General features: G+C 52.1%; 52 protein-coding genes, 1 tRNA gene and 3 pseudogenes (1 of these 56 running past the window's edge). 16 read left to right on the top strand and 40 right to left on the bottom strand.

Translation table 11 applies throughout. From position 1 onward, the window contains the following. The 4 genes in view from WCT94_RS04295 to WCT94_RS04280 are tightly spaced (at most 1 nt apart) and all read right to left on the bottom strand, a layout consistent with a single transcriptional unit that may run on beyond the window. On the bottom strand, positions 1-502 hold the 5' portion of the coding sequence (locus WCT94_RS04295) for a molybdate ABC transporter substrate-binding protein (RefSeq protein ID WP_336868139.1). Its footprint begins 233 nt before the window's first position; 502 of the gene's 735 nt are visible here — the first part of the coding sequence; its start codon is at positions 500-502; the stop codon falls past the left edge of the window. Then, positions 499-1269: an ABC transporter ATP-binding protein gene (locus WCT94_RS04290; RefSeq protein WP_336868138.1), complete on the bottom strand. Its 771-nt coding sequence runs from the start codon at positions 1267-1269 to the stop codon at positions 499-501. The genes WCT94_RS04295 and WCT94_RS04290 overlap by 4 nt, the downstream gene beginning before the upstream one ends. 1 nt (position 1270) lies before the next feature. After that, positions 1271-2308 (bottom strand): FecCD family ABC transporter permease, encoded by a 1038-nt coding sequence (locus tag WCT94_RS04285; RefSeq protein WP_336868137.1) that lies wholly within the window; start codon positions 2306-2308, stop codon positions 1271-1273. After that, complete coding sequence (locus tag WCT94_RS04280; RefSeq protein ID WP_336868136.1) at positions 2305-3369, bottom strand: ABC transporter substrate-binding protein; 1065 nt, start codon at positions 3367-3369, stop codon at positions 2305-2307. The genes WCT94_RS04285 and WCT94_RS04280 overlap by 4 nt, the downstream gene beginning before the upstream one ends. 309 nt (positions 3370-3678) lie before the next feature. Here WCT94_RS04280 and WCT94_RS04275 point away from each other — a divergent pair, with 309 nt between their 5' ends. Next, positions 3679-4704, top strand: a complete 1026-nt coding sequence (locus tag WCT94_RS04275; protein ID WP_336868135.1) for an LLM class flavin-dependent oxidoreductase — start codon at positions 3679-3681, stop codon at positions 4702-4704. Positions 4705-5059: 355 nt separating this feature from the next. Beyond that, positions 5060-5134, top strand: coding sequence for a membrane protein YpdK (ypdK, locus tag WCT94_RS04270; RefSeq protein WP_099606229.1), 75 nt, complete (start codon positions 5060-5062; stop codon positions 5132-5134). 161 nt (positions 5135-5295) lie between these two features. Here ypdK and WCT94_RS04265 read toward each other — a convergent pair whose 3' ends face one another. The 15 genes from WCT94_RS04265 to WCT94_RS04195 form a co-directional block, all read right to left on the bottom strand. Then, on the bottom strand, positions 5296-6141 hold the full coding sequence (locus WCT94_RS04265; protein WP_336868133.1) for a prepilin peptidase: 846 nt from the start codon (positions 6139-6141) through the stop codon (positions 5296-5298). Between the two features lie 108 nt (positions 6142-6249). Next, positions 6250-6996, bottom strand: a complete 747-nt coding sequence (locus WCT94_RS04260) for a type II secretion system protein N (protein WP_336868132.1) — start codon at positions 6994-6996, stop codon at positions 6250-6252. After that, positions 6986-7480: a type II secretion system protein M gene (locus WCT94_RS04255; RefSeq protein ID WP_336868131.1), complete on the bottom strand. Its 495-nt coding sequence runs from the start codon at positions 7478-7480 to the stop codon at positions 6986-6988. The genes WCT94_RS04260 and WCT94_RS04255 overlap by 11 nt, the downstream gene beginning before the upstream one ends. Further along, on the bottom strand, positions 7477-8754 hold the full coding sequence (gene gspL / locus WCT94_RS04250) for a type II secretion system protein GspL (protein WP_336868130.1): 1278 nt from the start codon (positions 8752-8754) through the stop codon (positions 7477-7479). Before gspL ends, WCT94_RS04255 begins: the two co-directional genes overlap by 4 nt. Next, the gene (gene gspK / locus WCT94_RS04245; RefSeq protein WP_336868129.1) at positions 8751-9737 is read right to left on the bottom strand and encodes a type II secretion system minor pseudopilin GspK; all 987 of its coding nucleotides are present in this window, start codon (positions 9735-9737) and stop codon (positions 8751-8753) included. Before gspK ends, gspL begins: the two co-directional genes overlap by 4 nt. Beyond that, complete coding sequence (gene gspJ / locus WCT94_RS04240) at positions 9734-10384, bottom strand: type II secretion system minor pseudopilin GspJ (protein ID WP_180773704.1); 651 nt, start codon at positions 10382-10384, stop codon at positions 9734-9736. Before gspJ ends, gspK begins: the two co-directional genes overlap by 4 nt. Further along, the gene (gspI, locus tag WCT94_RS04235) at positions 10384-10749 is read right to left on the bottom strand and encodes a type II secretion system minor pseudopilin GspI (protein WP_015841044.1); all 366 of its coding nucleotides are present in this window, start codon (positions 10747-10749) and stop codon (positions 10384-10386) included. Before gspI ends, gspJ begins: the two co-directional genes overlap by 1 nt. Then, positions 10746-11312: a type II secretion system minor pseudopilin GspH gene (gene gspH / locus WCT94_RS04230; protein ID WP_336868128.1), complete on the bottom strand. Its 567-nt coding sequence runs from the start codon at positions 11310-11312 to the stop codon at positions 10746-10748. Before gspH ends, gspI begins: the two co-directional genes overlap by 4 nt. Positions 11313-11411: 99 nt before the next feature. Further along, entirely contained in the window at positions 11412-11882 is a 471-nt protein-coding gene (gspG, locus tag WCT94_RS04225) for a type II secretion system major pseudopilin GspG (protein ID WP_336868127.1), read from the bottom strand. A 32-nt stretch (positions 11883-11914) separates the two neighbouring features. Further along, complete coding sequence (gene gspF, locus WCT94_RS04220) at positions 11915-13141, bottom strand: type II secretion system inner membrane protein GspF (RefSeq protein WP_336868126.1); 1227 nt, start codon at positions 13139-13141, stop codon at positions 11915-11917. A gap of 1 nt (position 13142) precedes the next feature. Further along, positions 13143-14639 (bottom strand): type II secretion system ATPase GspE, encoded by a 1497-nt coding sequence (gene gspE, locus WCT94_RS04215; RefSeq protein WP_336868125.1) that lies wholly within the window; start codon positions 14637-14639, stop codon positions 13143-13145. Then, positions 14636-16588, bottom strand: coding sequence for a type II secretion system secretin GspD (gene gspD, locus WCT94_RS04210; RefSeq protein ID WP_336868478.1), 1953 nt, complete (start codon positions 16586-16588; stop codon positions 14636-14638). The genes gspE and gspD overlap by 4 nt, the downstream gene beginning before the upstream one ends. Positions 16589-16676: 88 nt before the next feature. Next, positions 16677-17540: a type II secretion system protein GspC gene (gspC, locus tag WCT94_RS04205; RefSeq protein WP_336868124.1), complete on the bottom strand. Its 864-nt coding sequence runs from the start codon at positions 17538-17540 to the stop codon at positions 16677-16679. 50 nt (positions 17541-17590) lie between these two features. Further along, positions 17591-19570, bottom strand: a complete 1980-nt coding sequence (locus WCT94_RS04200) for a glycoside hydrolase family 28 protein (protein WP_336868123.1) — start codon at positions 19568-19570, stop codon at positions 17591-17593. A 138-nt stretch (positions 19571-19708) separates the two neighbouring features. Continuing rightward, on the bottom strand, positions 19709-21277 hold the full coding sequence (locus WCT94_RS04195) for a pectate lyase family protein (protein WP_336868121.1): 1569 nt from the start codon (positions 21275-21277) through the stop codon (positions 19709-19711). 526 nt (positions 21278-21803) lie between these two features. Here WCT94_RS04195 and gspB point away from each other — a divergent pair. After that, positions 21804-22373 carry a type II secretion system assembly factor GspB gene (gspB, locus tag WCT94_RS04190; RefSeq protein ID WP_336868119.1) on the top strand — a complete coding sequence of 190 codons (570 nt, stop codon included), beginning with the start codon at positions 21804-21806 and terminating at the stop codon, positions 22371-22373. Here the strand turns inward: gspB and gspS are convergent. Both gspS and alaC read right to left on the bottom strand, forming a co-directional pair. Next, positions 22370-22783, bottom strand: coding sequence for a type II secretion system pilot lipoprotein GspS (gspS, locus tag WCT94_RS04185; protein WP_336868118.1), 414 nt, complete (start codon positions 22781-22783; stop codon positions 22370-22372). The genes gspB and gspS overlap by 4 nt on opposite strands. Before the next feature lie 108 nt (positions 22784-22891). Beyond that, positions 22892-24133: an alanine transaminase gene (gene alaC, locus WCT94_RS04180; RefSeq protein WP_180741880.1), complete on the bottom strand. Its 1242-nt coding sequence runs from the start codon at positions 24131-24133 to the stop codon at positions 22892-22894. Positions 24134-24488: 355 nt separating this feature from the next. Here alaC and dgcA point away from each other — a divergent pair, with 355 nt between their 5' ends. Together dgcA and WCT94_RS04170 are read left to right on the top strand one after the other, a co-directional pair. Further along, complete coding sequence (gene dgcA, locus WCT94_RS04175; RefSeq protein ID WP_336868116.1) at positions 24489-25469, top strand: N-acetyl-D-Glu racemase DgcA; 981 nt, start codon at positions 24489-24491, stop codon at positions 25467-25469. 42 nt (positions 25470-25511) lie between these two features. Further along, complete coding sequence (locus tag WCT94_RS04170) at positions 25512-26372, top strand: D-amino-acid transaminase (RefSeq protein ID WP_336868114.1); 861 nt, start codon at positions 25512-25514, stop codon at positions 26370-26372. Between the two features lie 80 nt (positions 26373-26452). On the opposite strand, the gene WCT94_RS04165 is transcribed toward WCT94_RS04170, so the two are convergent. Then, positions 26453-28906, bottom strand: coding sequence for a DUF3772 domain-containing protein (locus tag WCT94_RS04165; RefSeq protein WP_336868112.1), 2454 nt, complete (start codon positions 28904-28906; stop codon positions 26453-26455). A gap of 397 nt (positions 28907-29303) precedes the next feature. Between WCT94_RS04165 and WCT94_RS04160 the strand changes: the two genes are divergently transcribed. From WCT94_RS04160 to WCT94_RS04145, 4 genes and pseudogenes are all read left to right on the top strand, one after another. Next, positions 29304-29380: transfer RNA gene (locus tag WCT94_RS04160), tRNA-Arg, on the top strand. 177 nt (positions 29381-29557) lie between these two features. After that, positions 29558-29806, top strand: a pseudogene (locus WCT94_RS04155) (Arm DNA-binding domain-containing protein); the annotation flags it as partial. After that, a pseudogene (locus WCT94_RS04150) lies at positions 29799-30064 on the top strand (DUF4942 domain-containing protein); the annotation flags it as partial. The pseudogenes WCT94_RS04155 and WCT94_RS04150, both read left to right, overlap by 8 nt. Positions 30065-30085: 21 nt before the next feature. Then, a complete protein-coding gene (locus WCT94_RS04145; protein ID WP_336868476.1) occupies positions 30086-30391 on the top strand; it encodes a hypothetical protein in 306 nt (101 codons plus the stop codon). A gap of 76 nt (positions 30392-30467) precedes the next feature. Here the strand turns inward: WCT94_RS04145 and WCT94_RS04140 are convergent, their stop codons facing one another. The 9 genes from WCT94_RS04140 to WCT94_RS04100 form a co-directional block, all read right to left on the bottom strand. Further along, complete coding sequence (locus WCT94_RS04140; protein WP_336868111.1) at positions 30468-31901, bottom strand: FAD-binding protein; 1434 nt, start codon at positions 31899-31901, stop codon at positions 30468-30470. After that, positions 31898-32776 (bottom strand): TauD/TfdA dioxygenase family protein, encoded by an 879-nt coding sequence (locus WCT94_RS04135; protein ID WP_336868109.1) that lies wholly within the window; start codon positions 32774-32776, stop codon positions 31898-31900. The genes WCT94_RS04140 and WCT94_RS04135 overlap by 4 nt, the downstream gene beginning before the upstream one ends. A gap of 243 nt (positions 32777-33019) precedes the next feature. Then, positions 33020-33241 carry an acyl carrier protein gene (locus tag WCT94_RS04130; RefSeq protein ID WP_010300175.1) on the bottom strand — a complete coding sequence of 74 codons (222 nt, stop codon included), beginning with the start codon at positions 33239-33241 and terminating at the stop codon, positions 33020-33022. Between the two features lie 15 nt (positions 33242-33256). Next, complete coding sequence (locus WCT94_RS04125) at positions 33257-34690, bottom strand: AMP-binding protein (protein WP_336868107.1); 1434 nt, start codon at positions 34688-34690, stop codon at positions 33257-33259. Continuing rightward, entirely contained in the window at positions 34687-35805 is a 1119-nt protein-coding gene (locus WCT94_RS04120; protein WP_336868474.1) for a membrane-bound O-acyltransferase, read from the bottom strand. Before WCT94_RS04120 ends, WCT94_RS04125 begins: the two co-directional genes overlap by 4 nt. 129 nt (positions 35806-35934) lie before the next feature. Continuing rightward, on the bottom strand, positions 35935-37071 hold the full coding sequence (locus WCT94_RS04115) for a D-alanyl-lipoteichoic acid biosynthesis protein DltD (RefSeq protein ID WP_336868106.1): 1137 nt from the start codon (positions 37069-37071) through the stop codon (positions 35935-35937). Positions 37072-37902: 831 nt separating this feature from the next. Continuing rightward, entirely contained in the window at positions 37903-38532 is a 630-nt protein-coding gene (locus tag WCT94_RS04110; RefSeq protein ID WP_336868104.1) for a hypothetical protein, read from the bottom strand. A gap of 11 nt (positions 38533-38543) precedes the next feature. Beyond that, on the bottom strand, positions 38544-39257 hold the full coding sequence (locus WCT94_RS04105; RefSeq protein ID WP_336868103.1) for a hypothetical protein: 714 nt from the start codon (positions 39255-39257) through the stop codon (positions 38544-38546). 188 nt (positions 39258-39445) lie between these two features. Beyond that, positions 39446-40339 (bottom strand): LysR family transcriptional regulator, encoded by an 894-nt coding sequence (locus WCT94_RS04100; protein WP_336868102.1) that lies wholly within the window; start codon positions 40337-40339, stop codon positions 39446-39448. 315 nt (positions 40340-40654) lie between these two features. Between WCT94_RS04100 and WCT94_RS04095 the strand changes: the two are divergent. After that, positions 40655-40750: pseudogene (locus tag WCT94_RS04095) on the top strand ((R)-mandelonitrile lyase); the annotation flags it as partial. A gap of 86 nt (positions 40751-40836) precedes the next feature. On the opposite strand, the gene WCT94_RS04090 reads toward WCT94_RS04095, so the two are convergent. Further along, positions 40837-41160: a PTS lactose/cellobiose transporter subunit IIA gene (locus WCT94_RS04090; RefSeq protein WP_336868101.1), complete on the bottom strand. Its 324-nt coding sequence runs from the start codon at positions 41158-41160 to the stop codon at positions 40837-40839. Positions 41161-41659: 499 nt separating this feature from the next. On the opposite strand from WCT94_RS04090, the gene WCT94_RS04085 reads away from it, so the two are divergent. From WCT94_RS04085 to WCT94_RS04075, 3 genes are all read left to right on the top strand, one after another. Further along, entirely contained in the window at positions 41660-42676 is a 1017-nt protein-coding gene (locus WCT94_RS04085; RefSeq protein ID WP_336868100.1) for an iron ABC transporter substrate-binding protein, read from the top strand. A gap of 151 nt (positions 42677-42827) precedes the next feature. Next, complete coding sequence (locus tag WCT94_RS04080) at positions 42828-44405, top strand: ABC transporter permease (RefSeq protein ID WP_336868472.1); 1578 nt, start codon at positions 42828-42830, stop codon at positions 44403-44405. A gap of 2 nt (positions 44406-44407) precedes the next feature. Beyond that, complete coding sequence (locus WCT94_RS04075; RefSeq protein WP_336868099.1) at positions 44408-45463, top strand: ABC transporter ATP-binding protein; 1056 nt, start codon at positions 44408-44410, stop codon at positions 45461-45463. A gap of 23 nt (positions 45464-45486) precedes the next feature. Here the strand turns inward: WCT94_RS04075 and arnF are convergent, their stop codons facing one another. The 8 genes from arnF to WCT94_RS04035 all read right to left on the bottom strand — a co-directional run bounded on the left by arnF (position 45487) and on the right by WCT94_RS04035 (position 54312). Next, positions 45487-45879 carry a 4-amino-4-deoxy-L-arabinose-phosphoundecaprenol flippase subunit ArnF gene (gene arnF / locus WCT94_RS04070; protein WP_336868471.1) on the bottom strand — a complete coding sequence of 131 codons (393 nt, stop codon included), beginning with the start codon at positions 45877-45879 and terminating at the stop codon, positions 45487-45489. Then, positions 45879-46220, bottom strand: a complete 342-nt coding sequence (gene arnE, locus WCT94_RS04065; protein ID WP_336868098.1) for a 4-amino-4-deoxy-L-arabinose-phosphoundecaprenol flippase subunit ArnE — start codon at positions 46218-46220, stop codon at positions 45879-45881. Before arnE ends, arnF begins: the two co-directional genes overlap by 1 nt. Beyond that, on the bottom strand, positions 46217-47887 hold the full coding sequence (gene arnT, locus WCT94_RS04060; protein ID WP_336868097.1) for a lipid IV(A) 4-amino-4-deoxy-L-arabinosyltransferase: 1671 nt from the start codon (positions 47885-47887) through the stop codon (positions 46217-46219). Before arnT ends, arnE begins: the two co-directional genes overlap by 4 nt. 17 nt (positions 47888-47904) lie before the next feature. Next, complete coding sequence (arnD, locus tag WCT94_RS04055; protein WP_336868096.1) at positions 47905-48798, bottom strand: 4-deoxy-4-formamido-L-arabinose-phosphoundecaprenol deformylase; 894 nt, start codon at positions 48796-48798, stop codon at positions 47905-47907. Further along, entirely contained in the window at positions 48795-50813 is a 2019-nt protein-coding gene (gene arnA, locus WCT94_RS04050) for a bifunctional UDP-4-amino-4-deoxy-L-arabinose formyltransferase/UDP-glucuronic acid oxidase ArnA (RefSeq protein ID WP_336868095.1), read from the bottom strand. Before arnA ends, arnD begins: the two co-directional genes overlap by 4 nt. Beyond that, positions 50810-51793 carry an undecaprenyl-phosphate 4-deoxy-4-formamido-L-arabinose transferase gene (gene arnC / locus WCT94_RS04045; protein ID WP_336868094.1) on the bottom strand — a complete coding sequence of 328 codons (984 nt, stop codon included), beginning with the start codon at positions 51791-51793 and terminating at the stop codon, positions 50810-50812. The genes arnA and arnC overlap by 4 nt, the downstream gene beginning before the upstream one ends. After that, positions 51786-52934 carry a UDP-4-amino-4-deoxy-L-arabinose aminotransferase gene (arnB, locus tag WCT94_RS04040; RefSeq protein WP_336868093.1) on the bottom strand — a complete coding sequence of 383 codons (1149 nt, stop codon included), beginning with the start codon at positions 52932-52934 and terminating at the stop codon, positions 51786-51788. Before arnB ends, arnC begins: the two co-directional genes overlap by 8 nt. Before the next feature lie 211 nt (positions 52935-53145). After that, the gene (locus WCT94_RS04035) at positions 53146-54312 is read right to left on the bottom strand and encodes a nucleotide sugar dehydrogenase (RefSeq protein ID WP_336868092.1); all 1167 of its coding nucleotides are present in this window, start codon (positions 54310-54312) and stop codon (positions 53146-53148) included. Between the two features lie 551 nt (positions 54313-54863). On the opposite strand from WCT94_RS04035, the gene WCT94_RS04030 reads away from it, so the two are divergent. The 3 genes from WCT94_RS04030 to ybcJ all read left to right on the top strand — a co-directional run bounded on the left by WCT94_RS04030 (position 54864) and on the right by ybcJ (position 57624). Continuing rightward, complete coding sequence (locus tag WCT94_RS04030) at positions 54864-56411, top strand: sensor domain-containing diguanylate cyclase (RefSeq protein ID WP_336868091.1); 1548 nt, start codon at positions 54864-54866, stop codon at positions 56409-56411. 104 nt (positions 56412-56515) lie between these two features. Next, a complete protein-coding gene (gene folD / locus WCT94_RS04025; protein ID WP_336868090.1) occupies positions 56516-57379 on the top strand; it encodes a bifunctional methylenetetrahydrofolate dehydrogenase/methenyltetrahydrofolate cyclohydrolase FolD in 864 nt (287 codons plus the stop codon). Between the two features lie 32 nt (positions 57380-57411). Then, positions 57412-57624, top strand: coding sequence for a ribosome-associated protein YbcJ (gene ybcJ / locus WCT94_RS04020; protein ID WP_336868089.1), 213 nt, complete (start codon positions 57412-57414; stop codon positions 57622-57624). Positions 57625-57671: the final 47 nt, after the last annotated feature.

Below are 57671 nucleotides of genomic sequence, written 5' to 3'. Positions count from 1 at the left end.
TCAGGTAACTTCCCGCCGTCATGCCCGCCGGAATCGCCTGTTCGAGCCCCCCGCCCACCAACGGTTTCGCTTTGTCGCGCAGTTGTCTCCCCCAGCCACGATGCAAACGCTCGATGCGATCAAAGAGCTCAAACGCATAATCCCCACCGGGATCGCTGCCGGGCGTTGAGGTTGACAGCACAAAACGTGGGTCAAGGAGCGCCATCAGCCAGGATTGCGAGGTGAGTTCAGGCACGTTACGCATCACAATACAAAGGTGGTTGCGCGTAAACACACGGGTTTCTTCCACCAGCCCGAGCGCTTTCAAGCGTAAAGGGTGAGCGCAGTTTGCCGAGGCGAAAATATCTACCGCGTCGCCGTGTATTATTTTTTCACTCAGTAGTCCCGCTGGGCCAAACGTCGGCACAACGTCCACCGCATAGCGCTCGCTAAACGTCGCCAACAGAGGAGTCAATGCAAGGCGCAGGCTGCCAGCCGCATATAAACGAAGGGGATCGGTCATGGTGGCTCCGTCATAGTCAATATCGGTATCAGCGCACGATAAGGCTGCGGCGACATCTCCACGCAGACCTGCCGCATCGGAATGCCGTACAGGCGCGACAGGTTATCTTCCGTCACGACCTCATCACTGCGGCCATAAAGGTAATCCTGATGATCCATCAGCAGCAGTGCCCGCTCCGCAATAGCCAACGCGTGGGAGGGATCGTGCGTGGTCAGCAAGATGCTCAGGTGCTGCGTTTTAGCCAGATGCTTCAGTAACCGCAGTACCTGCGCCTGATTTTGCACATCAAGCGCCGCCGTCGGTTCGTCCAGAATCAGCATCTGACATTCCGAGGCTAATGCACGCGCGATGAGCACAAGCTGCCGCTGCCCACCGGACAACGTGCTAAATTCACATTCAGCAAGGGACGCGATTCCCAGCATAGTTAGCGCGTTCCGGGCAACGGTAATGTCATGCGCGGAAGGCATGGCAAACAGCCGCACATGCGCCGCACGCCCCATCAGCACCATATCCAAAACGCTATAAGAAAACGGCGGTGTAAATATCTGCGGCACAAAGCCAATGTGTCCCTTGCGCTGGATCGTCCCGGAAAGCGACGATAAGTGCCCCATCAGCGTATTCAGCAGCGTCGTTTTTCCTCTGCCGTTCGCGCCCAGAATCGCCGTAATCTCCCCTTCCCGACAGCACAAATTCAGCGGTGCAAAAAAGCCCTGCCCCTGGCGGTAGCCATACACCAGCCTTTCTGTCGATAACCTGATAGCAGGCATGCTAGCGTCCTCTCTCCTGCCGCTGCGTTTTATATAACAGCACGGCAAAAAGTGGCGCGCCAAGTAGCGCCGTCAGAATGCCTAGCGGAATCTCGGCTTCACTGAGCGTACGCGCCAGATCGTCCACCAGCACCATAAAGCCTCCGCCCAGCCACAGCGACACCGGCAGCAGGCGACGATGATCGGCCCCCACCAACCTACGTGCGACATGGGGAATCACCAGTCCAATCCAGCCAATACTGCCGCTGACCGCCACCTGAGCGGCGACAATCGCGGCACACAAACTCAAAATCAGCCAGCGCAGGGGCTGCACGGCGATGCCCAACGCTCGCGCATCCTGTTCACCCATCGACAATATGTTGATGTGCCAACGCAGCCGCAGCAGTAGTCCGCCCGAGAGAGCTAGCGGCACCGCCGTTGCGACCAGCGAGTTCCAGTGTGCGGTGGCAAAACTGCCCAACAGCCAGAAAACGATGCTTGGCAGTTTCTCTTCGGTATCCGCCAGATATTGCATCAGGCTGACCAGCGCGCCGAAAAAGCCGCTGAGGATGACGCCGGCCAGAATCAGGATCAGCACGTTCTGCTTGCCGAATGCAGCGGCCATCATGAAAATCAGTAAGAGTGCCAGCATGCCAAACGTGAACGCAGACAGCAGCAAAAATAGCGGCGTCCAACTTAATAGAATCGCTAACGTGCCGCCGAAGGCCGCGCCAGCAGACACGCCGATAATATGCGGATCGACCAGCGGGTTACGGAAAACGCCTTGCAGCGTGGCCCCACTCAGCGCCAGCGCCGCGCCCGCACACCAGGCTAATAACACACGAGGTAGACGTACGCTCCAAACCACTTGCTGTTCGATATCCCCAAGCAACGGTTTTTTTCCGAACAGCAGATCGTTGCCAGACAGCGGTTCGATAAGGATCTGGACGATGCGCCACGGGGATAAGCTAAAACGCCCTATCCCCAGCGAGCACACGGCAATCAACAGCGTGAACACGACTACCGTCAGCAGCGTGATCCGGTAGGTACGATAACTCATTGCGCTGCGGAGGCTTCCTCACGGTAGTCCATACGATAGAAGCGTTGGTAATACTCATCGGCGGCTTTTTGCATATTGATATCGGCAAAGCGTTCAGGGTACAGCTTTTTCGCCATCCACAGTTCGCCAATCGCCAACGCTTCCGGCATCGGGTAGCCCCAGGCTTTGGCGTATTCCGGCATCAGATATACACGATGCTGTTTCACTGCATCAATCGCCTGCCAGGCCGGATCGTTGACGATCTGCTTCACGACATCCGGGTAGCGATCCTGTACGAAAATCACCTGCGGGTTCCAGCTCAGTACATTTTCAATCGACACCTGTTTGAAGCCTTTGATCGATGCCGCCGCGACATTCAGCGCGCCCGCATGCGACATCATCAGGCCGGTATATTTCCCGGAGCCGTAGGTTGTCAAATCGGGGTTAGCCATATACACGCGGATACGCTTCTCTTCTGGAATGGACGCTAAACGCGCGCTCACGTTTTGCCGCTGCGTAAACGTATAGTCGATCAGCGCCTCTGCCTGTTTCTGGCGCTCAACCACGTCACCAATCAGCCGAATTCCTGCTTTGAGCCCTTCGTTGTACGCCGTGTTTTCATCACCCATCGTAGGATTGATTTTGTCAGCTTCTCCCGGCTGATCCTGACGCAGCGAGATCGCCACGACCGGAATACCCGTCCGCTCAATCTGCGCAATCATTTCCGGCGGTGCATAGTTAGCGACAAAAACCACCTGCGGTGACAGTTTCAGCAGGCTTTCAATATTGACCTGAGTGAGATCGCCCGGCATTGGCAAATCCGCCAAACGCGGAGCCAGCCGCAAGTAATGCTCCCCCAGTTGTTTCTTCCAACTGGAAAGCACACCGACCACGCTATCTTGCGCATCCAGTTGCACCAGCAGGTTTAAGGTTTGGTGCTGCAACACCACCACGCGGTTAACATGGTCGGGAATGGTTACATTGCGCCCGAGTTGATCGGTTACCTGACGCGCCGCCCAGGCGTTGGAAAACACCAAAAACAGCCCGGTAAACCACAGCGTGTAGCCAAATTTCTTTATCATGTTGGTATCCTGATTTTCGCTATATACGAAATAATACAGCGATAGCGGCAAAGAAAATACTGATCTCGCTCATAATAATATTTAGATACCAATTTTGGGGTAGATCAACCCGGATTGGGTTTTCTGATAAATAACCAGCGGCGATTTATTCTTCAAAAGATTAGTCAGATAAACTGAATTATTACGTTAAAAAAATGACATTTATTCTCACTATTAATCGCGTAGAGTGCTTCTATTACTGATCTATATACCTTTGCTATGCAGGACGAATAGGCTAAATATTTGTCTGAATATAAGGATAAATACTCTATGAAGAAGATTGGCTTTTTATCATTCGGCCACTGGGCTCCGTCGCCGCAGTCTGGTACACGTTCCGCGGCTGATGCACTACTACAATCTATCGACCTTGCCGTTGCCGCTGAGGAACTGGGCGCTGACGGTGCCTATTTCAGAGTGCATCACTTCGCCCGCCAGTTGGGTTCGCCTTTCCCACTGCTGTCTGCGATTGGGGCGAAAACCAAAAGTATAGAGATTGGCACCGGCGTTATCGACATGCGCTACGAAAACCCGCTGTACATGGCTGAAAACGCCAGCGCCGCCGATCTGATCTCTGGTGGGCGTTTGCAGCTCGGCATCAGCCGTGGCTCGCCTGAACAGGTAATCGATGGCTGGCGCTACTTTGGCTATCAGCCTACGGAAGGGGAATCGGAAGCGGATATGGCACGGCGTCATACCGAGGTGCTGTTGGATGTGCTGCGTGGTGAGGGGTTTGCAAAGCCGAACCCGCATCCCATGTTCCCGAATCCACCGGGCCTGTTGCGTCTGGAGCCCTATTCTGAGGGGTTACGTGAACGTATCTGGTGGGGGGCAGGCTCGAATGCCACCGCAGTGTGGGCAGCGAAACTGGGCATGAACCTGCAAAGCTCCACGCTAAAAGACGATGAAACAGGCGAGCCTTTTCATATCCAACAGGCACAGCAAATTCGCGCCTATCGAGCCGCCTGGGCTGAAGCGGGACATACGCGTACGCCACGCGTCTCCGTCAGCCGGAGCATTTTTGCCCTGATGGATCACCGCGATCGCGCCTATTTCGGCGGAAGCAGTAACGATAGCGACAAGGTGGGTTTTCTGGATGAAAACACGCGCGCGATTTTCGGCCGCAGCTATGCCGCCGAGCCGGATGTACTCATCCAACAGCTAAAACAGGATGAAGCGATTGCCGAAGCAGATACGCTCTTGCTCACGGTGCCGAATCAACTGGGTGTGGATTACAACGCGCATGTTATTGAAGCGATCCTGAAACATATCGCCCCCGCGATGGGGTGGAGAGCATAGGCCTGTAGCCTGACGCATTAAAGCCTGTCTAACCGGTGTCAAACTAAAGATAGCATCATTAAGAATCGGGGAATCGAGGGCTATTTTCACGCCTATTCCCCCGTTTTTTTCAGCCGCTGAAACGGCTCAACGCTTTTTAATGCTATTTTGCAAATATAGTTTCTGGACCTCTTGAATTCCCCCCCTCACTCGGCGTAGATTTAGCGCCGATCCCGTCATAACTAGTGTGACTCTGGTGATGACAACAGGAAAGATTACCCTTCGGTGACATCACTGGCAGCGTAATTATTTCCTTCCATAATAAAACGCACAATCGGGATCGTTGCTGGCGTGGTTTCTGCTGGAGAATAAATCGGTGAAGTATTTTTTTATGGGTATCTCATTCTGTTTAGTCGTTTGGGTGAGTACCTTTATGCTGATGGTAGAATAACCTGTCATTTGCCCGGCAAAGATTTATTCATTGAAGGGCACACACAGATAAAGATAAAAAAGGCTGATGGTATTTATACCCTCAGCCTATTTTTATGCCTGCCGATCTATGTTCAACCGACGGTTGTTCAGCCGATGATTCGGCATTACCTTTGTTATTCTCTACAGATTCAATCCGTTCATGACTACGCCGAACACACCGCCAATTGCCAGCCAGGGGCCAAAAGCCAACGGTTTAGCCGTATCCTCTTTACGCAACCCGCGCCAAATAAGCGTCACGACCAGTCCGCTCAGCGCCGCCACCAAAACCAGATTCGGCAATGCCTGCCAGCCTAGCCAGGCTCCCAGCGCGGCCAGTAACTTAAAATCACCGTACCCCAGCGCTTCTTTGCCAGTGGTATATTTAAATACCCAATAAAGTAGCCACAGAGACAAATAGCCCGCCATCGCCCCTACCACGGCATCACTTAATGGGACAAACGTTTCCGACAGATTAAACAGCAGCCCTATCCACAGCAGCGACAGCGTAAGCACATCCGGCAGCAGCAGCGTTTTTATATCAATAACGGTCAGCACCACCAGAAAGGACAGCAGGATTAACGCCGCACACAGCGCCATACCGGGCAGCCACAGCAGCCCCGCAGCCAGAAAAACCAGCATGGTGATGACTTCCACCAGCGGATACTGCACAGACACCGGTTGATGACAACAGCGGGAACGACCGCGCAGCCACAGCCAACTGAATAACGGGATGTTATCCTTCACCGCAATAGTCTGCTGGCAGTGTGGGCAAGACGAAGGCGGCCACCACAAGTTGTAGCGCGTAACCTGCCCGGAATCGGTCATGCCCGTTTGCAGATCGATGTCCTGCCGCCAGCGCCGTTCCAACATGATCGGCAAGCGATAAATCACGACGTTCAGAAAGCTGCCAACAATCAATCCCAATACGCCCAGCGCACCATACCACCATGCCGGAAACACCTGCGCGAATTCCCTTAAATCGTCCACGTTAGTCCCTGATTGTTGATAAAGAAAAGAGATAAGTTAGCGGCTCATGTTTTGCAGTCGGCTACACTGCGATGGCAACGATCGTTTCTCTTATAACGCCCATCCCTGTTACAACAGGCGTCCCTGAAAACTCAGCGTTCTGGCACCTTGTTCATCCGCTTTTCCCGTGGTCGCCAGTAATTTTTTCATGGTCGCGGGTAAGTCGTTTCCGCTACTCAGTTGCCCCGTAAAACGGTATTCACCTTTCGGGGTGACGCTGCCCTTGCCGGACAATTGCAGATGCGAGGAGGTCTGCCGCAGGTTCGCCTCAAGCGCCCCTTGCTGGCAGCGTAACGTAGCCTGAGGGGTCGCGAGCACGAGCCCACCCAGCGGGGTTTTCACCCGCGCGCCCGGCCAGGTTATATTGGCATCCAGCGACTGGCAGCCAGAACGGTCGACCGTCGCTTCTTGCAGGTTCAACTGCACGTTGCCTTCTGCCCCGATTGGCACGATAAAACGCATGCGGCTGAATAAATAGCCCGCGGGTACAGACAGCTGCCATTGATAAAACTGCGGCTGCTGCCAACCACGAATAATCCCGCGGCCTTCAATGCCTTCCGGATTGTGGAAGGCAATTTCTAACGCAGGCATAAAACCCGAGAAGGTGATATTCCAGTGCACGTCGTCCAACGTTAACGTGCGCCAGCTAAACCGTTGCAGGTTCCCCTGCCATAGCGTTCCGGCAGCTTCTGCGACCACCATTCCGGTCGGCAGCGGTACCGCCGTGAGCAAGCGGGCAGGCGCATAGCACGTCAGGAACAGCCCATAGGCCAGAACCAAAGCGACACCTGCGCCGATGCCGGATTTAAGCTTCATCCGCCCGTTCCAGCATCAGTCTGGTCACATCCACTATTCCAGGGCTTTGCTCGACGGCATTCACATCCAGCGACAGCACTTTCACACCGTTTTTCTGTTCTAGTTCGCTCAGCCAGCGCAGCAGGCTATTAAAATCGCTCTGGGCCAGCGTCACTGACGCCTGATTGCCCTGCGGCTGCAAGCGTACAACCGTCAGCCCGTAACGTTTGGTACTTTGCGAAATCAAAATCGGCAGACTGACATTACGCTGACTGTTTTCCCCCTGCGCCTGATTGCCCTGCGGAATCGATGAAGCCTGTTTCTGCATCCAGTTGACGGTCTGCTGCTCGCGAGAAATCGTACGCTCCCACTGTTCTTCCCGCAGTTGCCACGGCTGAAAAATAGCGTAATACACCAGGCAGAGCAGGAGCACCGCTGCACACACGACCATCAGTTGGCGCTCGCGCTGGCTCATCGCCTGCCAGCGTTGTCGTAATTCATTCATTGCTGGCTCCTTAACGTTAAGCGGCCTTCAACTCGATCGTTTTCCTGCCGCATCTCCCCCGCCTGAACCTGATAATAAGCGGCAGCCTGCTGCTGAAACTGCTCTAATTCCTGATACGACGTGGCCTGCAACGCCAGCCGGAATTCGCCAGCGGAACCGTCGTAAGACAGCGACTGAATTTTGATGGCGCTATTCTGCGTCATCAGTTGCTGTAAGGGATTCAATTGCTCCAGTAGCCCTTTCCCCGCCCCTCCGGCTGCCGTACGTTGCAGGTGCTGCTGCATCTGCGCGCGTGGGTTAACGACATTCGTCTCGGAAGGGAAAATCTGCCGATAGACGCGAACGCTTTCCTGCCGCCAATGCTCAGCCTGCTGATAAAGCTGATAGTGTGCCCAGCCAGCATCCGCCACGACCAGCAGAAGGTAACAGGCAAAAGCGATCCCGACGCCGCGCCACGGTAGCAGGGTATTTTGCCAGGCTTTCTCCGGTGCATAATCGCCTTGCCGCAGATCGACCGAAGCAGGTAGCTGCGCCGTTGCCGCCAGCGTGAAGAGATCCGTTGCGGGCTGCGTTTTCCATTCGCCCTCCTCCTGCCAGTCGTACTGCGATAGCTCACCGCCGACCGATGCAGCGCTGTAGCTGTATATCGCAGGCAGCGGCATAGATGCTTTCAGTAAGTCACCGCACCAGGAGGATTCCGCCGCCATGGCATGGCCCGTCGGTTGGCGAAATAGCCACATGTCATCATGCTGCAACGCGCTCCAGCCATCCTGATGCCTCGGCAATACACGGGCATCGGGCAATAAGGTATCGACGCTGAGCCCCAGTGCATCACACTGCGCCAGCCAGCGCTGCATCCGGTTTTTTTCCACTACAGCGACCGTGCCATCATCGCCATGAATTTCCAGCACGGCAAAATGCAGCTTTTCAATTTCCGTTGCTAGTTGGTCTTCCAACATAAACGGCACGACTTGCGTTAACTGACGCCGAGCCTGACGGGGTAGCGTCAGGGCATAAAACGTCACGTCCGTTGCCGGAACCAGAACGCGGGTGAAAGTCACGGACGGATACGCCGCCAGCGCCTGCCGAACCTGCTCTACGCTACCGCGCCCCTGACTCAGTACACTTTCCCCATTGGATGAACGCACCTGCCATTCAATGTCTCCCAGTTCCTCTACCGGAAGACGCACAATGAGGCACGGATGTCGAACAACCGAACCTCGATTTAATGGGGCTTTCGCGGCTTTTCGCTTCCATTTTCCCGCTATTTTCATGGATTCACCGTCCTATATCCTCCATATTGCCGCTGCACGACCTGTACCTTTTGTCCACTCAGATGAAGCAAGCTGCGCTGATGAAAATCACTGTCGCCAACACGCACCTGGAGTTTTACAAAGAACCATTCACTTTTCACTGCCAGCACTCGCTGCGCGGTATTTTTACTATTCGGGGGCAATAACCCGGTTTGTTGCAGGACCTCAAGACCAGCCCATCCCGTACGAGGCCGCTGCTGCACCAGCGCTTTCGCCTGCGACATCGTCATTTCATTCAGGAACAGGGCGGATAATAACGGGGCATCAAACTCAGTTAATGTGTTGATATTAATCGACATCGCATCCACCGGCAGCGCGCAGACATAGGGCAGCAAACGGCGATAGAGATCGCTGTCCATGCCATAAACCGCGCGTAATTCGCTAATTTCACTCATTCTCTGATTGGCCGTACGATAAGGCACTGGCAGCGTAGCGTAGACATCATCTTCTGCCCCGTTCGCCGACGGATAGTTATCCGCATCAATCCAGTCGCGCACCGCCGCAGTGATTTTTTCTGCACGATCCGCATCTTCGCCCAGATTTTTCAATAGCAAACGGAAAACCTGCGCGGGATAAGGTGTCTTCACCAGCATGCTTTCGTTATCCACGCCTTGATTGATCGCATTCACATTAAAGCAGGTGCGCGCATCGCTAATCTGGCCGATGATTTCCCCACCGTCCACTGGGAAACGGTGCCCCGGCTGCGACCAGTTCTGCCCGACAAACGTGCGCCCCGGCATATTCCGCGCGTCGCGCAGTAATATCTGCCCGCTTAGCGTTTCCGCCCCCAAGGCATACCATTTCGCCTGCTGGCGGCTCAAATGACTTTCGGTACGCAAAAACGCTTTACCTGTACGTTCCGTAATCACCGCGGCAATCGTCACCATTAATGCCAGAATCAGGAGCACCACCAGCAGCGCCGCGCCGCGCTGACGCGACCTCATTTAACCGGTCCGGTGGTAATCAAGAACATACGCGACATTTCTCCGTAATCCCTTAAGGTCAGCACCACTTCGATCCCTTGTGGCAATTGCGTACTGTTATCCCAGCGATCTCGCCAGGTTTTATTGCTGAAAAAGCGCAGGCGGAAACCGTCGACCTGCGTGAGAAGCGGTTTTACACCGGGATCGAGCCCCTCAATCGGGTCAGGCATCGCGTGGGTTAACCGTTCCAGAGTGTGTTCCCGCAGCCGATAGGCCACAGGCTGAAGTTCAGAGCGCGGCAGTATGCCAAACGGGTTCTGCCAGCCATTACGCATAAAACTGACGCCCCAGTCATCGCTTTTTAACTGATCGCGACCGGCGTAAAATATCGAGGTACTTCCCCTGCTGCCGCGTGCGATCATCTGAGAGAAATCGCTGTCCATTTGTGAAAAGGCGCGCTGTATTTCGGCCAGACGTTCGGCCTTGCGCTGCGAAATTTCATCGTTACGCATCACGCCGTTCAGCACCTGAAACGCGCTGAGGCTCAGCGCGGCAAAGATCGCGATCGCCAGAATCATCTCCAGCAGCGTAAACCCCTGCTGGCGTTGCTGCCGTGCTGTCTCTCGACTCCGTCTTGTTTGACTACATATCCCTGTTTTATTAAACATTATTGCTTCACCACATAGGTGCGCAGCGAAGCATCAGCGGCAAAGGCATCTTTATTACGCCGCACTTCCACATCCAGCGCTTTGGTCTGAGGGTCACCCGTCTCTACGCCTTGCCAACGCCAATGCCAGCGCATGCCCGCAAACTGCGTTTCGCCTCTCACCCACGATGCTTCCGGCCAGCGCTGCTCCAACCGCAGTTGCACCTGCTGGTTTTCCGCCACCCAGCCAGCAAACGTCTTCTCTTCCAGCCGGCTCAGGCTGCTTGCCTGTCTGGCTGTCGTTTGCAACACTGCAATACCTGCCAGCGCGAAAACGCTTAGCGCGACCAGCACTTCCACCAGCGTCATCCCTTTCTGTCGTTTCATCGTTTCTTACCCTGACTCATCGACGTCAAAAATCGTCCGGTACCATCCACCTGGAGCCAATTCGAGAGCGCTTTGTCTTTAGACTTAACGAGCAGACGGAAAGGCGTGATTTCGCCGCCGGGCAAAATCAGGATATCGGGGTCGTCGCCACTCTGCGTTTTATCCACTTTTTGCCCATCGGCCTGCAATAGCTCAAGCCGTAATGCATCGGGCAGCGTTGCCGTTGTGCTCACCCGATGCGGTTGCCACGGCTGCCACTTGTAGCCCTGCCAGCGATCGCCACTTGAAATCGGCACACCTTCCGATGCAGCGGGCCGTTGGAGTTGATAAAACTGCCAGCGATCGGGATAGATGCGAACACCCAACATGTATTCGTTAATCTGACTGCTTTCTGCGGCAAACTCTAACTGCGCCTGAAAACGAGCCAACTGCCACGCGCTGTCATTCTGGCGCTCGGGAGGAAACGCCATGACCACCATGCCAGCCGCGATGCCAGCCAGCAACACGACCAGCATCATTTCCAGCAGGGTGAACCCCTGCTGCTTCCTCGTTGACCGCTTCATTGCGCTTTTGCCGTCCTTTTCCCGCCGCCATTGATAGCAACTATCCACAACTCCATCTGCAACCGTCACTTATAAAGACGGGCATATCGCCCCATGCCTTTATTTTTTATCCAGATTCCAGTTGCCGATATCATCTTCCGTTCCCGGCATGCCATCTGGCCCCAGAGAGAAGATATCCAGCTTACCGTGCTGACCGGGGTTCAACAGTTGATACTCCGTGCCCCACGGATCCTGCGGCAGGCGGCGAATATAGCCATCGGCGGGGTAGTTACGCGGTTCCGGCTGCACCGTCGGCTTCGTCACCAGCGCTTTCAGCCCCTGCTCGGTGGACGGGTAACGGTTGTTATCCAGCTTGTACATGTCAAGTGCGCTTTCGAGAGACACGATATCGCTGACGGCTTTTTGTCGATCCGCCTTTTCCTTATTCCCCATCAGATTGGGCACCACCAGACTCGCCAGTACGCCGAGAATGACGATAACCACCATAATTTCCAACAGGGTAAAACCACGCTGGCCATAACCATGCTGTCCACAACTATTCTGTCCACAACTACGCTGAGACTGTTGCATCCTTACTTTTCCTCGTTCAATTGTTGGTTCTCTTACGAACTCATTAACGTATTCAGTTGCAGAATCGGTTGTAGAATCGCCAGTACGATAAACAACACCACCGCCGCCATGCTGACCACCAGCAGAGGTTCAAATAACCCCAGTGCCAGCGTCATTTGCGAACTGAATTCCCGATCCTGATTATCCGCCGCCCGTTCCAGCATGCTGTCCAGCTCGCCGCTGCGTTCACCGCTGGCGATCATATGACGCATCATCGGGGGAAAGAGCGCCGTCTGTTCCAGCGCTTTATGTAGACTGACACCTTCTCGTACCGCATCCGTCGCCAGAGAGAGCCGATGGCGGGCATAGTCATTGCTCATCACATCGCCGCTAATACGCATCGCCTGCAACAACGGCACCGCACTGGCGTTGAGAATACTGAGTGTCCGCGCGTAACGTGCCGTATTCAGGCCGCGAGCAATACGGCCGAGCAGCGGTAAATGCAACAGGCGTCGATGAAAGTTGATACGCCGCTTTTCTTGCCGCAGCATCACGCGCAACGCCATAAACGCGGCCAGCAGCGCCAACACCACCCACGGCCCGAACGTACGCACGGCATCGCTCATCCCCATCAAAACACGCGTTGAAAGCGGCAGCGCCTGCTTCATATGAATAAATTGCTCGACAACTTTCGGCACCACGACAGACAGCAGAATGCTGACCACAGCAATCGCGACGACGGTTAGCACGCAGGGATAGATCATCGCCTGCTGGATGCGGCTGCGCATCTGTTGGCGCTGCTCGGTGTAGTCCGCCAGCCTATTCAACACTTCATCAAGGTGACCAGAGGTCTCGCCTGCGGCGACCATCGCACAATACAGTCGCTCAAAGCTGCCGGGAAAACACTTCATGGCATCGGCCAGTGAATGTCCTTCCATGACCTTACTGCGCACCGCCGCCATCAACTGGCTCAGATGCGGCTTTTCGCTCTGTTTCGCCACCGCATCCAGCGCTTCTTCCAGCGGCAACGACGCCGCCACCAGCGTCGCCAACTGGCGAGTTAACAGTGCTAAATCTGAGGTACTGATACGAATTTTACGGCGGAGGGAGAACCCCGGAGATCCAGATTTCTGCTGATCACCGCGGCCTTCATCAACCGACAGCGGCACCAGTCCGCGCTCTCGCAGTAGCTGGCGTGCCTGTCTGGCAGAGTCGGCCTCCTGAGTGCCACGGCATTTTTTCCCCTGCGCATCCAGCGCCTGATAGTGGTACTGTGCCATATCATTCCTCTTTGGTTACGCGGATCACTTCTTCCCAGGTCGTGAGCCCCGCCAGTACCTTTTCCAACCCGTCCTGACGGATAGTGGTGCGACTTTCCCCCAGAATCTGCGCAATCGCCATTTCGCCGTCACTGCGGTGGATCGCCGCGCGGACGTCGTCATTGATCAACACCAGTTCATGAATGCCGATACGCCCTCGATAGCCGGTATAACTACACTGCGGGCAGCCCACGGGGTTATGCAGCAGCGTACCGGGCGCAATCCCCATCTGTGCGGCCTGAACCGGATCAACCGGATGCGGCTGGCTACAGTCAGAACACAGCGTTCTGACCAGACGCTGTGCGAGCACGCCCAGCAGAGAGGTTGAGAGCAGGAAAGGTTCGACGCCCATATCCTGCAAACGAGACAGCGCGCCTAGCGCGCTATTGGTATGCAGTGTGGATAACACAAGGTGACCGGTCAGCGATGCCTGCACGGCAATCTGCGCCGTTTCACCATCACGAATTTCACCTACCAGCACGACGTCCGGGTCCTGACGCAGAATGGCACGCAGCCCGCGGGCAAACGTCATATCCACTTTGGTATTAACCTGCGTTTGCCCAATGCCTTCCAGCTCATACTCGATGGGATCTTCCACCGTCATGATGTTACGTTCCGAGGCATTCAGGCGGCTGAGCGCCGCGTACAGCGTGGTACTTTTCCCCGATCCTGTCGGACCGGTGACCAGAATAATGCCATGTGGACGATGGATCAGGCTGTCCAGCCGCTGACGATTGCGTTCCGACATGCCCAGCAGTTCAAGATCGAGCTTAACGCTGTTTTTATCCAGCAAACGCAGCACGACACGTTCACCGTAGTTCGACGGCAACGTCGAGACACGAACGTCAATCGCCCGTCCCCCCACTCGTAACGCCATGCGTCCATCCTGCGGGATACGTTTTTCCGCAATATCCAGCTTCGCCATGACCTTGATACGCGATACCAGCAGCGACGCCAGCTTACGCTGTGGACGCAGGATTTCACGCAGTACACCGTCGACGCGGAAACGGATCAGCAAATAGCGCTCATACGTTTCGATATGAATATCCGACGCTTTATTCTTAATCGCTTCAGTTAGCATCGCATTGATCAGGCGAATAATCGGCGCATCATCATCGGCATCGAGCAAATCGTCGCTGTCTGGCAGTTCTTCCACCAGCGTATAGAAATCCATCTCATTGCCGATGTCTTCCATCAGACGGCGCGCTTCTTCTGAATCGCGCTGATAGCTAATGACTAATTGCCGCTCAAACTCGTCTTCCGTCACGCGCTCAATCTTAAGCGAACGGCCCGCAATCCGACGCGCCTCCAGCAAGGCGGCGGGCGGGGTTTGCGCGACGCAAATTGTCTGTAGACTCTCATCGTTTTCCCGCTGCAACAGCAAAATTTGCTGCGATCGTGCATAGGCAAACGGCAGTATGGGGCGTAATTCTATAATCTGGGAGGCGACGTCACTCATTTCCCGCCCGCCGGATAAAACGCCACAATAGAGGACTGAACCTGACGGAACGTATAGGCGTTCCCACCTTCCGGCAAGCGCAATAAATCGTTATCCAGCAGATTAGCCTTCCCGCCATTCGCCTCTTGCTGTTTCTTTTCTTCAGCATTGAACGAATGATACTTACTGGCAGAGGCGCTCTGATATTGGCTGCGATCGCGAATAATGGAAGGACGGATAAACAGCATCAGGTTGCGCTTTTTCGTTTCCGTGCTGTTGGAACGGAACAAATATCCCAACACGGGAATATCGCCCAACAGAGGCACCTTACTCGCAGATTCATTGGTACTTTTATCCAGCAAGCCGCCCACCACCACGGTTTCACCGCTGCTGACCAGTACCGCGTTATTAACAGTACGCGTATTGAATGTTGCCCCCAGGTCGGTGCTGCTGCTGGACGCCGCATCTGCCACGCTGGAGACTTCCTGTTCGATTTCCAGCAGAACGGAGTCACCTTCGTTAATTTGGGGCTTCACTTTCAGTTTGATACCGACCGTTTTACGTTCCACCGTTTGGAAAACGTTGTCGCCGGATGTCGTCTGCGAACCGGCCAATACCGGCACTTCCTGACCGACGTTAAACGTCGCTTCCATATTGTCCAGCGTCACGATACTGGGCGTCGCCAGAATATCGTTCTTACTGTTTTTGGACAGCGCCGTCAGCAACATGCTCCAGTTGCCCTGATAGAAACCCGCGGCAATCCCGTTGAAACCGCCAAGCGCCGTTGTCGCTGCTGTGCCAAGCGTTCCATCGCGTCGGAACTGATCCGCCCCCGCCATCATTGTCGTGATCGGTAGCCCGGTGTTCGTGAACTGCGTTGTCCCGGCATTTTTATTCGCCCATTGCACGCCCAGATTCATGCCATCGGCATCCTGAACTTCCGCGATAATCGCTTCGACTAATACCTGTGGACGGCGGATATCCAGTTGTGCAATCACCTGTTCCAGATCGCGCATAATGTCAGGCGCAGCATTCACAATCAGGGAGTTGGTTTGCTCGTGTGCCTTAATCGAAATGTCTTTGCGCAGCGCGGGCAGCGCATTTTGCTGGTCGGTTTGGATGCTGTCGCCAACGCCAGTAAGCACTTCGACCAGATCGGCCGCTTTCGCGTATTTAAGGTAGATAACTTTGGTGTTGCCCTGCACCGCCTGCTGGCGATCGAGCTGTTTGATCATATCAATCACGCGCTGGCGCGAATTCGGCTCACCGCGTACCAGCACCGAGTTGGTCCGTTCATCCGCCACCACATTGGCGGTCAGCATCCCCGGCAAGGCGGATTTCTCATCCATCTTGTTCAGTTCATTCACCATCTTCACCACTTCCGTTGAGGAAGCGTAAGACAGCGGTATGCTGGTCACATTCCGATCGCCCGTCTGATCAACCCGTTCGACTATCGTCATCAGCCGCTTGATCACACCCGCGCGGCCAGTCATCAGCAGCACGTTCGACGGTTCGTAATGCACCACGCTCCCGGCACCGGCGTTGTCGTTCAACTGACGCAGCAGCGGCGCCAGATCGCGAGCGGCGACGTTGTTCACTGGCACGACGCGCGTCACGACTTCATCGCCAATGCCCGGCTGATCGTCAGTCGCCAGCGGCATAGACGTTGATTTCGCATCCTTCGAGCGAATGATTTTCAGGACGTTGTTATCCATCGGAATAACGGTAAATCCATAGACATCCAGCACGCTCAGGAAGAACTGGTAATACTGTTCTTCATTCATCATGTCATAGCTACGTACGGTAATCGTTCCGCTGACCGATGGATCGATAATGACTGTCTTATTCAAATTCTTACTGACGGTATTAATAAACTCCTGAATATCCGTGCCCTTAAAACTGGCGGAGAATTCAGCGCTCCACGCCAATGATGACGCCATCAGCAAAACGCTCCCGCTGAGCAATAACATGCTCTTGCGGCGTACCTGCTCAAGCCATTGGTTTTTATGTTTTGAAAAAACCTGACGCTTAAAAAATCCCTGTCCCTTGCTAAACAAATTAGTGGTCTCCATCCAGTGCCAGATATATATCCTGCTGTTGACCATCACGCTCGACGGTCAAATTAAATTTGCTCATCCCTGCCAGTTGCGCCATCGCCTGCTGTGCTTGATCCGCATCGCGTAAATCCATGCCGTTTAATGACACAGCGAGATCGTTATCCTGCAAGCCTGCGCGGTAGAAAAGATCGGGATTTTTGCCGGGGTTTAACTGATATCCTTTCAGTACGTCTTCTTCCGTGACGGGAGAAATGGTGAGGTAGTCCTGCGCCGAGAAGGGATCTTTTTGTATTTCCTCTTTCACCTGGCTAAATGCGCCAGCAGACGGCGGCGCGTCAGCCGCCTTTTCTTCCTGATACAAATGCAGCGCCTCATAGCGCCCCTGATACTGAAGCACGACACGATCGGCAGAGATAGTCACAATTTTGGCTTCATAGCCCGGAATGGCATCGCCGACGTTGCGACTGTATTGCTGACTATCTTTAGCGATGATGGCAATCGAACGCTTGGCGTCTTCACTCGCCAGAACCCCAGTCAGGCTAATATTTAACGATGTCAGCGGAATATCACCGGACAGCGCGGCATCATTAACCGCAGAGGCATCCGCATCGGGAGCATGGCCAAACAGGGTAAAGTCGCCCGGCGTAGCGGGCTTTTCTTTTGCCTGGGCAGGCGTGACCGCCACGCCGACAAGGCGCGAATCTTCAGGCAGGAGAAAACGCCAGGTCAAGACGGCCAACTGCTGGCAAATCAGCAGCAAAATCAGCCCCAACACGATACGTCGAATCAGCGGAGCTGGCAGTGACCGAAAAGTGGCAACCAACGAATTAAAAGACGGTTCTTTGAAAGCTTGCAATCGTGCCATAGGTAATCATCCATAATATTCCCCACGCCCATAGGCGTGGGGAAAATGCCTTATTCCGTTGCGGCTTCCCGGGTGATGGTTTCATCACCGCTGGTCGTCAGCGCGGCATCATTATTTACACGGTCTTCGAGCCTGATATTTTCAATATGACCGAAATTCCAGGCTCCCGGTACATTCTCAAAAATGACATTCTTAAAATCACTGTTCTTCAGGAACGTAATGTCCGTGGCTTTTACACTTCTGAATTTTACATTCTCAAAATGCAAGCCTTGATGATAAGCATCACGTTCGAAAGAAAACTTATATGCATCAGCCATCTCAGCGACGGTCATCCCATCGACCAGAATACTGTTTTTCTTCGCTGAACCATCCACCGTGACGTTGGAAACGGTCACATCACGGAACTGTGCAGGTTCGGCGGCAGGCTGGGTATCGTTCACGTCCGCTTTATATTTAATCGTGAACACGAACGGCTCGTTGACAATATCACGCATCGCGTTATTACGGAATACCACGTCACGCGAGCCGCCACCATAATAGGGTCGACTCTTCATGCGCAGGCCAACATCCGTCTTATTCATGACGTTATCTTCAGCAACAATTTTTTCAATCCAGGCACCAGTATGGCTACCCGTGACCACCGCACCGTGTCCGCGACGGAAGTAGTTATTGAAGATCCAGGCACCGCTCTGCGCTTTTTGCCCCAGCGTCGCCACCTCGGCGCCGTACCCTGCCGCAAAGTTTACGCTGTCATCACCCGTATCGAAAAAGTTATTGAATACCATGACGTTTTGGCTGTTGCCGAATTCAATACCGTCTGCATTATTCGCATCATACGTCGTGTGCACCAGCGCATTCATCGCCACATTTTCGGATTCCAGCACCATTACACCGTGGTAAGCCGGGTTCAGAATCGTCAGCCCTTCCAGATACATGTTACTCACGCCGCGCAGCGTCATCAGGCTAGAGCGTCGGTTTTTGTACGCCTCATCCAGTGACATGCCTTCATTAACAGCTTTTGCCGTTTGGTCTTTTGCCAGAATACCGTCACTGCCAACATTGGTCGCTTTGCTCGCACGGTAGAGCGGCAATTCATTCTTTAATTCATCAATTTCAGTAATGTTTGTATCGCTGGCTTTGATGCCACGCGTCCAACCATTGCCATCAATCGTACCCTGCCCGACGATACGGATATTTTTAAATGTACCTGCATGGCTATTGCCCCGATCGTCGGCTTCCAGCACGTTAATCAGTGACGGTGGGCGCTTAGGTAATTGAGGTGAAGTGTAAGGGTAGAGATAATAGCCGCGAGCGAGCGGGTAATCGTCGCCATTTGCCGACCCCAGTAACGTAGCCCCTTTCGCGACTTCAAACGTCATGTCGCTATGCAGGAACAGCGCGCCGGTTTTAAACGTTCCCCCTTCAACCACGACTTTACACCCTTTCGGATACGCGGCTGGTGTACAATCGTCAATTGCCTTCTGAATCGCCAGCGTGTCGTTGGCTAGGCCATCCCCTTTCGCACCGTAGTTGGTTACATTCAGTGCAGCTGGCGTCGCCGTCGTTTTCTGCACGACGGTTTCACTATCTACGGATTCTTTGCCGTCGTCATAAAGCGCGCGCACCGTGAAGCGATATTCCGTTTCCGGCGACAGATTCGTCACCTTAAAATTATGAAAGCTGACGCGGACATGCCAGTTATCAGTATCAATCGCATTGTAGAAATTATCGATATAAGGCTTGGCGGGCGAATGGGTGTTTTGGTTATCAATCGTGCCGCCCAGCAAGGTTCCATTCATATAGACACGGTAATCCTTAATACCCGCAGCAGGTTTGGTCGGTTTTTCCCAGGCAAGTACCACGCTACTGTCATCATAGGCCAGCGTCGGCACTTTAAGATTTTGTGGCGCAGCAGAACGATCAACGCCCACATTCGGCGTTGAGTCGCTATCGCTGCATCCGGCAATCAGGCTGCTCAGAACAAGTGTCGCGCAGAGCGTAAGGCGAGTACGAGGTAAAAAGTCAGTCATAACATTTCCTGTATTTTTACTATTATTTCGCCCGACGCCTCTCTCCCTGCGGTAGGATCGTGCCACAGGACGATAGACATCGGGCAGAGGGTTTATAGATGAAAAGTTAAATAAAAAATAATGAATGAGATCAGATAACTACGGCAGCGTAATCTCCAGTTTTCCCGCCCCGGCATTTTCCAGCACATATTTCTCAACGGCGGCGATGGATTTCCCGGCGCTGTACGCATAAGGCGGACTCCATTCCAATTCATTGGTGCAGGTTTCCAGCGCCCATGCGGGTACTGCTTTGCCAGAATTCGTAGCGGCGGCCTTCTCGGCGTCTTGCAATGTGCTGCATTTGTCTAATGCGATTTGATTCAAATTACTTGCCGGGTTGCCATTGAACCAGGAGCCGTTGTCTTTAAATTTGCTTCCCTTGTAGGCGCCAATAATCAGCTTTTCATCCGCGCCGCCGCCCTGGAAATTAAACACGTTACTTTCGGAAAGAATGGATGAATCGAACCCCATCCCAATGGCATAAAGAATAGGGTAATTCGTATCCGTTGCCCCACGATGGTAGTTATTGAGCAAATGCACCTGACCAAAGCGCACTCGCGGCGAACGCTGCACGCTGTTGTCCCATAAATTCCCTTCAAAAGTGATTCGGTATTCCCCTTTATCACCATCACCAGAGCCAATTAATACCGTTTTGTCATGCTGGGCGAAAATGTTGTAGGAAATCGTCAGGTAGTCGGCCCCATCTTCGATATCCAGCAAACCATCGTGGCGTTGGATATGTTTGCCAAATAACACTGGTTCCTGATAGTCAGGATGTTCACCATCCGTAAAGGTGCAGTGATCAACCCAGACATTTTTGCTGGCATTAATCGATACCGCATCATAACGGGCATTCCAGTTTCCTTTATCACCGTCGCTGGCATCCCAGGCCGGGGCAAAATCGCGCGGAGCCTGGAACGTAATATTACGGATAATGATGTTGCTGTTATCCGTTTTGCCAAACGTGTGGCTTAAGGTGTTGAGGGATAAATAGCCTTCCACCAGCTTCGCTTCGCTACCCACGCCTAAAATAGTGGTATTCGGTGGTACCTGAAATTGAATCTGCGCCTTCTGGTTGTTGGCATACTGCGAACGTTGACCATTTTGCTTCTTAAGCAGGCTAAGTTCAGCGCTAGCCGCCGCCGCATCGCTGCCACCCGCATCCGCCGTCGCTTTCAACTGCGCCATATAATCCTGATCGAACGCTTTGACATATAAATCAAAATCAAACGTTGTTTTATTCGGCTTAGTTTTATAATACTCAGCATCCGCATAGCGTCCATTACCTAAATCATCGCCGCGGATAGTGCCTTGCCAGTAGATAATTTTGGGTTCTAATTTTGCCTTCAACTCCGCATCGGCATCGCCTGCGATATAAAGAGGGCTGCGTATATTATTTAACGCATCTTTTAATTCCTGGCGGCTGGTCACGACATAAATGCTATTTTCATGTGCGCCTTCGCCCCCCGTCGTTGCATAAAATTTACCATCCGTATTCTGATATTGTGCAGTCCAGCCAAACGGTGCCGTTTTCACCTGTAAATCTGGCGGCGCCGCTTCTGCCACTGGCTGCTGACTATTATCACACCCAGAAAGTACGAGCCCAGAAAAGACAATAGCTACCGCACAGGTGCGTAAACGACCAGTCCCAATAACCGCTCTAAACATTTTATCCCTCAGTATTTTTTAATTATCAAAATAGAAAAATAAATCCGCATAAAAACCTGCGATATTAATCGCATACTTTAAAATTGCTTTTATTCGTCATTTAGCGGTAGTTCGATACATCCCTTATTGATAAAAAAGCAGCGCAATACCTGTAGTAAAAACCACATAATAAAACTGCCGATTTAACACTCTGGATGGTTAATTAACTGATTATGGCGCCTCCACATTTATTGACTATAAAAAACCAAAAAGAAACGTTATACCTACAAGGGTAAAACGTGGTTTCATTAAAGCAAATTCGCACGTTTTTTTTGCGACCGGCATCAAGATTCCATCTGTGATTATTATGATTGTAATAGTTTTTAATCAAAATGGAGGAACTGTCACATAACCGAGAGATTCAGTTTTCTGGCTCTTTCTATTTTTTGCAAAATAAGGCAGACGGCACCATCCTACTCACCTCACTTTCGTTTATGATGTGATGCTACACGACCCCAAATATGCCCTAAAAATGAAGGATGAGCGCGTGGATAACGCAACGGACGCACCGACACACACACAGCCAGCGCTGCTTACCAAATACCCCATGCCTGGGTATTTGATGATTATTTATGCTCTGCTTTTTATCGCACTTGGCTGGTTCAGCCATCAGCGCTGGGGGAACCCTACGTCTCCCACGACCGCTTTAGCAGTTCAAGCCGCGACCTTGCCTGCAGCAGAGGAACAAACGCCAGCAACGCCTGCGGCGACACCTCATCAAGAAGAAGCCCATGTCGATACGCCTGCACCGTCAGAGAAAAGGACTACGCTGCCGTTGCCAGCCATCAGCAATGGTGAAATTCCCCCGCTGACCTACAGCGCACACGTTTATACGTCAGATGAAGCTAAACGCAGCGTCACGCTCAACGGTATGCAATTCCGTGAGGGCGATTCGCCAATAGAAGGGTTGACCATAGAACAAATCCAGCAGGACATGACCATTTTCAGCGTTGAGGGCGAGGTGTTTATTCTGGAGGCGTTGGAGGATTGGCCGGGCGGAAAATTCAACGAGAATGAACGTTCCGCCGACGATGAAAGTGGAAGCGCTGCGCCTTAACCGTGACTGCGGATAGCATCAATAAATGGCGTCAACGTACGATTAAATTCCGAACACTGCGTCTCTTTGGGCGTACTGTCTTTTAATAACCCTTGATACAGGCTTTCACTGCGCTGCGGTAAAGCCTGATAGCTCGCGACATTCCAGCCTCTTTGTTTCGCCACAGTCAACGCGACATTCACAATCGTCGCATCATCGGGGAGATCGCTGCGGTTACACTTCGATTTCAGATAGCGGGTGGCCGCCACCAGTGATGACAGCTGATTCAGTTGATCGTTAGGAGAGACCGTTACCGCAGAAGACTGGCCTGCCACCGTTCCTTTTTGGGCAGACGTTCCTGTTTGTTGGCACCCGGCCAGCGTGACGCAAAGCAGCGTTAACGCAGTAATTTTAGACAGAGATAACGACATGAAGAACTCATCCTGATTGAGATTAACGGTAGGCATTCTAGCAAATGATAAGCCGCTGTCACGGCATGTTTATGTTGCTCCCAGTCAGTTGACTGGGAGCCGTGATGATTAAGCTGCGGAGCCCTTGCTTGATACCGGTTTGGTCGTCGGTAAGATGCCATCGGCGCGGAACATGGTCTTAATACCGCGCACGGCCTGCCGGATACGATCCTGGTTTTCAATTAAGGCAAATCGAACATGCGTATCGCCATAATCGCCAAAGCCAATGCCGGGAGAGACGCAAACCTTCGCTTCCGACAGCAGTCGCTTGGCGAATTCCAGCGACCCTAGGTGCGCATAGGCGTCAGGAATTTTCGCCCAGACATACATGGACGCTTTCGGTTCATCAACCATCCAACCTGCTTCATGCAGACCGCGAACCAACACGTTACGGCGCTGACGATACTGCTCGGCAATATCCAGCACGCATTGCTGATCGCCTTCCAACGCGGCGATCGCGGCAACCTGCAACGGCGTAAACGTGCCGTAATCGTGGTAGCTCTTAATCCGCGCCAGTGCGCTAACCAGCTCAGGGTTGCCGACCATAAAGCCAATACGCCAGCCCGCCATATTGTAGCTTTTTGACAGCGTGAAGAACTCCACTGCGATGTCCTTCGCACCGGGAACCTGCATAATTGATGGTGCTTTCCAGCCGTCATACACGATATCGGCATAGGCCAAATCATGGATCACCAGCACGCCGTACTGTTTCGCCAACTCCACCACGCGTTCAAAGAAATCCAGCTCAACGCACTGCGCCGTCGGGTTCGACGGGAAACCGAGAATCATCATTTTCGGCTTCGGGATACTCTCGCGGATAGCGCGTTCTAATTCGTTGAAGAAATCGACGCCTTCCACCAGCGGCACAGAGCGAACCTGCGCCCCGGCAATCACTGCACCATAAATATGAATCGGGTAGCTAGGGTTTGGCACCAGTACCGTATCGCCATGATCCAACGTTGCCAGCATCAGGTGCGCCAGCCCCTCTTTGGAACCAATCGTGACAATCGCTTCGCTTTCAGGATCGATATCAACCTCATAGCGATCGGCGTACCAGCGGGAGATCGCACGACGCAAGCGTGGAATACCTCGGGAGGTCGAATATCCGTGAGTGTCTTCGCGTTGTGCAACCGTACAGAGTTTTTCCACGATATGAGGAGGTGTTGGGCCGTCAGGGTTACCCATGCTGAAATCAATAATGTCTTCGCCGCGACGACGCGCAGCCATTTTTAATTCAGCAGTGATATTAAATACATATGGGGGAAGACGATCGATGCGCGTAAAACGGCGCGGAGAAGTAGAATCAGCCATAACATCCTCAAATTAACGTGAGCGCCCGGACCGTCCGAGCGACGCAGTGCCTGTAAAAAGGCACTCTACTCAACATCACTCAAATCGCAGTAAGCCCGTTTTTGTTGATTACGGCGGTACATGCAACCTGAAGTGTGATGAGCTTACTCAAGCTATCTCAGATAATTCTCCCTGTCGATACCGCGCTCATAAATTTTTCCCTCCCGCAATGAAGCCCCATCAATTTCTAACGACTTATCGCGAAAAATGAAGAATATGCGCGGGAAGAAGCATTACACTTGATGACCCACTCAGGCCTTGCAAACAAGGCACTTACCCCCCTGAAGCACAGGACGGTTAACCCGAGAGTAAGCTTATGATCGAGATGCGATATTTCACCGAGAGTTGGCCAATAAAGGGCGCATTTACCATCTCACGCGGCAGCAAGCGTCAGGCAGATGTCGTTGTGGTAGCGCTCCAGTCCGGCAACGTGGTGGGCTACGGAGAATGTGTCCCTTATTCACGCTACGGCGAGTCCCTCGACAGCGTAATGGCGCAAATTGGCTCACTGCACAGCGACGTTCGTAACGGTTTAGATCGGGAGACGCTACAAACCATCCTGCCCGCAGGTGCGGCGCGCAACGCGCTGGATTGCGCACTCTGGGATCTGGAGTGCAAACAGCATCAGCAACGCATTTGGCAGCGTTTGAATCTCCCCTCGCCTATGGCGCTGGAGACGGCCTATACCCTATCGCTGGATACGCCAGATCGTATGCGGCACGCCGCAATACACAATGCCCATCGTCCCCTTCTCAAATTAAAACTGGCAGATACAAACGATCTGGCCAGAGTTGCCGCCGTTCGCGAAGGCGCGCCCTTGGCCCGTCTGATTGTGGACGCCAATGAGGGATGGGACACCGAACGTTATCTGACGCTGGTTCCTGAACTCGCTGCACTTGGCGTAACGATGATTGAACAACCTTTCCCAGCAGGCAAAGATGATGTGCTGGCAGACTTGCCCCGCCCGATTCCCGTCTGTGCCGATGAATCCTGCCATGACAGCCAGTCGCTGTCCGCTCTGGTCGGCCGCTATGACATGATCAACATCAAGCTGGATAAAACCGGCGGGCTAACGGAAGCCCTACGCCTGCGCAACTACGCACAGGCACAAGGTTTAAAAATTATGGTCGGCTGCATGGTGAGTACATCGCTCTCGATGGCACCCGCGTTTGTCGTCGCGCAAGGCGCCGCCGTGGTCGATTTGGATGGCCCGCTGCTCTTGCAGCGCGATCGTACTAACGGGTTGCACTATAACGGTAGCGAAATATTACCGCCCGACGCATTATTGTGGGGATAACGCGCGTTAACCTGCATTGAGCAACTATTAAGGAGTGTTGTGATGCAACGTCTTGTTTATGTTGATGGACAGTATGTAGAAGAAAATGAAGCAAAAATTTCTGTATTTGACCGTGGTTTCCTGTTTGCCGATGCCGTCTATGAAGTGACGGCGGTCATCGATGGCAAGCTGGTTGATTTCGCCGATCATATCACTCGCCTGCAACGCTCCTGCCGCGAGCTGTCGCTCACGTTGCCTGTCACTCCTGAGGCACTCAAAACCATTCACGATGAGCTGATCAATAAAAACGATCTGAAAGAAGGCGCGATCTATTTACAGCTTAGCCGTGGCAATGCCGGCGATCGTGATTTCTATTTCCCTTCTGCTGACGTCAAATCCACGCTGGTGTTATTCACTCAGGCACGTTCGCTGGTCGGTAACCCGAAAGCCACAACGGGCCTGCACGTTGTCACCACCGAGGATATTCGCTGGCAGCGCCGAGACATCAAAACCGTCAGCCTGCTCGCCGCCAGCCTGGCAAAAGAGTATGCCCATGCCAATCAGGCCGACGACGCTTTCTTTGTTGAAGACGGTTTCATTACCGAAGGCAGTTCCTGCAATTGCTACATCGTCCTGCATGACAACACGGTTGTGACCCGCCCACTCAGCAACGCTATTCTGCACGGTATTACGCGTCAGTCGCTGCTCAAGCTGGCAGAAAAGGAGGGCATTACGCTGGAAGAACGCTTTTTTACGCCGGAAGAGGCGTATCACGCTAAAGAGATTTTTGTCAGTTCAGCCACCATGCTGGTTCTCCCCGTCGTAATGCTGGATGGAAAAACGATCGGCGACGGTAAGCCCGGAAAAATGACTCAGCGATTGCGTGAAATCTATCTCGATATGATTAAACAGCAGGAAAAATAGCCGCGCTTCACATCCTGTAAGCACGGCTTCGATGTTCATCCGTTACCCGTTCACTGCCGGATAACGGATGGCTGAGCACATTATTTATCCTCACCCGACATGCCGTCAGGCAGGGCAAACCCTGAGTTCTCCAGCACCATCTTCTGCGGTACGGCCAGTGGAATATTAGATTCCCGCAGTCGCTTGATAATCGCAAACAACAGATCGCTCTTCGCTTCCGATACCATTCTCGGGCTGCTGACATAGCCCGTTACGCTCAGCACCATGCCCGTTGGGTTCAACTGGCTAAACTTCACTGACGGTGCTGGGGTTTCCAGAATCGCATCGTGGTTAATATAGGCATCCAGTAACAGTGTCCGGACTTCTTCGGGATCGATATCCAGCGGGAACGTCAGCGCCAGCGTGGCAACCCCAAACGGATTCCCCATCGTAATATTGCGCACATTCTGCGAAATAAATTGGGAGTTCGGCACGATCACCGTCGACCGGTCGCCAAGCTGAATTTCCGTCGCACGCACGTTAATCCGCCGGATATCCCCTTCCACCCCGCTGATGCTGACCGAGTCCCCTACTTTCACCGGGCGCTCCGTCAACAAAATCAGGCCGGAGATAAAGTTTTTCACTATCTCCTGTAAACCAAAACCGATACCCACCGACAGCGCGCTGACAATCCATGCCAGCTTGTTCCATTCAATCCCCAATGTCGCCAACGTCAGCAGGATAATCAGGATGTAGCCGATGTTGCTGAACAGCGTCACCAGCGACGCACGGATTCCGCGTTCTAACGTCGTTTTAGGAAGGAACTCATCTTCCAGCCAGCGTTTTGAGGAGCGTAAAACATAAACCCCCACGACCAGAAAGAGCACCGCATTGACCAGATGCGCAGGCACAATGCTCAGCGTTTCCAGCCCTTTTCCGCCCCAGATTTCAACGGCTTTTTGCACCAGTTCCAGCGGCGTCGTGGTGCCAAACGTGCCGTTAAGTAAGGCAACCGCCGCCATTAAAATTAAAAGCACTTTGCCGCTGGCCGACAGAATCAAGGTGGCCTGAGCCAGATGACGGTCGTCCAGATTAAGCGAATTTTTCATCCGCTTGCCGCTGGCATTGTTAGGGGAAAAGAGGCTTTCGCAGATATCAGTAATAAAGGTTGAGAACAAATACAGGCAGGAGAACACCATGCCAATCCACACCAGCTCGAACGCCAGAAAACGGGCCAGTGAGATATAACCGATGACCAGCGACACCAAAATCGAGAACGCCGTTGCCAAGACCGCAAGATGAATAACGCCGGATAACGTCGAACGGGCTTCCGGCTGCTCCCCTGAGTGCACCATCTGCCGACGAATCTGATCGCTTTTCAGCGCTATCGTCCCTGCGGTGAATGCGAGAAACAGCGCAGATAAGCCGTTAACCATAATGGTTGCCGCGACCGATGTGCCCACCGTCGCGGTCACTTGTTCAATAAAACCAAAGATCAGAATAATGCCTGCGGCAACCACAGGAAACGGCTTCATGGCTTTTGCGACGGGGTTAGCAATCGCAGGCAAACGCCAGGAAGGACGCTGATTCGAAAGGAACGCTCGCCCTAATCCAGCCACCATCGAGCAAAAAATAGCCTGTCTCACCAGCGCATCAAGGAACGACACGACGCGTTCAGAAGCCTCACCGTGGCGCGTAAACGTAAAATCGATCAGATTTACCGCAATACCGATCGTGACCACAGTTGAGATAACCGACGCCGTAGCTAAAAAACTCCGCCGCAGGCGCCCTTCTGGTAACCAGTTAATTCCCGCCCAGGCCAGACATTTCTCCATATACCGGCGCCCTGCCGAGCTCATGACCATAGCGATCAAAATCAGGAATGCCGAACCGTAACGCCAGTCTGGCTCCCAGGCCACCGTAAAGGCATCGCTTATCTGATCCTGAAAGGCACTCAGGCGACGGACATCTTCGGCCTGCGGAGTCACAACCGGTGCCCAGAAGCGCCCCCCCAGAATGCTACCGGAATTCAATGCCAACTGCGTTTTCAGCGCATTACGACGCAGAGTAACAATTTGTGCTGACAGGTTGGACGCTCCATTGCGTAACGCCTGAATCTGCTCGCTCTGCGCATCCATTTTTGCTTTTTGCGTATTCAGACTGTTTCGCTTACGCGTCACTTCGCTGGTTTCACTAATGCTGGATCCGGGTTCTGGCGCAGGCCCTAAAACATCCAACTGAGCCTGAATTTGAGCGCGCTGCGGTGCCACCGCATTAGCAAGCTCATTGGCGCTATTCACCAGTTCCTGCGTGGTGTCATTCAACGCGCCAAATTTGCTGTCGTTATTGGTGCCTGAAACCTGCTGCTTGATGTTATCTAACTGTTTTTGCAGCTTGACCAACTCGGCATCAACATTAATTTTTACTGGCGCATCGGTCTGCGCAGGCTGTGGGTCAGGATCAGAATCCGCATTCGCCGCTGCTGCATATCCAACAGGCAGCATCAACATCGCCAGCAGACAAACGCGCAAGAATGCGGATGAAAGAATGTTCATAAATCAAAAGGTTCCAAAGTTCGACAAAATAGCGGATCCACAAATGACCGAGCGATAAACCCGGTACGTGAAAGCAGCCCACACTCATCCAAAACCCAACGAATGCGGCCATAGTGTACCAACAGCGTGGAGTGCAGAATACGTCCGATCATAACTTGAAAAGAATTACTGAACGCATCCAGCAGATAAAACTGAAATTCTCACTGCTATATGTAGTTCATGTGGACGAGGCTCGCAATTGTGCAAAAAAGTCACACCCAAAAAAGCGACATTCGCCAAAGTTGTACAGGGATTCACCGTATAGCGTAAATCCAGCGCCAACCCGTTGACTCACTGGGACGTGTGGGTATAATCCAGCCCACTGTTGTAACACGCAACAGCCATTTCTTTTTGAAATGCGCCCTTAGCTCAGTTGGATAGAGCAACGGCCTTCTAAGCCGTAGGTCACAGGTTCGAATCCTGTAGGGCGTACCATTTTACGTTCTCCCAGATTTTACCGAATTCAACAAAACCCCGTTATATTCATTGATACCACTAGGATTTTCTGTCGCTGAGCTCTATCGAGGTCAACCCAGCATATCGGAAATCAAGTCGATGTTGGGGGCCTCTATGGGGGCTCTTCTTGTTCAATGACTATTAGGGGCCCCCACGATGCCACTTAATGCTCGACAGATAGAAACCGCCAAGCCACAAGACAAAGAGTGCAAACTCACTGACGGCGCAGGTCTTTATCTTCTGATAAAGCCGAATGGAGCCAAATATTGGCGTTTGAAGTACCGCGTTGCAGGGAAAGAGAAAAAATTATCTATCGGTGTCTATCCTGATATCTCGCTGGCAGAAGCAAGACTAAAACGGGAGGAAGCTCGTAAAATCGTCGCTTCTGGTGGCGATCCTAGTGAACGGTAAACCCATCCCTGACAACCGTGGCAATATCTCTACGCGATTGATGGAACATATCCGGGAGAATCCAGCGAAGGAAACTTACGAAGATGAATTCTTCAGTATTCGTTACTTCAGAAGGGAACCGCGCATTTGACCTTCAAACGCCTGGAATTGGTTGAGCTTATGAACGACATCATAACTAAACACTATCCAAAAATACTATCGAGTAAGAAAACCAAGGTACGTATACTTAGTAAGAACATGACAATAACGTAAACATCAGATGAATGGATTTCGATTAATAATATTAATAATGCTAAACGGATTTTAGATGAGAATACCAAAGTGCTTTATGGCATCTTTGGTGTCATTAGTTCTTCTGGCTATTTCCCACCTTTGCCCTTTCTGAATGAATTCTTCCTGGTTGGCAGTGATCCATGTGATCAAGATGGAAGAATGGGTTGTTGGCGTCCATTCACCCTTATACTCTCGGAATATGAAGTGGTAAAGGAATGGTGGTTTGCATCTCATCCGGGTACAGTTGAGTCACAACTTGGTTGTGAATCTTGGGGGGATTGGGTTCAAGAGATCCTCGAAATGTAAGTGTAAGCCCCACGCCAAACCGAACCATTCACTTTAGACGGCTCAGTGCAATCTCACTGAGCCGGCAACGTTTATTCTATTGAACTCGCCAGTCACTGAAGTAATGACCGATCGCGGCAGGGTGGTCGAGAGGAGCGGTGGCGGCGATATAGCCATCTGGCCGAACTAACAGATATTGATCGGAATAGGGGCTACTTCCCGCTTCAATGTGCAGAACATTGACGATATCAGGCAGTGATGCCGGTACATCTGCCGTGCCAATGATGAGCAAACTGTAATTGCGATAATTTAAATGTGAGTAAATGCGGTTTGGCTGACTGGATTGAGAATCACGCCACATAAAATCATGCAGCCTTTCGCCAACACGCCCACCTGTTCCATAGCGAACGCCCATACCCGTGATGTAACCCGCACGTTTTTCGACAATCTTGACGTAATCATCGGCATGGGTGCCTGTCTCTGAGGTTTTGGTTGAACGCACGAGTTCCGCTGACGTTTTTACCACTTCCAGCGCGACCGCTTTTCGCTCTGTTTCGTAAGTCTGCAATAGCGTTTGGGGGGCATGATGATGGGTAATCATCGCGATTTTCCAGATGAGGTTAAATGCATCGGCCAACCCGGTATTTAACCCTTGCCCACCATTTACCGAGTGAATATGGCTCGCATCACCAGCGATAAATAATTTATTTTCAAGGATATAGTGTTCTGCTACAGACTCTTTAACCGAGAATTGTGAATACCACTCAATAGACTTGAAGCGCAGACGGTGTGGTTGCAGAGCATGGTTAATTTTATCTATCGCCTGCTGTTGCGTGAAATCCTCACTCTCCATCTGGATATAGAAACGATCAATCTTACCTTCACGTGGTATCCAGGCGACATCGGCGGTTTCTGCCTGGAAAACAATAATTTCCGGTACTTTTGGGAAATCAGTTTCTATTTCACCATCAATCACGGCCCAGGTAATTTGTGGCCGCGTGATCTCAAACGGGATAGCAAAGTGTTGGCGTACAAACGATCGTGAGCCATCTGCACCAATCAAATACCGGGAGCGAACGATCTCGCCGCTAGAGAGCGTGGTGAGGCAGCCGTCTTCCTCAAGCACAATATTTTGCACAGAGGTATTGCGGCGCACGGCGTTATTTAGCGCAGTGAGCTTATTATCGAGCGCTTGTTCTACATAAGCCTGACCAATCATTAAAAAGTGCTTGTGAAAACAGCCGTCTAAAGCATCCCACCAGGTAGACTGACGTGAAATAAATTTACCTTTTGACCAGACTGAGCTGGTATTGCAGGTTTTGCCCAAGGGATAAAGCTCATCGAATAAACCGATAATTTCAAACAGCTGCAAACTACGGGCGTTTAGCGCATCAGCACGGCCTACCGTTAACGGCCCTGATGATTTATCGATAATGACGGTGCTTAAACCTGATAGCTGAGCAAGATAGGCACAGGCCAGACCAACAGGCCCCGCGCCGATAATCATGAGATCAACATGCTGTGGTTTCATGACGGCTGCACCAAATGTGGGTTATTCAGTGGCTGTTTAGCATGGATGTGTACCCGACGTAGATGACGACCACTCTGGCTGGCATACGATTCGCGACCGTGTAATAACGAGTAGTTATCTGCAATGACAATATCGCCGCTTTGCCATTGGTGAGCATACTGAACCCGTGGATCATATAAGGCTTGTTGCAAACTGCTGAGTAATTGCTCTTGCTCTTCAGGTTCAATGCCTGAGAAATGATAAGTGGACGGGTTCAAGAATTCTTTATCACCCGCAATCGGCGGCTCACAAAAACGAATCACGGGATGAGTGCGGTAAGGGTGTTGCTCGATAATAGGCGCCTGCGCGGTGCTGCTGTATAGCTCGACGGCGCGCTGATATTGACCAGTTGCACGCTGCCACAGCGCTTTGGTTTCGGGTGACGCCAGACGTAACGCCGTGGTGGTACTCGAAAACGTGGTTCGCCCACCCTGCCCTTCGCCAACGGCTGAGACGCATTGAAAGACCTGTAGTTCAGGCACGGTTTTAAGGTACATGCCATCCCAGTGCAAGGGGACGTAGTTGTTAGCAAAGATATGGTCGGTAGCATCGGGTTGTTCAACCAGTTCCAACACGGCACCAAACGGCCATTGCATAATGTCACCTATGGCCGCGCAGTATGTTGTTAAATTTTCTGCACTCGTAAAACTATCAAAGCCCCGCAGTACCACTAATTGTTCGTTCTCTACTAATGTACGCAGCCAGGTAGGTGATAATTCACCAATATGCACGCCTGACTGTTTAGGCTCAATACGCACACCAAAATGACAGGTTTCACCTTGGGAATGGGTTAAAGGCTGATAATCGAAGCGATCTTCTAAAGTGAATGAGTCCATTTTACTTCTCCGTGTATTATCCATTGTTGAAAGATCTTTTCAGATAATATCGGCAACAAATATTCAACACCACGGATACAATTTTAATAATTAGGAGGGTTTGAATAGAGAATTACTGCCCTCCTCTTTTCACTACTATCTAATGATGTAATGGACCTTGATACTCCCCCCACAATTAAAAAACCCCAGATAAGCCTATCCGGGGTCTTTAAATAACGAGAAAAAACCGTCGCCGTTTCAGGCTTAGCCGCGGTTCTCTTCGATGTAGCGCGCCAAGTCCGCAGGGGTTTTCAGAACGGTAGCGACTTCGGTCGGTGGGATCACGCAGCCATAAACGTCCTGCACTTCCAGCACCAAGTCGACCGCCAGAATAGAGTCGAGAATATCGGACTCAATCAGCTCATCGTTAAAGCCCACTTTGCGGGATAAGATCTTTTCAAACAGCGCGAGTATTTCCTGTTCCATCATTTTTCCTGAGTATTAGATCGTGCGGGCATGGGTATCCAGCAGCTTACGGTCAATTTTGCCGTTAGGGTTAAGCGGCAACGCATCTTTGATAATAATTTGGGAAGGCACCATGTAGGGCGGAATCACCTTCGAGAGCGACGTTTTAATCGCTTCAGGCGCTAAATTCGTCACACAGAACGCCGCAATGCGCAGAACGCCGCCGCCTGATTTCATTAGCGGCAGAACCACCGCTTCACTGATGTCGGACATCGCCAGAAGGCGATTTTCAATCTCGTTGATTTCAATGCGGTAGCCATTCAGTTTTATCTGGCTGTCATTGCGCCCCTGACAGTATAGCAGCCCGTCTTCGTAGCCCAGATCGCCGGTTCTGTAGCCACGGAACGCTTCGCTTTCCCGATGCAGCAATTTTTCCGCATTCTCTTTCGCCAATCCAAGGTAACCGCGCATCACGTTTTTACCCCAAATGATCAACTCACCTTCAGCGGTAATTTCCATTCTGGAATCCGGCATCATCGCGCCGACCGGCAGCAAGTCGTTGTCACTGTGCAGGATTTCATCGGTGATTTCAATAACGGTGGTCGCGATAGTCGCTTCCGTTGGACCATAGGAGTTGAGAATTTTGGCATGCGGGAAGCGGCGGCGTAGCTGCTTGACCAGCGCTTTGTTTAGCACTTCGCCAATGAACACAAAGACATTGAGTTCAGGTAAATATTCACTGTTGAACTGGGGAGAAAGCAGCTTCTGGTAAGCAAAAGAAGGCGTTGACACCCAGGCGGAAACGCCGTTGTCTTTCAGGCGATCGAGCCAGTTTTCTGCCGCGATATCCTCTTTCGCATTCAGAACGATATGCCCTCCGGTTGCCAGATTCGCCAGCAGAGGAATCAAAGAGAGATCGAAACTGAACACCGCATGGTTCATCAGCACCGGCACGTCCGGCAGCGAAAAGTCCTGACGCACCCATTTCATGAAGTGCCACAGGCTTTCACGTCCGATCTGCACCCCTTTAGGTTTTCCGGTGCTGCCGGAAGTGAACATAATATAGGCGAGATCCTGCTCCACCAGCGCCTGTCCGGCTTCTCCGGTCGCAATGAACTGTCGGGTCGCGACATCATAATAGTAAGGCGCGCTCGCCAGATGACAAATCTCGTTAAGCCGCTCCTGCGGATAGATGCAGTCCACCGGGATATACGGAATGTTATGCAGCAGACAGCTATAGATCGCCACGGCAAACTCCGCCTGCTGATGCCCATATAACACGACCGGCGGCCCCGCAGGCTGCTGACATTGCTGATAGCGTTGCGCCCAGTCTGTCACCGCAACAGATAGCTGTTGCCAGGTCATTGCTTCATCGCTGCCGCTAATCGCCAACCGATCAGGGTTAGCGGGGTTAAGCAATGCCGCACGGAGGAAATCTTGCAGTTCCTGAAGCTCAGAGTGAAGGTTCATAGAGGAGACATTCCGCTAAAGATGTAGAGGGAGGCCGCAGCGCTTGCCAGCGTCAGAATTCGACCGATGAACACAATAACCGGATGATGTAGACAATTGCTCAGTGCTGGGCTGCGTTTGGCTGACCACTGCAGCATGTTGTGAGCAACGGAAATGGCGCCAAACAGCGCGCCGCTGATGACATAGTGTCGTTCAAGCCCGTTCCATGCCCCCATACAAAACAGGGTGCAGAAGATGCCAATATTCTGCGCCAGCGTTTTGTTCTGTCGGAAAAAGTCGAGCTTCATCAGATTCATATAAATCGGCATAAAGACCACGTCCCTCAGCCATTCAGACAGGCTGATGTGGAAGCGCCGCCAGAAATCCTGCGGGTTTTTAGCCAGAATAGGCAGATTAAAGTTTGCCGGGATATTCAGGCCAAATAAGCGCCCTGCCCCGATAGCCATATTGCTGTAGCCGGCAAAGTCAAAATAGAGATAGGCGCTGTAGGCCAGCGACATCACGATGCCAACGGTTAACGTAAACGGGCGATGGCTCCACGATTCAATCACCAGGTTATTGACCAGCATGGCAAATAAGAATTTCTGAATAATGCCGGTAAAAATCTGCTCCATCGCCACTAAAAATTGCTCACGGGTGATCGTGAAGACCGGTTTAGTAATGTCATTAACCCATGTCCGCCAGCGATACATCGGGCCGGCCAGAATAATAAAAGGCATAAAGAGGTAGCAAAAGTAATGCAGGAAATGCTGACCATCTTTTTTGCTGCGATAAAGCAGCACATCAATGGCGCGGAAGGTCATAAAGGACAGGCCGATCATGCCCCAGTGGTTGTTGAGGTGTAATTTCACCAAAAACAACGGCAGCAGCGTCAGGCTGACTGCCTGCCAGGTTTTTAACCACCCTTTCTCTTTTAAGGTGACCAGAAGATAAAAGCTCAGGAAAACCGCCACGGGAACAATATAATCCCCCTGGAAAATATATCCCCAACCTAGTACCGCCAATACGGAAAAGGCGGATAAATACGTCAGCCGATAACTGAATACGCGATTAACCAGCGCAAACAGTAACGCCGATGAAAACAGAAGGAAAAAAAACATTCCGGAGCTGTACATCATTCATCCTTCAGAATTTTTGATATTCAAAATGCACTTTTAAACTCATACTTTCATCAACAGAGGTCCATGCGACGATGGTGACTGCCAGAAAGAGATAAAGGAAAAAAAGGCGAATAGCAGTTTTCATCATTTAAAACTCTCTGCAATAAATTGATCCATCGCGACCCATGCCGGACCGGTTGGGTGCAGGCGATCCCAATTCCAGCCGTTTTGATAAGGCTGCGCATACATATCGAAATAACGCACCTGATTTTCCTCCAGCATCGATCGGATCTGGCTATCGACCGGCCGGAATTTCTCGGAATTCTTAATCGCCCACGGATTAATCGGATCGACAATCACCACAAACTGGACGTTACGCGCTTTCAGCAGTTGGATCGTCGCCCGTAATGCCTCCATCTGCGCTGGCACAATCGGTGCATCGTCCCACTCTTCCCGCGTTGGATCGTCTGCAAAAACGGACTTATCCATCCACAATGTGTCTGCACTTTGCTCGCGGGACTGATTCAACACCTTAGCCTGAGCCAACTCGCGATCCCAGTCAGGAATCGTATTGACGGTTGGCCGATGTGGCCACGGTTGTGTTGGCTGGGGAATAATACCTAGCATCGACAGCCAGTCTTTTTTTATTAGCTCGCAGAAATTAGCAAATTGATAACTCACTTCCTGCCAGATAATTTGTGGATCCCAGCCATAGACTTGCATTTGGCCAAACGTTAAGTGGCTTATCTCTTCTTTATCGATATGTTGTAAGTAATTGACCAAAAAGGGGCGCGCCTGATCATCTTGCATCAGGGGATTAAAAATAGATGCCGGGAAATTATTGGCAAAAATTGCCGGGGGAATACCGTCTGAATAAAAGCTATCGGGTGCCAGCAGCAAAACAACTTTACTGTTAGCGCTAAGCTCATTTTTAAAACGTGAGAGCAGTAAAAAGTGCGTGACGCTATCCACATAGCTATCGCCATAGGCCACAACCGGACGATGTAACTGGTTATTAAAGTAATTATAGACAGCGTAATGTTCATCTTCCGATGTAGAGACCTCGGAAGCTCCGAGAAAGAAAATCGCATTGCCCTGTAATGCATGGGAAATGGTGGCTATCTTTTCCTTTTGTTCTTTTGCCGTCCCTTCCATCGTGTTAATCAGCGGCTGGAATGTCAGCGCCGGATCGACGCTCTTCACCAGTGGGGGAACGCTAAGAAACAGGATGGCAAGCGTCGCCATCAGGATATGTAGGCAGAGAGTATTTTTGATTTTCATTATAAAGTAAGGCTACATGATATTTATTGTTTGAAAGTTGTGAATTTTTATCTTCACAGTAAATCGATCCCTGTATTTTTGGATTATATACCAGGCCTATCGCCGATGATGAGCGTTGCTGTGTAACGGTATGTACAGTGTTTATGTTCGTCACAATAATCAGGCTGACAACCAGACAGGAGAAGGGGTTTCAAGCCGTCATTATCATCTACGCCATCTGAATATGAGGTAGTAAAGGGTTGTTGACAGCCCCCGAGTGCCCAGATTTGTGAGTGACTTCAGTGATGATAGCGTTCAAGAATCTTTGGTGCGATGAATAAGTACGAATCGCATCATCCTGGCCTTCCTTTTTATTGCATCTGACAAACCATTCTCTTAATGTTAACTTAATATATTCGCAATATTGCTCACTCGTTCGGTATACCTCTCCCCGTTTTACAAAGCTATGCGTCATTGCAAAAAAACTAAAAGGAGAATCGATGAAAAATTATCAGGCCACTATCCCCCGGCTATTAATCATCTCAATCACCCTATTTGTTATCGCCTGCTCATCCAGCACGAAAAGATCCCCTACGGATGAAACGCCAGCGTGTATGACGTATCGTTCCATGATGACGGCGCCCTTGCCACCAGCGGAAATGATGAGGCTAAAAAATCAGTGCGGGCAATCAAGGCATTAATATAGTGGGGATCGTCAGCACAGATCCCCAGAATTTCTCTAGCACGCTATCACACTAATGATGACAAGCCAATAAATCGCGCCTTCGTGTATTGCCAGAACAACAGGCATATTATGCGAGAACTACAACGCTATGACTTGAGATGACTGAGTTATTCCTTAATGTCCATCAAAGCAAGGTGCTGTTTTATTTCTTCAATCAGCTTTTCTGGCCCACCTTCTTGTACAAAATCAGCGATCAGAAACTTGAAGCCTATTGTTTTAACAATTTTTTGATAATTCAACGTTACCTTAGATTCGAGTGCTGGGTAGTCTGACCAATTCCAGAGCCGATCAAATATATTATTATTTTGTATTTGTCTGACTGGGCTAAATAGATAAATTGCCAAATAACTTTCTGCTTGTGCTGCCGTTTTTTTTAGTTCACAGGCATCTGGCTCTTTTTTCATATACGTTTCTTCGCGATACTCCCATTCCAGTTCACTATCGGTGATAAGCCTGATATCCAGAATGTAATCATCTGGACGGAAGTAGCGTGATTCGGATTTTTTTAAAAAGGTAAATGAAGTGTCCATTAACGGCAAAAAATTCCATACCCAATAAGTATTTAATGGACTCTTCGCGTTTGATGGTAACGAGTTGAAGCTAATCGGATTCCACTGTAGGAATCGCACATCCATCAGTTCCCTTACCCGCTCTATTCTGGGTAATACCTGCTGATAAAACCCGGCGCAGATACGATGTGCCTGTCTGACTTGCTGAAGCGAGTCCTCAATATTCATTTGTAACGTCCTTACTTACTGTCAGAAAAAGAAGAGAAAATATTTTTAGTTTCCTCATGCAGAGGAAAGTCAGTAATAAACTGAGATAAATTTTTATACTCTGGCAGAGCCACGCGAATTCCATATAAGGAAAGAGCAGACAGACAATCCCGAACAATATGCTGCTCATGGATATCCACATTCTGTAAAGACAGTAATGCGTTCTTAGCATTATGCCACTCTCGCTGTATTACTTTTGTATTATCTTTATAGTTTCCTATTAATTTTTTATTAAACTCCCCTAACGATTTGGGAATATTTCCTAATGCAATAAAATAGAGTTGTTCTTTTCTTCTCTCATCCTGATGATAAGCAGTAATCTCTCGTTGCCATTGTTGATGGTACTGCCCCCTCCCCTCAGGGGGTTTAACTTCAATCAAAACATCGGCCTTTTCAAACTCCAGAACAACGTCAGGTTCAACACTGTTCTGATCAACATTTTTCATTTTCAGCGAATAACGAGGCCAAAAATTCACCTGACGATATTCACCTAATTCTGATTTCGATAAACCTAGAAACTCACTAATAAACAAGAAACGACTTTCTGCACTCAAATAACCAATTCGTGTCCAAAATGCTGCCGTCAATAAATCCTCTCGTTTTTTAAAAACATTACGCCAACTTTCTGGCGCTTTCCCCTCTATTTCCACTCTGCCTGCTTTTCCTTGCATAATGGCCTGAAGCATCTAATTCTCCTGATAAACCTAATAGATCACTCGGAAGGTACTCTGCCTAAATGGTGTGATCTGAACGCCAGACTTACGACCAACCAGACCGAGCCATACCGATCATAGCATCGCCCGCCAACACTGAACGAGGCCTAATTAGAAAAACAAGCCAGAAAATCCGCGATAAAACGCGTTCCTCCCAATCGCTAACGCGGGTAACGCAGCGCTTCCACAAATAGCGAGAAGGCGGTGGTGTGCTGTTTGCGGCTGGGATAGTACAGATAGTAGCCTGGGAACGGCGGACACCATTCCGTCAATACCCGAGTCAGGCGTCCACTGGCAATGTCATCTCGCACCGCATCTTCCGGCACATAGGCTAAACCAAGGCCAATCAGTGCCGCATCAATCCGCTGGCGCAGGCTATTCATGGTCAGTTGTCCTTCAACGCGCACCTTGATTTCCCGACCGTTTTTCTCAAACTCCCACGCGTAGATCCCCCCCATCGTCGGCAGGCGCATGTTGATACAGCGGTGATGCTGCAAATCCTGTGGTGTCGCGGGGGCGGGATTACGCGCGAGATAGTTCGGGGAGCCGACCACCGCCATACTCATATCCGGCGCGACACGCACAGCGATCATGTCTTTCGCCACCTGTTCACCCAGGCGAATCCCCGCATCGAATCGGCCAGGAACAATATCGGTTAAAGCGTTATCTACCGTAATTTCGACGTTAATCTCGGGGTAATTCGCCAAAAATGGCTTTAACACCGGCCATAAGATGGAATCAACCGCATGTTCCCCCGCCGCGATGCGAATATTGCCCGCCGGACGCTCGCGCATATCGCCCAGCGCCACCAGCTCACTTTCAATATCTGCAAAGCGCGGGCCGAGGCTATCCGCCAGCTTCTCCCCCGCTTCCGTTGGCGCGACGCTGCGCGTGGTTCGGGTCAGTAAACGTACCCCCAGCCGCTCTTCCAGGCCACGAATCGAATGGCTTAGCGCCGACTGGGAAAGCCCGAGCTTCGCCGCCGCTTTGGTAAAACTGCGTTCTCTTGCCACCACAAGAAACGAAATGAGGTCATTAAAATTTTCTTTTAACATCAGCGTGTCCAAAACAGTGGTGTCATGAATGATGCCCATGTGAAACCATCCATTGCTCATTAAGCCGCGCTGAACATCGGCGACGGGGATAACTCCCCTATATTACGCGGCGTGATTAATGAATATAATTCATAACCTCTTGCGGGTTTTGCTCTCTGGTGCTTCCCCGTAAATCGCAGTAACGTTTTGCACAACCGCTGTGTTTCATCTTTCAGCAACCCTGAATGGCTCAATCACAGCGAATCTTTCAATCACTACAAATTCTTCAATAACAGCTATGCTTTCCATGAAATGACTTGCCGCCTCTGCCTGTTATCCATGTTAGCCGCAGCGATTGCCGAATCGCTTAACGGTAGCCCGGTTGAATGGCTGGAAAAAGTCAGCGACGAACAGTACGGAAAAGTGAAGTAGCACAAGAAAAAGGCGCGACACTATAGAAACAGCAAAGCCACTCAGCGTGAAGACTGAATGGCTTTTCTACTTGCTCTGCGATGCGGTTAGCGTATGTGGAGATTAACGCCAGAGACCTCTTTCCTGAGTTCAATAATTTCTTCAGCCAGTTCACGGCATAGCATCGCATTCATCAGGTGATCCTGCGCGTGCACTACGATAAGTTCGAGATTCGTTTTTTCCTTACTCTGGTTGCCAATGAATCCGGTCTGAATCAATTGCGCCCGGTTCAGCGCCACCGCAGCCATTTTTAATAGTTCATCGACATGATCCCACTCCCCTCGGCGAGCAGATCTCAGGGCTTCCATTGCGCAGGAACGTGTTTCGCCAGATTTTACGATAAGCTCAATCATCCGCGTTTCTACATCCATTTTTCCATCCCCCGAATATCAGTTGCTGTGTCACCTTTTTGTCGGTCAATTAACCCCAAATTGCAGACAAGCGCACGTGACACCGAAGAAATACGGTGCATTTATTGTATCGCTACTCACAGCCTGCACAGTAAATATAGATGATGAATCAGGATTTGTTTCTGTAAATCATGATGTTATATCTCATTTCTGGTGAAATAAATTTCACACACGTACCCGACTGTTTTTTAAACCATGGGTTTATACAATTTCACACCGTGACACGCTCTGAAATAAAGTGATGACCGCGATGTCACACCCACCGAAACCTTAATTTAACCTTAAGAAAGCGAAATAATAATAACTATCATTATTATTACCAATATGTAAAATCCATCCTCGACTGCCGCTACATATCGGCCTGTGTCGCTAAAATAGCGTGGCTATCGTGAGCGACACACGGGCTTCCATGTCGGCCAGCAATACGCAAACACGACAGGTATTGATAAGGGTAAATAATATGAAGCTTGGTTTTGGATTACTGAGTTCTGCCGTTTTATTCGCTTCCGGTTTGGCGCTCAGCACGTCGGCAAATGCAGCAGAAAACGATGAAGGGATTGTGATTTACAATGCCCAACATGAAAACCTCGTGAAATCCTGGGTTGACGGTTTTACCAAAGAAACCGGCATCAAGGTAACGTTGCGCAATGGCAGCGACACCGAATTGGGCAACCAACTGGTGCAGGAAGGGAAATCGTCGCCTGCCGATGTGTTCCTGACCGAAAACTCACCATCGATGGTGCTGGTCGATAACGCCAACCTCTTTGCTCCGCTGGATAAAGCCACCCTCGCGCAGGTACCGTCTGACTATCGCCCGTCCCACGGACGCTGGATCGGGATTGCCGCGCGTTCCACCGTCTTTGTCTACAACCCGGCCAAATTTACCGACGCACAGTTGCCGAAATCCTTAGCCGATCTGGCGCAGCCAGAGTGGAAAGGCCGCTGGGCCGCCTCCCCATCCGGTGCAGATTTTCAGGCCATCGTCAGCGCCTATCTTGAGCTGAAAGGTGAGAAAGCCACGCAAGACTGGCTGAAAGGCATGAAAGAAAACTTCACCGCCTATAAAGGTAACAGCACGGTGATGAAAGCCGTGAACGCAGGTCAGATTGATAGCGGCGTGATCTATCACTATTACCGTTTTGTCGATCAGGCTAAAACCGGCGAAAACAGTAACAACACGAAGCTGTACTACTTCAAGCATAAAGATCCGGGCGCGTTCGTCAGTATTTCCGGTGCCGGCGTACTGGCATCCAGCAAACATGCGAAAGATGCACAGGCCTTTATTAAGTGGATTACGGGCAAATCCGGTCAGGAAATCTTGCGCACCAACGATGCCTTTGAATATGCCGTTGGCGTCAACGCGGCCTCAAATGACAAACTGGTTCCGCTGAAAGATCTGGATGCACCGAAAGTCGATGCCGCCAAGCTCAACAGCAAAAAAGTCGTGGATCTGATGACACAAGCTGGCTTGCTGTAACGCATAAATTGTCGCGCATGGGTTATAGCACATAGATGTCATAACCCCTTTCATCAGGGCGTTCGCGCCCTGATGAATCCTTACCTGAATGCCCGCTCAGCGCGGCTTCACCGTCTTAACCTATCGTCCTGACGAGGCAGCTACAGGCCGTATGACAAACGCTAGCTACAGCGAAACGACCCCGTTCACCGCTCCCTCTCCGCCATTACGCAAGCCAGCCGCGCTGCTTACCCTCATCGCCCTGACGCTATCCCTGCTGGGGTTTGTTCCACTCGGTTTTGTGATTGGCGTGAGTATTGATACCGGTTGGGAAACGGCGCACGCCCTGCTCTTTCGCCCTCGCGTCGGCGAACTGCTGACGAACACCGTGCTACTGGTTGCCCTGACGCTGCCGATTTGTACGGTTCTGGGCGTTCTGCTGGCCTGGCTGACGGAACGTACTACTCTGCCTGCCCGGCGCCTGTGGTCACTGCTGCTCACCGCACCGCTGGCGATCCCTGCATTTGTACAAAGCTATGCCTGGATCAGCACCGCTCCGGGCCTGCATGGGCTACTGGCTGGCGTGTTTTTATCCGTCGTCGCCTATTTACCGTTTCTCTATTTACCCTGTGCCGCGACGCTGCGGCGGCTTAACCCCGCGCTGGAAGATGTCGCCGCCACGCTGGGCGTGCCTCCCTTTACCGTATTTTTCCGCGTGGTACTGCCACAGCTAAAGCTGGCTATCGGCGGCGGACTACTGCTGATCGCATTGCACCTGCTGGCGGAGTATGGCCTGTTCGCCATGATCCGCTTCGATACCTTTACTACCGCGATTTTCGATCAGTTTCAGTCAACGTTTAATGGCCCGGCGGCCAATATGCTGGCTGGCGTACTGGCGCTGCTGTGTCTGTTTCTGCTGTGTGCGGATGCCCGCGTACGCGGCGTCACCCGCTATGCACATGTCGGTTCTGGCGCGCCTCAGGCTGTCACACCGATACGTCTGTCGCCGTTGCCGCTGTTGCTGGCTTTGCTGTTACTGACAACGCTGATACTGCTAACGCTCGGCGTGCCTTTTATTACGCTGTTTCGCTGGCTGTGGTTTGGCGGCTGGGAAGTCTGGCTGCGCCGCGAGCTGCTCGATGCCTTTCGTCAGACCATGACGCTGGCGCTGAGCGGTGCCGTACTGACGACGCTGGCGGCCATTCCAATGGCCTGGCTGACGATTCGCCATCCCAGCCGTCTGTATCGGTTTCTGGAAGGATGCAATTACATCACCAGCTCTCTGCCGGGTATCGTCGTCGCGCTGGCGCTGGTAACCACTACGATTCACCTCATCAGGCCGCTCTACCAGACGGAATTCACCGTGCTGCTGGCTTACCTGTTGATGTTTATGCCACGGGCGCTGGTGAATTTACGCGCGGGAATCGCGCAGGCACCCGTGGAACTGGAGCAGGTCGCGGCCAGTCTGGGGCGTTCGCCGTTGCAGACGCTGATGACCGTGACCATTCGGCTGGCCGCGCCCGGCGTCGCCACCGGGGCAACGCTCGTCTTTCTGGCAATCGTCAACGAACTGACCGCCACGCTGCTGCTGGCCCCCAACGGCACCCGTACGCTGGCGACCGGATTTTGGGCGCTCACCAGTGAGATCGATTATCCCGCGGCGGCACCCTACGCGCTTATTCTGGTCTTACTGTCGCTACCATGGACCTGGTTTCTCTACACGCAATCACAAAAAATGGCGGGGCTGTAATCATGTTGGAACTTCATCGCGTCAGCAAAAGCTTTAATGGGCGCACCGTGCTGTCTGACATTCACCTGACGCTGGAGAACAGCCGCCGCACGGCGATTGTCGGCCCGTCCGGTTCAGGAAAAACTACGCTGCTGCGCCTGATTGCCGGGTTTGAAAAACCGGATACCGGTGTCATCACGCTGAACGGGCAAACGCTCTGCGATAATGGGTTTTCCGTCCCCGCCCATCAGCGTGGAATTGGCTATGTACCGCAGGATGGCGCGCTGTTCCCGCATCTTTGTATCGCGGACAACATCGCATTTGGTCTGAAAGGCTCGAAGGCGGAAAAGCAAAAGCGCGTGGATGAGTTGATGGCGCTGGTTTCCCTTCCCGCGCATTTACAGAAGCACTCGCCGCATGAGATTTCCGGCGGTCAGCAGCAGCGTGTCGCACTGGCTCGCGCGCTGGCGCAACGCCCTGCATTAATGCTGCTGGATGAACCCTTTTCCGCGCTGGATACCGGCTTGCGTGCCGCCACCCGTAAAGCGGTGATGGACGTATTACAGCAGGCTAACGTAGCGTCGATTCTGGTAACCCACGATCAGGGGGAAGCGCTGTCTTTTGCCGATCGGGTCGTCGTCATGCGCGACGGCCAGCTTTCACAATCCGGCTCGCCGTGGACGCTTTACCATCAGCCCGCTAGCGAAGACATCGCGACCTTCCTCGGCGAAACGCTGATTCTCGATGCGCAGGTTACTGGCGGTCAGGCTGATTGCCTGCTTGGGTGTATCGCGGTGGATCGCCCAACCGCAAGCGGTAAAGCCCGCATCATGCTCAGGCCGGAACAGATCGTGATTCAGAGCATTGAGGTTGACAGCGCTGAAGGGAATAGCGCAGCGACGATTCGTGCAACCATCCGTAAAGTTGATTTTTCCGGCTTCGTCTCTACTCTGACGCTGCATGTCCACCACGCAGCAGCCGACATTATTGAACTGAAAACCGTCAGCCACGCCGCTTTCGCCGTTGGCCAACAGGTCAGCCTGAACGTCACGGGGACCGCACACGTCTTCAGTCAATAACATCAACCGCTAGCGCAGGCGGTTTATCGCGCCGCCTGCGCGTTACGCGTCACCAGCCAGACGCCCAGCATAATAATCAAAACGCCGAGGTTTTTACGCAGGCTCATTGGTTCATTCAGCCACGGCAGGAAAACCGCCGCCAGATAGACTACCGCATAGCTCAGGCTAATTAGCGGATAGGCGCGACTTAGCGACAGATAGCGTAGCACCATGAACCAGCACGCCATCGACAGACCGTAGCAAACCATCCCACAGATCACCGCAACCACAGGCCAACCGCCCATTAAGGTGCTAAGCGGCGGCCAGTGCGTCAGGGCAATACTCGGTAGCGCCAGCATCCCACTTTTCATTAACACCTGCGCGGCGCTGGCTAACACAATACTGCCAAGCGCCCAGATATAGCCTTTTTTCGCCATCATCCCCCCTGCATCAGATAGATACCGGTGATAATCAGCGCAATGCCCCACCAGTGGTGACGGTCCACACGCTCACCAAACCAGTAGTGCGCTAGCAGCGTGACCAGAACAAAATTGATGCTCAGCAGCGGGTACGCCACGCTAAGCGGAATATGCTGCAACACCACAAGCCACAGCAAAAGTCCGATACCCAGCAACACAGCCGCCAGCATCAGCCATCCCAGCGTCACGCGTTGGCGTCGATCCGTCGGCAAACGCCGCCAGCACTCCGCCGCCTGTTTCTGGCACAGTTGTCCCAGGCTGGTCAGCAGGCAGACGATAGCCACCAGTAGATAACTCATGGCGCTATCTGCTTATAAAACAGCAGCACGTAGCGGTGCGATTTTTTCACCTGATCGGGGGCAGGCAGACTGCGGTATTCTTCATCGGTATCCCTATCGACCTTCAGCACCAGCGCGACATTTCCGCTACGCCGTTTCTCAGCAAGCCAGGCCGGGAAAGCCCCCTCATCCACAAAGCGGTCAGTGGAATCGGCGTAGTCCAGCCCGTAGTTCAATTCGCCCCGCGCCTTGAATAAGGTAATATCGCTACGTTTGAGTTCCCACGCCAGTCCGGCGGCCAGCCCAACCTCATCGCTAAGCACATAGCGGCTGTCCTCCAGCAGTGGCTGGTGACTACGAATAAAGGTTTGAGGATTCTTTGAGTCAACCACACTCGCCGGAATACTCCCGCCGACAAGCAGCGCCAGAAATAGCGGGCACCCCGCGACCAGATACCCCCACGATCGCTGCTTTTTCAGGCTGACAGCGGCAAAGGCTACCCAACCGATAAAACAGACGACACCCGATACGATGGTCAGCCCTTCTCCCGGTTGATAGAGATGCGGCATGATGATGCCGAGGCCCAGCGCCGCAACGGCGAGCGCCAGCAGGCTACCGAACGCAATATTGAGCCAGCTATTGATGCGCAAGAGACGCTCACGTACCGCAGGGGCCAACCCGGAAATCCACGCCGCCATCAGCAACGCCAGCGGTGCAAAGCACGGCAGAATATAAGTCAGCAACTTGCCTTTAGCGATGCTGAAAAACAGCAGCGGCATTACCATCCAGCACAGCAGAAGGAACCGTTCCGGGTTCGCTTTTCGTTCCGTCCAACCACTGCGCAACGCACCCGGCAGCAGCGCCAGCCAGGGGAATGCGCCGACAATCAGAACCGGCAGGTAATACCAGAACGGCGCTTTATGCTGTGCATCGTCTTCTGCAAAACGCTGGATATGCTCAATCCAAAAGAAGTAGTGCCAGTAATCGGCTTCTCGCGCATGTACCGCCAGCGCCCACGGCGCACTTAGCAATACCGCGACGACAATCGCCAGCGGCCCGAACAGCAGCAATTCCTTAATCCGCTTTTGCGCCAGCGCGACTGGCAGCACGCTGATAACCGGCAGGGCCAGCGCCAGAAAGCCTTTGGTCATAAACCCCATGCCGCAGGCCAGCCCCATCAGCCCCCAGGCCATGAGCCGTTCGCGCGTCAGCGTGGCGCGCTGAATCAGCACGTGACTGAACAGCGCCGCCGTCATCCAGAGCGTCACCATAGGATCGAGCACGCTGTAGGTGCCAATACCATACACGAGCAGCGACGTCAGATAGATCGTCGCCGCCAGCAGCGCAGTACGCCGGTTTTTCCACAGCAGCAGCGCCAGCCAAAACACCAGCAGTGCGCTCAGCGCAGTAGAAAATACCGAGGCAAAGCGCACAGCAAAATTGGTATGACCCAATAACCACTGGCTGATGTTATTCAGCCAATAGCCCGCAACGGGTTTCTCAAAGTAGCGAACGTCCAGCAAATGCGGCACGATCCAATCGCCACGCTGAAGCATCTCGCGGCTGATTTCCGCATAGCGCGTTTCATCCGGTGACCACAGCCAGCGGCCATTAAGCGGTAACAGGTAGAGCAAAGCAAATAACACCAGTATTACGGTACTTTTTAGCTTTATCATGCCTTTTTCCATGCTATCTCCTGCTTTATTTATTCTTCCATTTGTACGCCAAGCCACCCTTCCCGTCCGGGAAACGGCGCGCGTACAATCCGCCCGACGGGCAGCGAGGCTCGGTCATCAGGCAGCAATGAGGAAAGCGGACAAAATTCAATGTGCTGTTGACGGGCACGAAGCAGCAACTGACGGAACAGCGCCAGCTTCGCTCCCCCTTCAACCTCCGCATGGATGGTGTAGACCGGCACGCCGCGATCCTGCTGGATCGCCGCAAGAATAAAGTCGTTGAATTCACCGTCACTCACGCGCTCGCCGATGACTTCATCATAGGTCGGCAGCGTAACCGGGATCTGCACGGTACCCAACTCACCGCTTTTCAGACGCGGTCGAAAAGGCCGGGTGCCGCGACAGTCGCTGTTATAGTCCAGATTCCAGTGCTGCTTCATCTCAACGACGCGCTCATCGGCTCGCCAGCCCGCCACCGCGGAACAGCGCACGGGTGATGGCAGCATCGGCGTCAACACATCTATTCCTTCACGGAACTGCGTGGCTAATTGCGCATCCGACCAGCGGGCGACATTCGCCTGCCAGCCGTGATGATCCCAGGCGTGTAGCCCCACCTCATGCCCGGCGTCGTGCGTCTGGCGGATTAACGTACCAAACCGTGTGCCGATATGGCGCCCCGGCCACGCCGTGCCGGCCAGCAAGATATCCCAGCCGTAGAGTGAGGCCGCGTTGGAGCGCAGCATCTTCCATAAAAAGCGCGGACGCAGCAGGCGCCAGAGGTGGCGCCCCATGTTGTCCGGCCCGACGCTAAAAAAGAAACTCGCCTGGATATCGAACTCTGCTAACACATCCAGCAGCGCGGGCACACCGTCCCGCGTACCACGCCAGGTATCGACATCAATGCGCAGGCCAACGCGCGTCATCCCTGCGTATCCGTGACGTCATCGGCGTGCTGGAGATCAACGGTACGCAGGAAATAGTCCAGCGTTTCCGCGACGGTTTGCTCCATCTTCACCGTCGGTTCCCATTCCAGCAGCCGTTTGGCGTTGCGAATGCTCGGCGTGCGGTGCGCCACATCCTGATAGCCTTTACCGTAATAGCTGCTGCTTTCCACTTCAATAAACCCAGCGAACGGTGGGAAACGGTCACGCAACGGGTGGGCATTAAAGCTGGTCAACAGCATTTCGCCCAGTTCGCGAATACTGGCTTCATTCTGCGGGTTGCCGATGTTGATAATCTGCCCGTCACACTGACCGTTGCGGTTTTCAATAATACGGAACAGGGCCTCGATGCCGTCGTGAATGTCGGTAAAGCAGCGCTTCTGCGCCCCGCCGTCCACCAGTTTGATCGGCGATCCCTCCACCAGATTGAGGATCAATTGGGTAATCGCCCGGGAACTACCGATGCGCGCCGCATCCAGCGTATCCAGACGCGGCCCCATCCAGTTAAACGGACGGAATAGCGTAAAACGCAGGCCGCTTTTCGCGCCGTACGCCCAGATCACCCGATCCAGCAGTTGCTTGGACACAGAGTAAATCCAGCGCTGCTTGTTGATTGGCCCGACAATCAGGCGTGAGTTATCTTCATCAAACTCTTTGTCATCACACATGCCGTACACTTCTGAGGTGGACGGGAAGACAATGCGTTTGTTGTAGCGCACGCAGTCGCGCACAATTTTCAGGTTCTCTTCAAAATCCAGCTCAAACACGCGCAGCGGGTTACGGGTGTATTCGATAGGCGTTGCAATCGCCACCAGCGGCAAAATGACATCGCATTTCTTGATGTGATATTCGATCCATTCGTTATGAATGCTGATATCGCCTTCCACAAAATGGAAACGCGGATCGCCAAGAAAACGGGCGATGGCATCCGAACTGATATCCAGTCCGTAAATTTCATAGCGATCGTCACGCAGCAGGCGTTCTGTCAGGTGGTTACCGATAAAACCGTTCACGCCAAGAATCAGGACGCGTGTGCGGCGTCGTTGCACACGGCTGGCAAGGTTGCCCAATTTCGCCTGTGGCACCATGCCCATTTCCGCCGCCAGTCGGCTACCCGACATATACAGCCCGCTCTCACTCTGTCCGCTGACAATCTCAAGCGCGTCTTCACCACAGGACACCACCAGCGGCGATGTCGAGATGATCGAGCCCGGTTCATGCTTCACCCCATAGGCTCTCACAGCGTTGTTTTTAACTGCGCGAGCACGCCAGACGATCACTTTGCGCTCACCGAGGAACGTAAACGCGCCCGGATACGGTTCCGTCACCGCGCGAATCAGGTTGTTGATCTCGCGGGCGCTTTTTTGCCAATCGATCAGCCCGTCTGCCGCCGTGCGGCGTCCGAAGTAGCTGGCCTGGCTTTCATCCTGCGGCGTCAGCATAATCTCACGCGAGCGAATCAGCGGTAACTGCTGCGCCAGTAAAGCCGCAGCGGCGGTACGACATTTACCGTGCAGCGTCAGCGCGGTATCTTCAGCGTCAATCGCCACCACGGACTGGGCAACGATATCGCCAGCATCGGCGCGGGACACCATCTTGTGCAGCGTCACGCCCGTCTGCGTTTCACCGTTCGCCAGCACCCAATTCACCGGTGCCCGCCCACGGTAGCGTGGCAGCAGCGACCCGTGCAAATTGAAAGCGCCAAACGACGGTAACTGGAGAATGTCGTCACTTAACAGCGTGCGGTAATAGAAGGAAAAAATCACATCCGGCGCCAGTTCCCGAATGCGGTTCACCCAAAGCGGGTGGTTAACGTCTTCCGGCGCAAACACCGGCACATCCATCTCGGCTGCCGCTTTCGCCACCGACGCATAGAAGTGGTTCTCACCCGGTGCATCGCTGTGCGTGAACACCGCCTGAATCTCATAACCGGCAAGCTTTAACGCCTCAAGGCCAACGCAGCCGATATCATGGTAGGCAAATACGATCGCTTTCATTCTTCTTCATCCCGTAAACTGGTGGTCAGTGGCGTTGCCGCACTCACTGTTTTTTGCACAAAATAGCGTGGCCGGGCCCGCACATCGGTATAGATACGACCGATGTATTCCCCTAATAGCCCCATCCCGACGAACTGCGCGCCGATAAACATAAACAGCACGGCAAACAGCGTGAACACGCCCTCTGCCGCCCATTCCGCCCCTAAGAACAAACGCAGGCCGATCAACAACAGCGCCAACAAGAAACCCGACAGCGCAACGACGCTGCCAATCAGGCTGAGAATACGCAGCGGCGTCGTCGTCAGGCAGGTCAACAGGTCGTACATCAGGTTAATCAGCTTCAGAAAGCTGTATTTGGACGTGCCGAACTCGCGCTCGGCATGCATCACGTCGATCTCGATGGTTTTCCGCGCGAACGTGTTGGCCAGAATAGGAATAAAAGTGCTGCGTTCATGACAGCGCAGCATCGCGCTGACAATGTGGCGACGATAAGCACGCAGCATGCAGCCGTAATCCGCCATGGATTTCCCGGTCGAACGTCGGATCATCATGTTGATGGTTTTCGAGGCCAGTTTGCGGAACAGCGAATCCTGCCGGTTTGCCCGCACGGTGCCGACCACGTCATACCCTTGCGCGGCATACTCCACCAACCGTGGGATTTCCTCCGGTGGATTTTGCAAATCGGCATCCAGCGTGATGACCACATCGCCCACCGCCTGCTGAAACCCAGCCATAATGGCCGAGTGCTGACCATAGTTACGGTTCAGCAGCACGGCGATAATGTGCTTTTCCGGGTCGCTCGCCGCCTCAGTCAGCAATTCCGCCGAGCGATCGCTGCTGCCGTCATCAACCAGAATAATTTCCCAGGGTTTACCGATCTGCCGACAGGCTGCCAGCGTGCGTTCAATCAGCACCAGCAGGCTCTCTTCTTCGTTATAAACGGGAATCACAACGGACACATTTTTGATGTCATCAATCACGAACAGACTCCAGAATAGAGGTTAGTGCCGCGACGACGCGATCGACATCGCTATCCTGCATATCGGGGAACAGCGGCAGCGTCATCAGCGATGCCGAATTCCACTCCGTTTCCGGCAGGTGCAAATGAGGATAGCGCTCACGGTAATATTTTTGTGTATGCACCGCTCTGAAATGCAACCCGGTGCCAATGCCGCGCGTTTGCAGTTCCGCCATCAGGCTATCGCGCGATATGCCGCACCGCGTTTCATCCACGCGCACCATAAACAGATGCCAGGCATGCAAATGGGGATAATCGGGAACAGCCAGCGGCTGGAGCGGCAGCGAGCGCAGTTGGGTGAGATAACGCGCAGCCAGCTGCTGACGGCGGGCGTTGATCGCTGAGAGTTTATCCAGTTGCACCAGCGCAATCGCCGCATTGATATCCGCCAGATTGTATTTAAACCCCGGCGTCACCACTTCAGCCTGCGGCTTGCGCCCCTGTCGCTGCCTGTCGAATGCATCAACGCCCAGCCCGTGAAACTTCAGGCTGCGTATGCGTTCAGCCAGTGCTTCGTCGTCCGTCACCACCATACCGCCTTCCGCACAGGTGATGTTTTTAATCGCATGAAACGAGAAAATGGCGGTTCCACGCGCACCAATCCACTCATCGCGATATTGCGTACCGACGGCATGCGCCGCATCCTCTATCAGCGGGATGCCGTAGCGCTCACTGAGAGCACGCAGCGGCGTCAGATCGGCCGGAGCGCCGGCATAGTGCACGGGAATAATGGCTTTGGTTTTCGGTGTGATGGCCGCCTCGACATCCTGCGGTCGCACCATCAGCGTATGCCGATCCACGTCAACCATCACCGGTTCCGCTCCCAGGAGCGTGATGATATTGACGGTTGAAACCCAAGTCTGGGACGGCGTAATCACCTCGTCGCCGGGGCCAATGCCAAGCGCCATCAGCGTCACGTGCATCCCGCCCGTCGCAGAGCTCACCGCAATTGCCTGTCGACACCCGACCTGCTGGCAAAATGCCTGTTCCAGCTGCTGACATTTCGGCCCTGTGGTTATCCAACCGGAGCGTAATACTTCAGCCACGGCAGCAATTTCCTCTTCGCCCATGTTCGGGCGGGAAAAAGGCAAAAAATCCGTCATAACATATTCCCAAAATAAATAATGGCGACAAATCATCACTAAGCAGTCTAAATAATGAAGTCTTAAGCCAACCTTAATTTATTGCGATAATCATAAAATCACAGATAAACAGCACAACGTGACGAAGCGCAAGAAGACATAATTAATTACAATGCAAAAATGAACTTTTCGCGAATAGCGAAATGTCGATTTATTGATTTACGACAAGAAATCAATCTTCACCAAATAAGTCCCTTGTATAAACTTTTCCTATCACATCTTTTAATTCGTCGGCATAACGATTGGTAATAATAATGTCACACTGTTGTTTGAAACTGTCGAGTTGGTGAATGACAGGGAAATCCAGGAAGTTATCATCATCAATCCCTGGTTCATAAACCACGACATTGATTCCTTTCGCTTTTATCCTTTTCATAATGCCCTGAATGGAAGAAAAGCGAAAATTATCCGACCCCGCCTTCATGATAAGACGATGAACGCCAACGGTTTTAGGATGACGGCGGATAATCGTGTCGGCGATAAAGTCTTTCCGCGTATGGTTAGCGTCCACGATCGCCTTAATAAGGTTATTCGGAACAGTACGATAGTTAGCCAAAAGCTGCCGGGTATCCTTCGGCAAACAGTAACCGCCGTAGCCGAAAGAAGGATTGTTGTAGTAGTTGCCAATACGCGGATCGAGGCACACACCTTCAATAATCTGCCGGGTATTTAGCCCCAGCGATTCAGCATAGCTGTCCAACTCGTTAAAGTAGGCGACGCGCATCGCCAGAAAGGTATTCGCAAACAGTTTTATCGCTTCGGCCTCTGTCGGGTCGGTAAACAGTACACGAATATCTTTTTTTAATGCGCATTCCATCAATAGGTTAGCAAAAAACCTAGCCCTTTCCGAGCGTTCACCCACCACAATCCGCGACGGGTAAAGGTTGTCGTGCAACGCCTTTCCCTCACGCAGAAACTCGGGTGAAAAAATGATGTTATCCGTATCCAACTGCTGGCTGACTTTCTCTGTGAAACCTACCGGCACCGTCGATTTAATCACCATAATGGCCTGCGGATTAATCGCCAGCACATCGCGAATGACCGCCTCTACCGACGACGTGTTGAAATAGTTCGTCTGTGGATCGTAATCTGTCGGCGTAGCGATAATCACGAACTGCGCATCGACATACGCTTCATATTTATCCAGCGTAGCGGAAAAATTCAGCGTTTCGTGTTGTAAAAAACGCTCAATCTCGGCGTCATTAATTGGCGATTTTCGTTGATTCAGCATCGCCACTTTTTCAGCCACAATATCTAACGCCACAACCTGATGCTGTTGTGCCAATAATAATCCATTCGATAAACCGACATATCCCGTTCCGCTAATCGCTATTTTCATGAAGGGCTCTTTATTTCATCACTGGCTGAAAACCATATTCCGCCGCAGTATCTTTCTTATTTTTCAATCTGAACACAGGTGTTACATTTCAATTTATTTCTTGTCCCTTTCTCGCGATGAGCACACCACCTTCATGCAGGAACGTCATTCTCATCAGCCGAAACGTAAAAAGCATAATAGCCTTATCATTAGCAATTCCAGTTAAACGCCAATTAAACATAGCGTGTTTAATGCTAAATAAAAATTTTCTTACACCTTGTGACGATCGCTAATCGTTAGCATGAAAACGAATTTTCATGACGTTCTGTAACACAACGTCATTTATCTTAGATGATTTTAGTGAATAAACACGATGATACCGATTTATTTTCGAGTTTTTATCAACGTGACATGGAGATAGTGTGTAGAGACGTTAATTTATTATTAAAGCAGCTTACTATTTGATAAAAATCAACAAAAAAGCATAAGCAATCCTCATCAATCACAGCGCAAATGGCAGAAGCGTCTACACTTATCACCAGTCATCTCTCTGGCTAACGATGGGAAGGACAATGAAGGTCAGCACACGCGACAAGGCCAGCTACTATCAAATGCCGCTCCAAAAATTGATGATTACTTTTATGCTATTCATCATCACCACGGTAGTGGCGCTAAACGGATGGGAGATATTCCATTCTCGTGAGCACCTTATCGATTCCACAGAGCGCAACGCCAGAAACTTGTCGCTGTCGCTGGCACGTCATGCTGAAGACACGTTTTTACAAGTCGACATCTTGTTACAGGATTTACAAGAACGTATCGGTAAAGACGGTTTATCGCCCGAACAACTCACCAGGCTTAGCGAGATTTTAAAAATCCGAAAAGCCACGCTGCCGCAGTTGCATGGCATCTTTATCTATGATGAAAAAGGCGAATGGCTGGTCAATTCCGGCGTCGTCAACCCAGTGCGGAATAACTATTCCGACAGAGAATACTTCAAATATCATCAAAGCAACATCGGCACCAATATCTATATCGGCAGCGTGATTAAAAGCCGTTCTACCGGAGATCTGGTCATCCCCGTCTCCGTACGTCTCAATAAGCCAGACGGCAGTTTTAACGGTGTATTGCTCACCACCCTCTCACTGGACTATTTTAAGCAGTATTATGGCTACTACTCCATAGGAGACACGGACGTCATCGCGCTCCTGCTTTCCAATGGCAGAATCCTATACGCCCGCCCTTACGATGATTCCTATATCAACCGTAGCGTGTCTAGCAGCCCGATATTTTCAGAATATCTGAAGCAATCCGAAAGCGGCACTGCAACCGTCACTTCCACGCTCGATAATATCGAGCGGGTTTATGGCTACACAAAATTAAAACGTTATCCCATCGTTATCGGCGCAGGCTATGACCTCGAGCAGGCGCTTGCTCCATGGAAAACAGACAGCTTCATCTACGGTATTATTACGTTGGCAATGGTACTGACCAGCAGCGTGCTCGGCCTTGTCGTGCTAAGGCAAATTCGCATCAATTTGAAAAGTCAGATCGATTTAACCACTGTGCGTGATGAACTCACAGTAGTTAACCATACCCTGAAAGCGTTCGCCTTGTTCGATGGCCTGACGAACCTACCTAACCGTCGTCAATTCGACACCTTCCTGGAACAAACGCTGCTGCAAGCTGCGGAAACGCGGCGCGGCATCGCGCTCATCATGATCGATGTCGATGCTTTTAAGAAGTACAACGACCACTATGGCCATGTGGCAGGCGATGAGTGTCTGCGCAAAGTCGGGAATATTCTGAGTAATATGCCAAGGCGCAAAGAAGATTTAGTCGCTCGCTATGGCGGTGAAGAGTTCGCACTCATTATCACCGAAACAGATAAGCATGGTGCAGCCACGCTCGCTCAACGCGCGCTGGATTTAGTACGTGAAGCGAAGATCCCCCATGCAACGACGCTGTTCCCAGAAAAAATCGTCACCATTAGTGCGGGTGTCTACGTGTTCTACGCGGATAACCCACCGCCAACGCCTGCGTCCGTTATCGAGATTGCCGATGCCGCGCTGTATCGTGCCAAAAATGGCGGGAAAAACCGGTTCGAGGTGAGTGAATAGCGGGATCAATTGGAATTAATGTTGATGCAATACCTGACAGCACGCACAGCTTCTGACAAAATAGCGGCCATCCCCCTATTTCAAATTGATGGGTCTCATCTCAGATGGCAGCAAAGATTATTGATGGTAAAACGATTGCGCAGCAGGTTAAAGACGAAGTTGCAGCACGAGTCACACAGCGTTTAGCGGCAGGAAAACGCGCACCGGGTCTGGCTGTTGTACTGGTCGGCGAAAATCCGGCGTCACAGATTTATGTCGCCAGCAAACGCAAGGTGTGTGAAGAAGTCGGTTTTATCTCCCGCTCTTATGATTTGCCCGCCACTGCAACAGAATCAGAACTGTTAGCACTTATCGACCAGCTCAACGCCGACCAGACAATTGACGGCATTCTGGTGCAACTTCCGCTGCCGGAAGGCATTGATAACACCAAAGTGATCGAACGCATCGCGCCAAGTAAAGATGTTGATGGTTTCCATCCTTACAATGTGGGTCGTCTATGCCAGCGTGCCCCGCTGCTGCGTGCCTGTACGCCACGCGGCATCATCACGCTACTGGAACGTTATAATATTGATACCTTTGGGCTGAATGCCGTTGTCGTCGGCGCGTCTAATATTGTGGGCCGTCCGATGAGTCTGGAATTGCTGCTGGCAGGCTGCACCACGACCGTCACGCACCGTTTCACCAAAAATCTGCGTCACCATATTGAAAACGCCGATCTGCTGGTTGTCGCCGTGGGTAAACCGGGCTTCATCCCTGGCGAATGGATTAAACCGGGTGCAATCGTGCTGGACGTGGGTATCAACCGTCTGGAAAACGGTAAAGTGGTCGGCGATGTGGAATTTGAAACCGCACAGGAAAGAGCCTCTTACATCAGCCCTGTGCCGGGTGGCGTCGGCCCCATGACCGTTGCCACACTGATTCAAAACACGCTACAGGCGTGTGAAGAGTATCATGACCACGCCGAATAACTGGCGAGTCAAACACGAATAAGCAGGAACTTATGGCAACCTTTAATCTTGAAAAACATCCGCACGTTGAACTGTGCGATCTCTTGAAATTGCTGGGCTGGAGTGAAAGCGGCGCAGCAGCCAAGCTGTCTATCGCCGCGGGTGACGTGACCGTTGACGGCCAGACGGAAACGCGCAAGCGCTGTAAAATCGTTGCCGGGCAAACCGTTCAGTTCGATGGTCAGACGGTAAAAATTGCCGACTAACGCTTAGACATCGATGATGGTGAAAAAAAAGCCCGCAACGTATATTT

The sequence above is a fragment of the Pectobacterium sp. 1950-15 genome, assembly GCF_037136835.1.
Classification (GTDB): domain Bacteria; phylum Pseudomonadota; class Gammaproteobacteria; order Enterobacterales; family Enterobacteriaceae; genus Pectobacterium.
Note: the sequence above shows the minus strand (reverse complement) of the source record. Positions and strands in the feature narration are given on the sequence as shown.

What these genes read in the sequence shown, in the direction of transcription:
- WCT94_RS04290 (WP_336868138.1), bottom strand. Translation starts at nt 1,269, where the DNA reads ATGCCTGCTATCAGGTTATCGACAGAAAGGCTGGTGTATGGCTACCGC.
- WCT94_RS04285 (WP_336868137.1), bottom strand. Translation starts at nt 2,308, where the DNA reads ATGAGTTATCGTACCTACCGGATCACGCTGCTGACGGTAGTCGTGTTC.
- WCT94_RS04280 (WP_336868136.1), bottom strand. Translation starts at nt 3,369, where the DNA reads ATGATAAAGAAATTTGGCTACACGCTGTGGTTTACCGGGCTGTTTTTG.
- WCT94_RS04275 (WP_336868135.1), top strand. Translation starts at nt 3,679, where the DNA reads ATGAAGAAGATTGGCTTTTTATCATTCGGCCACTGGGCTCCGTCGCCG.
- WCT94_RS04260 (WP_336868132.1), bottom strand. Translation starts at nt 6,996, where the DNA reads ATGAAGCTTAAATCCGGCATCGGCGCAGGTGTCGCTTTGGTTCTGGCC.
- WCT94_RS04255 (WP_336868131.1), bottom strand. Translation starts at nt 7,480, where the DNA reads ATGAATGAATTACGACAACGCTGGCAGGCGATGAGCCAGCGCGAGCGC.
- gspL (WP_336868130.1), bottom strand. Translation starts at nt 8,754, where the DNA reads ATGAAAATAGCGGGAAAATGGAAGCGAAAAGCCGCGAAAGCCCCATTA.
- gspK (WP_336868129.1), bottom strand. Translation starts at nt 9,737, where the DNA reads ATGAGGTCGCGTCAGCGCGGCGCGGCGCTGCTGGTGGTGCTCCTGATT.
- gspJ (WP_180773704.1), bottom strand. Translation starts at nt 10,384, where the DNA reads ATGTTTAATAAAACAGGGATATGTAGTCAAACAAGACGGAGTCGAGAG.
- gspI (WP_015841044.1), bottom strand. Translation starts at nt 10,749, where the DNA reads ATGAAACGACAGAAAGGGATGACGCTGGTGGAAGTGCTGGTCGCGCTA.
- gspH (WP_336868128.1), bottom strand. Translation starts at nt 11,312, where the DNA reads ATGAAGCGGTCAACGAGGAAGCAGCAGGGGTTCACCCTGCTGGAAATG.
- gspG (WP_336868127.1), bottom strand. Translation starts at nt 11,882, where the DNA reads ATGCAACAGTCTCAGCGTAGTTGTGGACAGAATAGTTGTGGACAGCAT.
- gspF (WP_336868126.1), bottom strand. Translation starts at nt 13,141, where the DNA reads ATGGCACAGTACCACTATCAGGCGCTGGATGCGCAGGGGAAAAAATGC.
- gspE (WP_336868125.1), bottom strand. Translation starts at nt 14,639, where the DNA reads ATGAGTGACGTCGCCTCCCAGATTATAGAATTACGCCCCATACTGCCG.
- gspD (WP_336868478.1), bottom strand. Translation starts at nt 16,588, where the DNA reads ATGTTATTGCTCAGCGGGAGCGTTTTGCTGATGGCGTCATCATTGGCG.
- gspC (WP_336868124.1), bottom strand. Translation starts at nt 17,540, where the DNA reads ATGGCACGATTGCAAGCTTTCAAAGAACCGTCTTTTAATTCGTTGGTT.
- WCT94_RS04200 (WP_336868123.1), bottom strand. Translation starts at nt 19,570, where the DNA reads ATGACTGACTTTTTACCTCGTACTCGCCTTACGCTCTGCGCGACACTT.
- WCT94_RS04195 (WP_336868121.1), bottom strand. Translation starts at nt 21,277, where the DNA reads ATGTTTAGAGCGGTTATTGGGACTGGTCGTTTACGCACCTGTGCGGTA.
- gspS (WP_336868118.1), bottom strand. Translation starts at nt 22,783, where the DNA reads ATGTCGTTATCTCTGTCTAAAATTACTGCGTTAACGCTGCTTTGCGTC.
- alaC (WP_180741880.1), bottom strand. Translation starts at nt 24,133, where the DNA reads ATGGCTGATTCTACTTCTCCGCGCCGTTTTACGCGCATCGATCGTCTT.
- dgcA (WP_336868116.1), top strand. Translation starts at nt 24,489, where the DNA reads ATGATCGAGATGCGATATTTCACCGAGAGTTGGCCAATAAAGGGCGCA.
- WCT94_RS04170 (WP_336868114.1), top strand. Translation starts at nt 25,512, where the DNA reads ATGCAACGTCTTGTTTATGTTGATGGACAGTATGTAGAAGAAAATGAA.
- WCT94_RS04165 (WP_336868112.1), bottom strand. Translation starts at nt 28,906, where the DNA reads ATGAACATTCTTTCATCCGCATTCTTGCGCGTTTGTCTGCTGGCGATG.
- WCT94_RS04140 (WP_336868111.1), bottom strand. Translation starts at nt 31,901, where the DNA reads ATGAAACCACAGCATGTTGATCTCATGATTATCGGCGCGGGGCCTGTT.
- WCT94_RS04135 (WP_336868109.1), bottom strand. Translation starts at nt 32,776, where the DNA reads ATGGACTCATTCACTTTAGAAGATCGCTTCGATTATCAGCCTTTAACC.
- WCT94_RS04130 (WP_010300175.1), bottom strand. Translation starts at nt 33,241, where the DNA reads ATGGAACAGGAAATACTCGCGCTGTTTGAAAAGATCTTATCCCGCAAA.
- WCT94_RS04125 (WP_336868107.1), bottom strand. Translation starts at nt 34,690, where the DNA reads ATGAACCTTCACTCTGAGCTTCAGGAACTGCAAGATTTCCTCCGTGCG.
- WCT94_RS04120 (WP_336868474.1), bottom strand. Translation starts at nt 35,805, where the DNA reads ATGTACAGCTCCGGAATGTTTTTTTTCCTTCTGTTTTCATCGGCGTTA.
- WCT94_RS04115 (WP_336868106.1), bottom strand. Translation starts at nt 37,071, where the DNA reads ATGAAAATCAAAAATACTCTCTGCCTACATATCCTGATGGCGACGCTT.
- WCT94_RS04110 (WP_336868104.1), bottom strand. Translation starts at nt 38,532, where the DNA reads ATGAATATTGAGGACTCGCTTCAGCAAGTCAGACAGGCACATCGTATC.
- WCT94_RS04105 (WP_336868103.1), bottom strand. Translation starts at nt 39,257, where the DNA reads ATGCTTCAGGCCATTATGCAAGGAAAAGCAGGCAGAGTGGAAATAGAG.
- WCT94_RS04100 (WP_336868102.1), bottom strand. Translation starts at nt 40,339, where the DNA reads ATGTTAAAAGAAAATTTTAATGACCTCATTTCGTTTCTTGTGGTGGCA.
- WCT94_RS04090 (WP_336868101.1), bottom strand. Translation starts at nt 41,160, where the DNA reads ATGGATGTAGAAACGCGGATGATTGAGCTTATCGTAAAATCTGGCGAA.
- WCT94_RS04085 (WP_336868100.1), top strand. Translation starts at nt 41,660, where the DNA reads ATGAAGCTTGGTTTTGGATTACTGAGTTCTGCCGTTTTATTCGCTTCC.
- WCT94_RS04080 (WP_336868472.1), top strand. Translation starts at nt 42,828, where the DNA reads ATGACAAACGCTAGCTACAGCGAAACGACCCCGTTCACCGCTCCCTCT.
- WCT94_RS04075 (WP_336868099.1), top strand. Translation starts at nt 44,408, where the DNA reads ATGTTGGAACTTCATCGCGTCAGCAAAAGCTTTAATGGGCGCACCGTG.
- arnF (WP_336868471.1), bottom strand. Translation starts at nt 45,879, where the DNA reads ATGGCGAAAAAAGGCTATATCTGGGCGCTTGGCAGTATTGTGTTAGCC.
- arnE (WP_336868098.1), bottom strand. Translation starts at nt 46,220, where the DNA reads ATGAGTTATCTACTGGTGGCTATCGTCTGCCTGCTGACCAGCCTGGGA.
- arnT (WP_336868097.1), bottom strand. Translation starts at nt 47,887, where the DNA reads ATGGAAAAAGGCATGATAAAGCTAAAAAGTACCGTAATACTGGTGTTA.
- arnD (WP_336868096.1), bottom strand. Translation starts at nt 48,798, where the DNA reads ATGACGCGCGTTGGCCTGCGCATTGATGTCGATACCTGGCGTGGTACG.
- arnA (WP_336868095.1), bottom strand. Translation starts at nt 50,813, where the DNA reads ATGAAAGCGATCGTATTTGCCTACCATGATATCGGCTGCGTTGGCCTT.
- arnB (WP_336868093.1), bottom strand. Translation starts at nt 52,934, where the DNA reads ATGACGGATTTTTTGCCTTTTTCCCGCCCGAACATGGGCGAAGAGGAA.
- WCT94_RS04035 (WP_336868092.1), bottom strand. Translation starts at nt 54,312, where the DNA reads ATGAAAATAGCGATTAGCGGAACGGGATATGTCGGTTTATCGAATGGA.
- WCT94_RS04030 (WP_336868091.1), top strand. Translation starts at nt 54,864, where the DNA reads ATGAAGGTCAGCACACGCGACAAGGCCAGCTACTATCAAATGCCGCTC.
- folD (WP_336868090.1), top strand. Translation starts at nt 56,516, where the DNA reads ATGGCAGCAAAGATTATTGATGGTAAAACGATTGCGCAGCAGGTTAAA.
- ybcJ (WP_336868089.1), top strand. Translation starts at nt 57,412, where the DNA reads ATGGCAACCTTTAATCTTGAAAAACATCCGCACGTTGAACTGTGCGAT.